Origin of the sequence: Polaromonas sp. (assembly GCF_012927455.1) — a bacterium.
GTDB lineage: Bacteria > Pseudomonadota > Gammaproteobacteria > Burkholderiales > Burkholderiaceae_C > Polaromonas.
The window spans coordinates 681,772-737,617 of the sequence record NZ_JABBPE010000002.1; the positions used below are offsets into that span (position 1 = coordinate 681,772).

53 protein-coding genes and 2 pseudogenes (2 of these 55 running past the window's edge) are annotated in these 55,846 nt (G+C 61.0%); 24 read left to right on the forward strand and 31 right to left on the reverse strand.

Annotated features, from left to right (window positions below):
• The 5 genes from HHJ18_RS03780 to HHJ18_RS03800 all read left to right on the forward strand — a co-directional run.
• Window positions 1-897, forward strand: the 3' portion of a protein-coding gene (locus HHJ18_RS03780) for an HlyD family efflux transporter periplasmic adaptor subunit (RefSeq protein ID WP_296911662.1). It extends 237 nt beyond the left edge of the window; 897 of the gene's 1,134 nt are visible here — the last part of the coding sequence; its start codon lies beyond the left edge, outside the window; the stop codon is at window positions 895-897.
• A gap of 1 nt (window position 898) precedes the next feature.
• Window positions 899-4,018 carry an efflux RND transporter permease subunit gene (locus tag HHJ18_RS03785; RefSeq protein ID WP_296911664.1) on the forward strand — a complete coding sequence of 1,040 codons (3,120 nt, stop codon included), beginning with the start codon at window positions 899-901 and terminating at the stop codon, window positions 4,016-4,018.
• A 57-nt stretch (window positions 4,019-4,075) separates the two neighbouring features.
• The gene (locus tag HHJ18_RS03790; protein WP_296911666.1) at window positions 4,076-4,456 is read left to right on the forward strand and encodes a hypothetical protein; all 381 of its coding nucleotides are present in this window, start codon (window positions 4,076-4,078) and stop codon (window positions 4,454-4,456) included.
• A 141-nt stretch (window positions 4,457-4,597) separates the two neighbouring features.
• The gene (locus HHJ18_RS03795) at window positions 4,598-5,023 is read left to right on the forward strand and encodes a DUF305 domain-containing protein (RefSeq protein WP_296911668.1); all 426 of its coding nucleotides are present in this window, start codon (window positions 4,598-4,600) and stop codon (window positions 5,021-5,023) included.
• A gap of 494 nt (window positions 5,024-5,517) precedes the next feature.
• Complete coding sequence (locus HHJ18_RS03800; RefSeq protein ID WP_296911670.1) at window positions 5,518-6,312, forward strand: SDR family NAD(P)-dependent oxidoreductase; 795 nt, start codon at window positions 5,518-5,520, stop codon at window positions 6,310-6,312.
• A 188-nt stretch (window positions 6,313-6,500) separates the two neighbouring features.
• On the opposite strand, the gene HHJ18_RS03805 is transcribed toward HHJ18_RS03800, so the two are convergent.
• Window positions 6,501-8,252, reverse strand: coding sequence for a sigma-54-dependent Fis family transcriptional regulator (locus HHJ18_RS03805; protein WP_296911919.1), 1,752 nt, complete (start codon window positions 8,250-8,252; stop codon window positions 6,501-6,503).
• Between the two features lie 31 nt (window positions 8,253-8,283).
• Between HHJ18_RS03805 and HHJ18_RS03810 the strand changes: the two genes are divergently transcribed.
• The gene (locus tag HHJ18_RS03810) at window positions 8,284-8,595 is read left to right on the forward strand and encodes a hypothetical protein (RefSeq protein WP_296911936.1); all 312 of its coding nucleotides are present in this window, start codon (window positions 8,284-8,286) and stop codon (window positions 8,593-8,595) included.
• Between the two features lie 286 nt (window positions 8,596-8,881).
• Here HHJ18_RS03810 and HHJ18_RS03815 read toward each other — a convergent pair.
• From HHJ18_RS03815 to HHJ18_RS03855, 9 genes and pseudogenes are all read right to left on the reverse strand, one after another.
• A pseudogene (locus HHJ18_RS03815) lies at window positions 8,882-9,446 on the reverse strand (divalent metal cation transporter); the annotation flags it as partial.
• 197 nt (window positions 9,447-9,643) lie between these two features.
• Window positions 9,644-10,693, reverse strand: coding sequence for a hypothetical protein (locus HHJ18_RS03820; protein WP_296911672.1), 1,050 nt, complete (start codon window positions 10,691-10,693; stop codon window positions 9,644-9,646).
• Window positions 10,694-10,746: 53 nt separating this feature from the next.
• Window positions 10,747-11,067, reverse strand: a complete 321-nt coding sequence (locus tag HHJ18_RS03825) for a hypothetical protein (protein WP_296911674.1) — start codon at window positions 11,065-11,067, stop codon at window positions 10,747-10,749.
• 459 nt (window positions 11,068-11,526) lie between these two features.
• A complete protein-coding gene (locus HHJ18_RS03830; RefSeq protein ID WP_296911675.1) occupies window positions 11,527-11,898 on the reverse strand; it encodes a DUF305 domain-containing protein in 372 nt (123 codons plus the stop codon).
• Window positions 11,895-13,325 (reverse strand): YncE family protein, encoded by a 1,431-nt coding sequence (locus HHJ18_RS03835; protein WP_296911677.1) that lies wholly within the window; start codon window positions 13,323-13,325, stop codon window positions 11,895-11,897. Before HHJ18_RS03835 ends, HHJ18_RS03830 begins: the two co-directional genes overlap by 4 nt.
• A gap of 129 nt (window positions 13,326-13,454) precedes the next feature.
• Entirely contained in the window at window positions 13,455-14,306 is an 852-nt protein-coding gene (locus HHJ18_RS03840; protein ID WP_296911680.1) for an anti-sigma factor, read from the reverse strand.
• 10 nt (window positions 14,307-14,316) lie between these two features.
• Complete coding sequence (locus tag HHJ18_RS03845) at window positions 14,317-14,820, reverse strand: RNA polymerase sigma factor (protein ID WP_296911682.1); 504 nt, start codon at window positions 14,818-14,820, stop codon at window positions 14,317-14,319.
• 34 nt (window positions 14,821-14,854) lie between these two features.
• Window positions 14,855-15,235 (reverse strand): hypothetical protein, encoded by a 381-nt coding sequence (locus tag HHJ18_RS03850; RefSeq protein WP_296911683.1) that lies wholly within the window; start codon window positions 15,233-15,235, stop codon window positions 14,855-14,857.
• Window positions 15,236-15,270: 35 nt separating this feature from the next.
• Window positions 15,271-15,927, reverse strand: coding sequence for a hypothetical protein (locus HHJ18_RS03855; protein WP_296911685.1), 657 nt, complete (start codon window positions 15,925-15,927; stop codon window positions 15,271-15,273).
• 194 nt (window positions 15,928-16,121) lie between these two features.
• Here HHJ18_RS03855 and HHJ18_RS03860 point away from each other — a divergent pair, with 194 nt between their 5' ends.
• From HHJ18_RS03860 to gloA, 3 genes are all read left to right on the forward strand, one after another.
• A complete protein-coding gene (locus HHJ18_RS03860; protein WP_296911687.1) occupies window positions 16,122-16,811 on the forward strand; it encodes a DNA-3-methyladenine glycosylase I in 690 nt (229 codons plus the stop codon).
• A 139-nt stretch (window positions 16,812-16,950) separates the two neighbouring features.
• The gene (locus HHJ18_RS03865; protein WP_296911689.1) at window positions 16,951-17,556 is read left to right on the forward strand and encodes a PaaI family thioesterase; all 606 of its coding nucleotides are present in this window, start codon (window positions 16,951-16,953) and stop codon (window positions 17,554-17,556) included.
• A 112-nt stretch (window positions 17,557-17,668) separates the two neighbouring features.
• Window positions 17,669-18,079 carry a lactoylglutathione lyase gene (gene gloA, locus HHJ18_RS03870; RefSeq protein ID WP_296911691.1) on the forward strand — a complete coding sequence of 137 codons (411 nt, stop codon included), beginning with the start codon at window positions 17,669-17,671 and terminating at the stop codon, window positions 18,077-18,079.
• Window positions 18,080-18,190: 111 nt separating this feature from the next.
• On the opposite strand, the gene eda is transcribed toward gloA, so the two are convergent.
• The 3 genes from eda to HHJ18_RS03885 all read right to left on the reverse strand — a co-directional run bounded on the left by eda (window position 18,191) and on the right by HHJ18_RS03885 (window position 21,516).
• Window positions 18,191-18,853 carry a bifunctional 4-hydroxy-2-oxoglutarate aldolase/2-dehydro-3-deoxy-phosphogluconate aldolase gene (gene eda, locus HHJ18_RS03875; RefSeq protein ID WP_296911693.1) on the reverse strand — a complete coding sequence of 221 codons (663 nt, stop codon included), beginning with the start codon at window positions 18,851-18,853 and terminating at the stop codon, window positions 18,191-18,193.
• Entirely contained in the window at window positions 18,844-20,676 is a 1,833-nt protein-coding gene (edd, locus tag HHJ18_RS03880; protein ID WP_296911695.1) for a phosphogluconate dehydratase, read from the reverse strand. The genes eda and edd overlap by 10 nt, the downstream gene beginning before the upstream one ends.
• Window positions 20,677-20,922: 246 nt before the next feature.
• Window positions 20,923-21,516, reverse strand: a complete 594-nt coding sequence (locus HHJ18_RS03885) for an OmpA family protein (RefSeq protein WP_296911697.1) — start codon at window positions 21,514-21,516, stop codon at window positions 20,923-20,925.
• A 44-nt stretch (window positions 21,517-21,560) separates the two neighbouring features.
• Between HHJ18_RS03885 and HHJ18_RS03890 the strand changes: the two genes are divergently transcribed.
• A complete protein-coding gene (locus tag HHJ18_RS03890) occupies window positions 21,561-22,160 on the forward strand; it encodes a gamma-glutamylcyclotransferase (RefSeq protein WP_296911699.1) in 600 nt (199 codons plus the stop codon).
• A gap of 78 nt (window positions 22,161-22,238) precedes the next feature.
• On the opposite strand, the gene HHJ18_RS03895 is transcribed toward HHJ18_RS03890, so the two are convergent.
• From HHJ18_RS03895 to HHJ18_RS03905, 3 genes are all read right to left on the reverse strand, one after another.
• Window positions 22,239-23,570, reverse strand: coding sequence for a DUF5666 domain-containing protein (locus HHJ18_RS03895; RefSeq protein ID WP_296911701.1), 1,332 nt, complete (start codon window positions 23,568-23,570; stop codon window positions 22,239-22,241).
• Window positions 23,560-23,829: a hypothetical protein gene (locus tag HHJ18_RS03900; protein ID WP_296911703.1), complete on the reverse strand. Its 270-nt coding sequence runs from the start codon at window positions 23,827-23,829 to the stop codon at window positions 23,560-23,562. Before HHJ18_RS03900 ends, HHJ18_RS03895 begins: the two co-directional genes overlap by 11 nt.
• A 336-nt stretch (window positions 23,830-24,165) precedes the next feature.
• Window positions 24,166-24,318: a hypothetical protein gene (locus HHJ18_RS03905; RefSeq protein ID WP_296911705.1), complete on the reverse strand. Its 153-nt coding sequence runs from the start codon at window positions 24,316-24,318 to the stop codon at window positions 24,166-24,168.
• 15 nt (window positions 24,319-24,333) lie between these two features.
• Between HHJ18_RS03905 and HHJ18_RS03910 the strand changes: the two are divergent.
• Window positions 24,334-24,489 (forward strand): annotated as a pseudogene (locus HHJ18_RS03910) (pyridoxamine 5'-phosphate oxidase); the annotation flags it as partial.
• A 138-nt stretch (window positions 24,490-24,627) separates the two neighbouring features.
• Here the strand turns inward: HHJ18_RS03910 and HHJ18_RS03915 are convergent.
• Both HHJ18_RS03915 and HHJ18_RS03920 read right to left on the reverse strand, forming a co-directional pair.
• Window positions 24,628-25,875 (reverse strand): DUF5666 domain-containing protein, encoded by a 1,248-nt coding sequence (locus tag HHJ18_RS03915; protein ID WP_296911707.1) that lies wholly within the window; start codon window positions 25,873-25,875, stop codon window positions 24,628-24,630.
• A 55-nt stretch (window positions 25,876-25,930) separates the two neighbouring features.
• Window positions 25,931-26,809, reverse strand: a complete 879-nt coding sequence (locus HHJ18_RS03920; protein ID WP_296911709.1) for a DUF6502 family protein — start codon at window positions 26,807-26,809, stop codon at window positions 25,931-25,933.
• 268 nt (window positions 26,810-27,077) lie between these two features.
• Between HHJ18_RS03920 and pdxH the strand changes: the two genes are divergently transcribed.
• Window positions 27,078-27,725, forward strand: coding sequence for a pyridoxamine 5'-phosphate oxidase (pdxH, locus tag HHJ18_RS03925; RefSeq protein ID WP_296911711.1), 648 nt, complete (start codon window positions 27,078-27,080; stop codon window positions 27,723-27,725).
• Here the strand turns inward: pdxH and folK are convergent, their stop codons facing one another.
• From folK to HHJ18_RS03950, 5 genes are all read right to left on the reverse strand, one after another.
• The gene (gene folK / locus HHJ18_RS03930) at window positions 27,726-28,271 is read right to left on the reverse strand and encodes a 2-amino-4-hydroxy-6-hydroxymethyldihydropteridine diphosphokinase (RefSeq protein WP_296911712.1); all 546 of its coding nucleotides are present in this window, start codon (window positions 28,269-28,271) and stop codon (window positions 27,726-27,728) included.
• An 18-nt stretch (window positions 28,272-28,289) separates the two neighbouring features.
• Entirely contained in the window at window positions 28,290-29,948 is a 1,659-nt protein-coding gene (pcnB, locus tag HHJ18_RS03935) for a polynucleotide adenylyltransferase PcnB (RefSeq protein WP_296911714.1), read from the reverse strand.
• 190 nt (window positions 29,949-30,138) lie between these two features.
• Window positions 30,139-30,933 (reverse strand): HAD family hydrolase, encoded by a 795-nt coding sequence (locus HHJ18_RS03940; protein ID WP_296911717.1) that lies wholly within the window; start codon window positions 30,931-30,933, stop codon window positions 30,139-30,141.
• On the reverse strand, window positions 30,930-31,616 hold the full coding sequence (hda, locus tag HHJ18_RS03945) for a DnaA regulatory inactivator Hda (RefSeq protein WP_296911719.1): 687 nt from the start codon (window positions 31,614-31,616) through the stop codon (window positions 30,930-30,932). The genes HHJ18_RS03940 and hda overlap by 4 nt, the downstream gene beginning before the upstream one ends.
• Window positions 31,617-31,651: 35 nt before the next feature.
• Complete coding sequence (locus HHJ18_RS03950) at window positions 31,652-32,722, reverse strand: AI-2E family transporter (RefSeq protein WP_296911720.1); 1,071 nt, start codon at window positions 32,720-32,722, stop codon at window positions 31,652-31,654.
• Window positions 32,723-32,912: 190 nt separating this feature from the next.
• On the opposite strand from HHJ18_RS03950, the gene purM reads away from it, so the two are divergent.
• Window positions 32,913-33,953, forward strand: a complete 1,041-nt coding sequence (gene purM / locus HHJ18_RS03955) for a phosphoribosylformylglycinamidine cyclo-ligase (RefSeq protein ID WP_296911722.1) — start codon at window positions 32,913-32,915, stop codon at window positions 33,951-33,953.
• A 336-nt stretch (window positions 33,954-34,289) separates the two neighbouring features.
• On the opposite strand, the gene HHJ18_RS03960 is transcribed toward purM, so the two are convergent.
• Complete coding sequence (locus HHJ18_RS03960; protein WP_296911724.1) at window positions 34,290-35,426, reverse strand: hypothetical protein; 1,137 nt, start codon at window positions 35,424-35,426, stop codon at window positions 34,290-34,292.
• Window positions 35,427-35,826: 400 nt separating this feature from the next.
• Between HHJ18_RS03960 and HHJ18_RS03965 the strand changes: the two genes are divergently transcribed.
• Both HHJ18_RS03965 and HHJ18_RS03970 read left to right on the forward strand, forming a co-directional pair.
• Window positions 35,827-36,117, forward strand: coding sequence for a PIN domain-containing protein (locus tag HHJ18_RS03965; RefSeq protein WP_296911920.1), 291 nt, complete (start codon window positions 35,827-35,829; stop codon window positions 36,115-36,117).
• Window positions 36,118-36,296: 179 nt separating this feature from the next.
• Entirely contained in the window at window positions 36,297-37,511 is a 1,215-nt protein-coding gene (locus HHJ18_RS03970) for an MFS transporter (protein ID WP_296911726.1), read from the forward strand.
• A 132-nt stretch (window positions 37,512-37,643) separates the two neighbouring features.
• Here HHJ18_RS03970 and HHJ18_RS03975 read toward each other — a convergent pair whose 3' ends face one another.
• Together HHJ18_RS03975 and murJ are read right to left on the reverse strand one after the other, a co-directional pair.
• On the reverse strand, window positions 37,644-38,498 hold the full coding sequence (locus HHJ18_RS03975; RefSeq protein WP_296911728.1) for a tetratricopeptide repeat protein: 855 nt from the start codon (window positions 38,496-38,498) through the stop codon (window positions 37,644-37,646).
• A gap of 80 nt (window positions 38,499-38,578) precedes the next feature.
• A complete protein-coding gene (gene murJ, locus HHJ18_RS03980; protein WP_296911729.1) occupies window positions 38,579-40,144 on the reverse strand; it encodes a murein biosynthesis integral membrane protein MurJ in 1,566 nt (521 codons plus the stop codon).
• A 366-nt stretch (window positions 40,145-40,510) separates the two neighbouring features.
• Between murJ and HHJ18_RS03985 the strand changes: the two genes are divergently transcribed.
• The 5 genes from HHJ18_RS03985 (at window position 40,511) to rpsT (ending at window position 45,299) form a co-directional block, all read left to right on the forward strand.
• Window positions 40,511-42,631, forward strand: coding sequence for a TonB-dependent receptor (locus HHJ18_RS03985; protein WP_296911731.1), 2,121 nt, complete (start codon window positions 40,511-40,513; stop codon window positions 42,629-42,631).
• Window positions 42,632-42,695: 64 nt separating this feature from the next.
• Window positions 42,696-43,226 carry an ankyrin repeat domain-containing protein gene (locus HHJ18_RS03990; RefSeq protein ID WP_296911733.1) on the forward strand — a complete coding sequence of 177 codons (531 nt, stop codon included), beginning with the start codon at window positions 42,696-42,698 and terminating at the stop codon, window positions 43,224-43,226.
• A 15-nt stretch (window positions 43,227-43,241) separates the two neighbouring features.
• Window positions 43,242-43,799, forward strand: coding sequence for a cytochrome b (locus HHJ18_RS03995; protein WP_296911735.1), 558 nt, complete (start codon window positions 43,242-43,244; stop codon window positions 43,797-43,799).
• Window positions 43,800-43,837: 38 nt separating this feature from the next.
• Entirely contained in the window at window positions 43,838-44,785 is a 948-nt protein-coding gene (locus HHJ18_RS04000; protein ID WP_296911737.1) for a beta-propeller fold lactonase family protein, read from the forward strand.
• Window positions 44,786-44,981: 196 nt separating this feature from the next.
• Window positions 44,982-45,299 (forward strand): 30S ribosomal protein S20, encoded by a 318-nt coding sequence (rpsT, locus tag HHJ18_RS04005; RefSeq protein WP_296911740.1) that lies wholly within the window; start codon window positions 44,982-44,984, stop codon window positions 45,297-45,299.
• 123 nt (window positions 45,300-45,422) lie between these two features.
• On the opposite strand, the gene HHJ18_RS04010 is transcribed toward rpsT, so the two are convergent.
• The gene (locus HHJ18_RS04010; protein ID WP_296911922.1) at window positions 45,423-45,740 is read right to left on the reverse strand and encodes a DUF3579 domain-containing protein; all 318 of its coding nucleotides are present in this window, start codon (window positions 45,738-45,740) and stop codon (window positions 45,423-45,425) included.
• A 247-nt stretch (window positions 45,741-45,987) separates the two neighbouring features.
• On the opposite strand from HHJ18_RS04010, the gene HHJ18_RS04015 reads away from it, so the two are divergent.
• Window positions 45,988-47,202, forward strand: coding sequence for an aspartate aminotransferase family protein (locus tag HHJ18_RS04015; RefSeq protein ID WP_296911742.1), 1,215 nt, complete (start codon window positions 45,988-45,990; stop codon window positions 47,200-47,202).
• 8 nt (window positions 47,203-47,210) lie between these two features.
• Window positions 47,211-48,140: an ornithine carbamoyltransferase gene (gene argF, locus HHJ18_RS04020; RefSeq protein WP_296911924.1), complete on the forward strand. Its 930-nt coding sequence runs from the start codon at window positions 47,211-47,213 to the stop codon at window positions 48,138-48,140.
• Between the two features lie 39 nt (window positions 48,141-48,179).
• Here argF and HHJ18_RS04025 read toward each other — a convergent pair whose 3' ends face one another.
• Window positions 48,180-50,132: a sigma-54-dependent Fis family transcriptional regulator gene (locus HHJ18_RS04025; RefSeq protein ID WP_296911744.1), complete on the reverse strand. Its 1,953-nt coding sequence runs from the start codon at window positions 50,130-50,132 to the stop codon at window positions 48,180-48,182.
• Window positions 50,133-50,482: 350 nt separating this feature from the next.
• Between HHJ18_RS04025 and adh the strand changes: the two genes are divergently transcribed.
• Together adh and yiaY are read left to right on the forward strand one after the other, a co-directional pair.
• On the forward strand, window positions 50,483-52,003 hold the full coding sequence (gene adh, locus HHJ18_RS04030) for an aldehyde dehydrogenase (protein WP_296911746.1): 1,521 nt from the start codon (window positions 50,483-50,485) through the stop codon (window positions 52,001-52,003).
• Between the two features lie 90 nt (window positions 52,004-52,093).
• Window positions 52,094-53,245, forward strand: coding sequence for an L-threonine dehydrogenase (gene yiaY / locus HHJ18_RS04035; protein WP_296911748.1), 1,152 nt, complete (start codon window positions 52,094-52,096; stop codon window positions 53,243-53,245).
• A 247-nt stretch (window positions 53,246-53,492) separates the two neighbouring features.
• On the opposite strand, the gene HHJ18_RS04040 is transcribed toward yiaY, so the two are convergent.
• From HHJ18_RS04040 to HHJ18_RS04050, 3 genes are all read right to left on the reverse strand, one after another.
• A complete protein-coding gene (locus HHJ18_RS04040) occupies window positions 53,493-53,945 on the reverse strand; it encodes an SgcJ/EcaC family oxidoreductase (protein ID WP_296911750.1) in 453 nt (150 codons plus the stop codon).
• Window positions 53,946-54,158: 213 nt separating this feature from the next.
• On the reverse strand, window positions 54,159-54,839 hold the full coding sequence (locus HHJ18_RS04045; protein ID WP_296911753.1) for a response regulator transcription factor: 681 nt from the start codon (window positions 54,837-54,839) through the stop codon (window positions 54,159-54,161).
• Window position 54,840: 1 nt separating this feature from the next.
• A protein-coding gene (locus HHJ18_RS04050; RefSeq protein WP_296911755.1) for a HAMP domain-containing sensor histidine kinase crosses the window boundary here: on the reverse strand, window positions 54,841-55,846 show its 3' portion. 593 nt of this gene lie beyond the right edge of the window; 1,006 of the gene's 1,599 nt are visible here — the last part of the coding sequence; its start codon lies off the right edge, out of view — the gene reads right to left on this strand; the stop codon is at window positions 54,841-54,843.

Genomic DNA, 55,846 nt, shown 5'->3' on the forward strand with positions numbered 1-55,846 from the left:
CCGCGTTCGACCGAGCTGTCAGGCAAGGTCGTGATGGACCCGAATGCGGGCGGCAAGGTGCAGTCCCTGGTAGCCGGCCGGTTGCAGGCCGGTCCGCGCGGCTTGCCCTCGGTCGGGCAAACCGTTCGCAAAGGCGAGGTGCTGGCCTATGTGCTGCCCGCCGCAGCGGCAATCGAACGTTCGAACCAGTCGGCGCAACTGGCCGAACTGGGAGCCAGCCGCAGCCTGGCCAACAAGCGCCTGGCGCGTTTGCAGGAACTGGCCGATACGGTGCCGCGCAAAGAGATCGAGGCTGCGGAAAGTGAAGTCGCCAGCCTGGGCGCGCGCGCTGCAGCGGTGGGTGCCGGACTGTCCGCGCGTGACGCGCTGGTCGCGCCCGTGTCGGGTGTCATCGCTTCGGCCAACGCCGTGGCCGGCCAGGTGGTCGATGCGCGCGAACTGCTGTTCGAGGTGATTGATCCCTCGCGTTTGCGCATTGAAGCACTGGCCTTCGACGCCGCGCTGGCGGCTGACGTGGGGGGCGCTTTCCTGGCCGTGGGCGGCCAAAAAGTACCGCTCATTTTCGTGGGCGCATCGCGCTCGCTGCGCGACCAGGCGCTGCCTCTGGCCTTTCGTGCCGAAGGCCAGTCGCTCAGCCAGCTTGCCGTCGGCCAGCCTGTGGCCGTGGTGGTGCAAAGCCGAAGCCAGGTGAGCGGAGTCCCTGTGCCGGCCGGGTCCTTGACGAAGAACCCCGCCAACCAGACCGTCGTGTGGGTCAAGACCGCGCCCGAACGTTTTGAGGCGCGCGTAGTCACTGTGGAGCCGCTTGACGGCGCGACGATGGCGGTGACCTCGGGCCTGAAGGCCGGCGACCGTGTGGCCACCCAAGGTGCCACGCTGATCAACCAGGTGCGCTGACATGTTCAAGTGGTTACTCGACAGCAGCCTTGCCAACCGATTGCTGGTGATCATCGCCAGCCTGGTGCTGATGGCCTATGGCGCCTTTACGCTAACACGCACACCGGTTGACGTGTTTCCTGACCTTAACAAACCGACCGTGACCATCATCACGGAAGCCGGCGGCATGGCCTCCGAAGAAGTCGAGCAGCTCATCACCTTCCCGCTGGAAACAGCCATGAACGGGTTGCCCGGCGTCGAGACGGTGCGTTCCGCCTCGAGCGCCGGCCTGTCGTTTCTGTACGTGACTTTCAACTGGAGCACCGAGATCTTTCGCGCCCGTCAGATGGTGGGCGAGCGCCTGTCGTCGATGGAAGAAGGTCTGCCGCAAGGCACGGTGCCGCGCATGGGACCGATCAGCTCGATCATGGGCGAGATCATGCAGATCGCGATTCCGATCGATACGGCAAAAATTTCGTCAATGGCGGTGCGCGAATACGCCGACTGGGTGCTGCGCCCGCGTCTGCTGGCGATTGCCGGCGTGGCGCAGGTGGTGCCTATCGGTGGCGAGGTGCGCCAGTTTCAAGTTCAGCCCAACACCGTGCGTATGGCCGAGCTGGGCATCACCCATGAGCAGCTCGAAGGCGCGCTCAAAGGTTACTCCAGCAACACCTCGGGGGGCTTTCTGGAGCTCAATGGGCGTGAATACCTGATCCGCAACCTGGGGCGCACCTCCAGTCTGGATGACCTGAGAAACCTGGCGCTCACCGCGCGTGAGGGTCAACCCATCTTGATGCGGCAGATCGCCGACGTGACCTTTGCTGCGGCCATCAAGCGCGGCGACGCGGGTTTTGAAGGCAAGCCGGCGGTAATCCTGAGCATTCAGAAGCAACCCGCCGCCGACACCATAGCCTTGACCCGCGCCATCGAGACCGCACTGACGGAGATGCAGCGCGCGCTCCCGGCCGGCATGACCCAGCCTATCGTGACCTTTCGCCAGGCCAGCTTCATCGAGTCGTCGATCACCACGCTACAAGGCAAGCTGATCGCGGCCTCGGGCTTCGTCGCGGTGATCCTCTTCCTGTTTCTCGGCAATGTGCGCACCACCGTCATTGCGCTGGTGGCCATTCCGGTTTCGATCTTCATCACCGCCCTGGTGTTTCGCTACTTCGGCCTCTCAATCAACACCATGACACTGGGCGGACTGGCGATTGCCATCGGCGGGCTGGTCGATGACGCCGTGGTTGGGATCGAGAACGTGATGCGACGGCTCAAGGAAGACCGACTCAAACACCCCGAACACCGGATTCACCCGATCGAGGTAGTGGCACGCGCCACCATGGAAGTGCGCTCGGCCATCCTGTATGCGACGGTGATCATCGTGCTGGTGTTCGTGCCGCTATTCGCGCTGCCGGGCATGGAGGGTCGACTGTTCGTGCCATTGGGTATCTCGTTCATAGTCTCGACGCTGGCCAGCCTGGTGGTGTCCGTGACCGTGACGCCGGTACTGAGCTTCTACCTGCTGCCGCGCATGAAGTCGCTCGACCACGGCGACACCAAATTGCTGGTGTGGCTGAAGTCGCGCTACCGCAGCGGCCTGCAGGGCGTGCTGGAGCGTCCGAAAGCCGCGCTGGCGGCCGCTGCGCTGGCGGTGGTGGTGGCAGCGGTGGCCGTGCCGTTCTTCCCGACCACCTTCCTGCCACCGTTCAACGAGGGCACGCTGGTGATTGGTCTGCGCCTGAACCCGGGTGTGACTTTGGCCGAGACCACGGCGCTGGCGCGTCAGGCCGAGGTGCTGGTCAAGCAGGTGCCTGAGGTCACGCACGTTGGACGGCGCAGTGGTCGCGCCGAGCTGGACGAACATGCTGAAGGCGTTCACGTCAGCGAGCTGGACGTGGGTTTGAAACCATCCGGCGAGATCACGCGCTCAATGGATGCGGTGTCGGCCGACATCCGCGCGCGCCTGGTCAACCTGCCGGCGGCGGTGGCCATCGGGCAGCCGATCTCGCACCGCATCGACCACATGTTGTCAGGCGTGCGCTCGCAGATCGCGATCAAGATCTTCGGTGAGGACCTCGATACCCTGCGCGGCCAGGCAGATGTGTTGCGAGCGGGGCTGGCTGCGGTCCCTGGTCTCGCCGACCTCGAAATCGAAAAGCAGGTGTTGGCGCCGCAGATCAAGGTGCGCGTCGATTACGCTGCGGCGGCCCGCTACGGCGTGCCGGCACCCCAAATACTGAGCACGCTGCAAAACCTGGTCGAGGGCGAGAAGATTACCCAGATCGTCGAGGGCAGTCGGCGCTTTGCGCTGGTCGTGCGGTTGCCAGAGGCGGCGCGCTCGGTGGAAGGCCTGGGGAAGATCATGATTGAGACACCCAACGGGCGCATTCCGCTGTCCAAGGTGGCGACGATTGAGGACAGTGACGGCCCCAATCAGGTCAGCCGCGATGACGGCAAGCGCCGCATCGTGTTGTCGGCCAATGCGCAGGGGCGTGCTCTGTCGGACGTCATAGCCGACATCCGCCGCGTGGTAGCCCAGACCAAGCTACCCGAGGGTTACTTTGTCACGTTGGGCGGCCAGTTTCAGGCGCAGGAAGAGGCGTCACGGCTGGTCGGGCTGCTGTCCATCGTGTCTGCGGTGCTGATGTTCGTGGTGCTTTACAGCCGCTACCAGTCGACCCGGCTGGCGCTGCTGATCATGGCCAACATTCCGCTGGCACTGGTCGGTGCAGTGTTCGGCTTGTGGCTGTCCGGGCAACCGCTGTCGGTGGCGGCTCTGGTAGGCTTCATTACGCTGGCCGGCATCTCGGTGCGCAACGGCATTTTGAAGGTCAGTCACTACATCAACCTGATGCGCTTCGAGGGCGAGGACTTCGACCACAAGATGATCGTGCGCGGCTCACTGGAACGCTTGAGCCCAGTGCTGATGACGGCGCTGGTGACGGCCTTTGCTCTGGCGCCGCTGCTGTTCGAGGCCGAGCGGCCCGGCACCGAGATCCTGCACCCGGTCGCCGTGGTGATCTTCTCGGGCCTGATCAGTTCAACACTGCTCGACACCTTTCTCACCCCGGTGATGTTCTGGCTATTCGGCCGCAAGGATGCCGAGCGCCTGCTCGACGACAAAAACGCCGAGGCTTTCTAGACAATTCACCGTGCCTTTGACACTGCGTCTCTTTTTTAACCCTTGAAAGGTATTTTTATGAAGTTTTCTCAACTCATCACAGTGCTGGCTTTCGCTGCCACCGGAGCCGCGTTTGCAGCCGACGGCCATAGCCATGATTCCAAGCCGCTGCATGGCGGCGCGGTGGTGGAAGTCAAGGACATCGAATACGAACTGGTCGCCAAGCCGGACTCTTTGCAATTGCACCTGCGCGACCACGGCAAGCCGGTCGATCTAAGTAAGGCCACGGCGAAACTTACCCTGCTTGCGGGCACGGACAAGCAGGAGGTGGAACTGAAGCCTGCGCCAGGAGATAAACTGGAAGCGAAGGGCAGCTACAAGGTCGCAGCCAACACCAAAGTCATAGCCATGGTTACTCTGGCCGGGAAGTCAACAACCGCGCGTTTCGTGCTGAAGTAAACCGTAGAAATGCAATCAGCCGGCCGAGCTGCGTCTTCAAGTTAAGACAATGTCAATGAGATGCCCGGGAAGGCTGTCAATTTTTCCGCGCGAATTTTCCGGTAACCTGCCTAATTAACCACCACCAGAAAGTAAACAACCATGACTTCATTCTTCAAACACACAAAGCCAGGATCTATTGCCCTTGTCGCGTTGACAGCAGCGCTGTTGCAGCCGCTTGCGTATGCCCAGTCGCCAGCAAAGTCCGGTACCGACCCAATGCAGGGCGGCAAGGCTGGCTCATCGTCCATGCCCGCTGGAATGGACATGAAAGCCATGATGAAGAACAACAACGACAAGATGTCGTCCATGCAGATGATGGGCAACACTGACATAGATTTCGCCATGATGATGCGCGTGCATCACCAGGGCGCTATCGAGATGGCAGAGGCCGAGTTGCTCGACGGCAAGGATGCGCAAATGCGCAAAATGGCGAAAGACATTATTGCTGCGCAGAAAAAGGAAATCGCCCAGTTAGACAAGTTCCTGGCAAAGAGCGGCCATCCAGTAGACAAGATGAACAAATAGCGGAGGGAAAGTCGCTTTTTCAATGGCGATTTTCCAGCTCCGGGTGGCAACCCGAAATTTTGGATTCGCCCGCTGAATCTGTGGGTAATTTTTGAGGTTCTCGGGTTGTTTTCATTGCAAGCGAGGCGACGCGTTGCGAGCGCCCGCTTGTCGTGAACCAGCCACCTGACCGTAAAACGGTCCTGTCGTCAGCCGCTTCACGTCACGTGACCTGCCCACAGCGCCTCAACTTGGAGCCTGCGATCTGACGCACCTGCGCAGAGCAACAATCGTGTCATGAAAAATCACCCGGATTACTCAAAAACAGCATCGCCATGGCCATGGCGGGCGATGTTTACTTTGGATCCTTGTCAGCGCATCCTGCCAAGAATCGATCAGGTTTTTTGCAAGTCGAATCAAAAGATAACTGATCAAAATTGCGAGGCCTCTACCGCCGCAGGGGTGGCTAAAAACGCTATGAAATTCATAGCTTGCTGCGCTGGTAACATAAGGGCATGAACACTATTTCATCTGAAAACTCCGCGCAGATCTCGTTCGGACTGGCGAGCCGCGTCTGTATCGTCACCGGTGGCGCCCAGGGTATTGGTGAGGCCTGTATTCGCCGCTTTGCGCGCGAAGGCGCTCAGCTGGTCATTGCCGATATCGACGACACCCGCGGCACCGCACTGGCCGCTGAACTTGGCGCTTTGTACGTGCATTGCGACGTCGGCGAAAAAGCGCAGGTCGATACGCTGGTGGCGCAAACCATGGCTGCCTTTGGCCACATTGACGTACTGGTAAACAATGCCGGCATTTTCAGGGCTGCTGATTTTCTGGAAGTGACCGAGGTGGATTTCGACGCGGTCTTGCGCATTAATCTCAAGGGTTCATTTCTGGTGGGCCAAGCGGTTGCGCGCGAGATGGCGAAGGCGGGCAAAGGCAGCATCGTCAATATGAGCTCGGTGAACGGTACGCTGACCATTCCCACGATTGCCAGCTACAACGTCAGCAAAGGCGGCATCAATCAACTCACGCGCGTGATGGCTTTGGCCCTGGCCGACAAAGGAATACGCGTCAACGCCGTCGCGCCCGGCACAATCGCCACCGAACTGGCCACCAAAGCCGTGCTGACCAGCGAGGAAGCCAAAGCCAGAATTCTGAGCCGAACCCCCATGAAGCGCCTCGGTAAGCCTTCTGAAATTGCCGACACCGTGGCTTATCTGGCCAGCGACGCAGCCAGCTACATCACCGGCGAGATCGTGGTGGTGGACGGTGGACGCATGACGTTAAATTACACCGTGCCTGTGTAGATATTGAGGTAGGGGTAGGGCTTCAGCGAGAGTGTTGATTACCCCCAAATTCAATGCTGTCATCTCATTTTTGAATCAATCGTGAACGCGAAGGCGAAGCGAAGACCGTACAACCGTACGGCTAGCGAAGCAGACAAAATGCGGGGTTGATTTGGAAATGGAATCACAGCCGGGCTTTGCTTTCCAAATCATGAGACACCCTTGAGTCGCGTGATCCATGCATCAATATCCAGGCCATCCCCCACGTGGTAGCGCTCCACCTTCCGGTACAGCGTGCTGCGGGAAATTCCAAGCGCAAGCGCTGCTTTGGTCAGGTTGCCGCCGTGCGCGCGCACGGCACGCTTGATGGCTTCGCGCTCAGTATCCTCCAGGCTATCGCGGCCTGAAGAAGACAGAGCTTTGGGGACCAACCCCATCGCCGCACCCGAAGAATCCGCCAACGGTTCTCCCCGGGCCTCTGCCAGCAATTCGGGCGGCAGCTCGTTGCACTGCACGCAAGGTTCGCCGGACGTGAGCAGCAGGCTTTCCACCACATTGCGTAACTCACGCACGTTGCCGGGCCAGGAATATTTATGCATTACCACCATCACTTCAGGTACAAAACGGCGTGGCGCCACACCATGGCGCAACGCCAGACTTTGGTTGAAGTTCTCAGTCAGGATATCCAGGTCTCCATCGCGATCGCGTAACGGCGGAATAAGCAGCCGTGTCACACTGATGCGGTGATAAAGGTCGCGCCTGAAATGTCCGGCCTCTACCTCATTAATCAAATTTCGGTTGGTCATGGCAACCAGCCGCACATCGACGCGACGCGGCTTGCTGTCGCCCAGACGGTAGATCACGCCCTCTTCCAGCGCGCGCAGCAGTACCGGCTGCAAATCAAGCGGGAGATCACCGATTTCGTCAAGGCAAAGCGTGCCACCATTGGCCAACTCGAAGCAGCCTGGCCGCCCTTGTGCTGTAGCGTTCGTTAAAACGCCGCGTACATGCCCGAACAACTCGCCGGCAATCAGTTCCTTGGTCGCCGCGCCACAGTTGAAGGCGATGAAAGGACCGCCCACCCGGTCGTCACCGTGCACGGCGCGTGCAAGCATCTCCTTGCCGACACCCGTTTCGCCGTAGATCAACACCGGCACTCGGCGTAACGCGAGTTGCTGCGCACGTTGCAGTGCCGTGATCATCACGGCACTCTGCCCAAAAATATTTGCGAAACCGCTGCGCCGGGAATCAAGCTCGGAGATTGCTTCGCCAGCACGCGGCACCGTGACGTGCAGGCCATGTGGCAACCCCGAGGTGCGCGCCTGCTTGGGCACCACCAGCACGGCGCCTATAGTTCGACCTTCGGCGCGCACGGGGTTAAACCACTCCGGGCGCAATCCTTCTGGCAGACGCTGCGCCCACTCCTCAACTGCGGTGTTGGCATCCAGCCCGACAATGCGTTGCCCCAGCATCACCGGCAACTGCATGCGTCTGGTCGAGTGCACCACCAAGCCACTACGGTCGATGGCGATCATCCCAGCGGCATCTGAGAGCGACAAACGTTGCAGGCAAATCTCCAGCAACTGCAAGTGCTCGATAGACACGCGTTGGGCCAGCGCTACTTCGATTTGACGCGCCGCCGCAATTGCCAGCGTCAGGTTGTTGACTTGGTAGGTGCTCGGCGGCCCGGAGATGTCGATCACGCCGAGGATGGTGTTGGTGCCAGTCTCACGGATAGGGACGGCGGCACAGGTCCACCCTTTCATGCCCTGACAATAGTGCTCGGAGGCGAAGATGTGCGCTGGCATGCCGGTGGCAATCGCGGTACCAATGCCGTTGGTGCCGACCACACCTTCGCTCCACTGTCCGCCTTGCATCAAGTGCATTTCCTGGCCTGCTTCAAGCGTGCGCCGGTTGCCTTGCGCTTCGAGAACAACGCCCTCGGCATTCGTCAGCAGCATGATGGAACCCGAGCGGGCAAGCAATTCACCCGTGGCCGCAAACAAGGGACTGGCAGCCAACAACAAATCCTGCCGCTGCTGGCGCAATCGTTCTACTGAATCGCCGCTGGCGATCAACGGTGCCCTGGTTTCCGTCGGTTTGACACCAAACTGCCTGCTGCGTCGCCAAGAGGATAAGACGTCGCTGTGTACCGGGGCTTTCAGTAATGCTTCGCCGGCAACAAAACATTCCCAAGCACGTAAAGTATTGCTCTCTGACTGCTCGCCGTGCGAGTACAGAGTTGCCGCGGAAACGGCAGGCATTGCATCCTGTACATCATTCCTCGGCATCGCTTTCTCCTAAGCCTGTTATCGCGAATAGCGATGCATCGCGAACCGTTTGACTTTGCGCGCAGGGTGGGCGAACGGGTAAAAATTACGCTTCCGGTCTGGCTGTTTTCGAAACGCAAAATGAGGGTACCACAATGATCCAGACTAACAAAGTCGCTCCGCACAGCAGCGCCAGGAGCAGCAGCACTGGCACCTAGCGCGCCGAGGCCGCCATCTCGGATGCGGTCACAGAAAGCGTCCGCATCACCGCGCAGGGCCAATACCGTCACCGCTGTAACAATCGCAAGCGGGCGTGTCAGCAACCGACGCTTCACCGGACTCATTCGCCGTCGCACAAATCCCTCCATCACCACCTGCCCAGCCAAAGTGCCCGTAATGGTGGCGCTTTGCCCCACCACCAGGAGCGATCGCAAAGGCCAGCAAGGCCGCGGAGGTGCCCAGCAAAGGCGTCAGCAGTTCATGCGCCTGGCGCAGATCCGTGACTTCGGCGCCGCCGCTGAAGAACGTGGCGGAAGCAAGTATCAGGATCGCTGAGTTGATGAGAACGGCGACATTGAGCGACAGCAACGCGTCGGTAAAATTGAAACGAACCGCTTCGCGCTTGGCACGCGGGCCAGCGTCAATGCGTCGTGTCTGTACCAGCGCCGAGTGCAGGTACATGTTGAGCGCCAGCGCACCGCCCAGCATCTTTGCCAGGTCACAGGCGGAGACGGCCACCTCGCACAGCAGCCACAGCATCGCCACCGATGGCCGCGAATAATGAGCCCGGCAAACCTGAGCCAGGTCAGGGTCAGCAACGATGCAGAGGCGGACGGTCAGGCTCTGCAGCAGGAACCCGGAACGCCAGCGTCGGCGGTCACTCAAAATGCTATTTAATTCATAGCTGCTTGCGCTGACTCCATCGAGGCTTGAAACCTATTTCATCGCTAATTTCTGCCATCCTGTTCGGGCTGTCGGGCCGGGTCTGGAATCGTGGCCGGCGGCGCCCAGCGTGTGCGCGCCGCCGTGCTGCCCCTCATGACGGGCATCCATCAGGCCATTGCAGGATAGCTCAGTCCTGGCTACTTGGCCCGGATCGTGAACTGGACGCTGTTTCCCCCGATCAGTTCCACGGTCGGCCGGTACACACCGGGCTTGTCGCCGGCCTTGAACTGGATGGCGAGCAGACCCGGATTGGGCTTGCCACCGCCCGCCGCCGCCGGAAAGCCGTCGTTGCGCAGGACATCGCCCGACAGCACCGGCCGCCCGTCGGCGCCCATCGGGCTGGTTGCCGCCTGCCCCACGGCGCCTTCGGGCGCAGCGCCTATGATGCCGCCGACAACCTTGTCAGTCGCCGGATCCAGACGCTTATCCTGGTTGGTGTCCTGCACCAGCAAGCCGCCGGTATAACGCGGAAAGCGTGTCAGGTCTCGCGGCGCAATGCCAACACCGTTCAACACCGCCCCCTGCGCGCCCCACAGCAGGACGCCCAAAAGGTGCGGCGTTGGCTGGGCAACCGCCGCCATCTGATAGTCGGCATTGGTTCCCGGCGACAGGTGAAAGTTGGTGGGCGCGAGCCGGGCCGCCGGCGTGCCATCAAGCACCTTCAGGCCTCCTTGCCAAACCGTCAGCGCTTTGCCATCGGCTGATGCATGCGTGACGGTGACCGGGTAGTCTCCCGGTATTGGATTGTTGAATGTGCGGCCACGCAGATGGATCACCTTGATCCCCGGCGCATTCGTGCCCTCATTGGAAATATCCTTCAAGGCCGTCACAACCATGGCGTTCTTGCTTTCATCGAAGCCAACGCGGTACTGCTCAGCAAGGCGCACCGAGCCCTGCGCCCACCCTTTGGTCAGTACCAGGTTGGTGTCCATGTCGGGAACAACAGCGACCGACGTGTTGCGCTTGAACGCCACCGGCAGCACCAGCCGCAGCGATTCGCCGGTACGCATCGCAAAGCCCGCCTTGTTGGGATCCGCGTCGGGCACCAGAACGAATACTTCGTCGGTGGCCTGACCGGCCGCATTACCGTCGAACGAAATCGGCGACGGCGCTGTCATCAAGTCTTGCCGCACCGGTGCTGGTACGGTGCTGCAAGCGGCAGCCAGAAAAGCGACAGCAACAAGCATGGGTAAGTTTTTCATCATTGGCTTTCTCTCTCTCAATTGCTTAAGAATATGCACTAATCGCTGTCAATTCTCGCGGCGCGCCTGCCTGCCTGCCGCTGCATCGTAATCAGACCCCGCACGCAGCGAAAAAGTCGAGCACAAATGGCCATCGCCACCATCATAGGAACAAGCGCAAAACTGTCTGGGGGCGCTAACACGCCGCGCCCCATCCCGATGGCAGCGATCATGCGTGGCGGTCCCCACGGACTACCGCCTACAAAAAGCGGCACCATCACCATCTCCAGCATCATGAAAACAGCACCGGCGATGATGCCGGACCAAATCGCGGAACTCCAGTCAATCGACTGTCGAGCCGTTACGCCTGAGGTGACCATTGCTTCCCCCTTACAGTTAGAAAAACCAATATAGACCTGCGCCTCAGCTATTCTTGTAGGACCTAGCCCACACCTCAATTTCCTGGGTCGCAACATGACACGGGGGCCTGCGAGCCGACGGTGTGACCAGGCTGCCCATGCTCGGTACCGTTTAAAAATTTCGCTCAATCTGCCTTGGATCGGTTTAAAAAAAACAGCAACGCCAGCACCCGGCGTGATTCAAGAACGCTATTAAATTCATAGCTTCCGATGGCGGGCGCACAACCTTGAGTCACACCGCGCCGCTAAAGCCTGATGTGAGGCAGGCTCATTTCACCTGCTCATTGCCGTAGGTCTTGGCAAGGTAGTCCACGATCAGCGGCATGTCCGCGTCTTCAAGCGGCGCCTTGAATACCAGTTTCATTCGCTTGACCATCGCATCAGTGCTTAAGTGAATTTCACGCTGGTTGATTGACAGACTCAGGCGCCGCCCCGCACGGCACCCAGCGCCGGGTAGCCGCCGGGCTGGGGATTAGGTCCGGCGCTTAGCACGGCCATCCTGCCGCGCATGGCGGCGACCTCCACCGTCTGGCTGGCGATGATGTCTTCGGCAAGCTGGCGCACCATCGGGTCGCGCCCATGGATCAGCACCAGGCGCGCCATCTCCACAGCGCCCTCGTGGTGGGGAATCATCATGGCGAGAAAGTCGGTATCGGGCTTGCCGGTGTAGCCCGGGCTGTGCATGTCGTTCATCATGCGGGCCATGCCGGTGTTCATTTCGGCCTCGAAACCTGTTTTTGCGCCGCCACCCTGGCCACCACCTGCGGCCTGATGCGCGCTGTGGTCGGTCATGCCGTCTGCCCCTTGGTGCCGGGCCGCACATAGACCAGATTAATGCTTTTTTTGTTGCGCAATTCGCCTGATGGCAGTTTCAGGGAACCGAGCGGAATCTGGGTGATGAGCTTGGGCTCCAGCGGCGTTGAAACATCGAAGGCCGAACACACGACCTGGCCGGCGTTGGGTGTGCCCGGCAGCTCATCCTGCTCGTGTGCCACGTACAGCAGGTTATTGGCCGGGTTGGTCCACAGGCCATGCGCTTCACGCCCGCCGGTATAGACCATGCCGACCACCTTCTGCTGCGCTGCCGGTACCGAGCGGTCAATGATCGCGAGGCGACTCGACGCGGCGCCGTTGGGCCCACCATCGTCTACCCGCGCCAGGCTCATGTAGGTCGCCTCACCACGGGCGTTGTCAACGAACTCAAGGTGGTTGGGCCGTGCCATCTCACCGAGCGGCAGTGTTGCCAGCACCGTGCCCGGATCTTTCACCGAAACGATCGACACCGCGTCAGCCAACTTGTGCGACAGCCACATCTGGCTGCCATCGGGCGAGAGTTTTTGAAATGGCGTGAACGCAGGTTTGTCCTGCGCGCTCAGATCAACCAGCCGCAAACGCTTGGGCCGTGAATAACCTTTTGAATCGGGGTTCACCTGAAAAATTTCAAGCTGCGCCACCTTCTGGCTGATGACGAAGGCCAGCGCACCGTCCTTGGAAAACCATACCTGTGCGGGGCCGTTGATCGTGGGCACATAAGCCCGCAGCGCGCTGGCCGGCACGCCGTTTCCTTGCCCGCTCAATTGCCGGGTTGCCTGCTCCACGTCAAGAATGGCGATGCGGTCTTCTCCGCGCAGGGTCACCCACAGCTCGCGGCCATTGCGCGTGAAGGTTGGTTCATGCGGCTCGCGGCCCAGCAGGATGCCGCTTGACAATCGCTCGGGGTTGGTCGTGGGCCCGGCCTGTGGATTGGCTACGTTGCCAAGCACACGCCGATTCACCGCATCAATCAGGTAGATGTTGCTGCTGCCCCGGCCCGAGGTGGCCAGCAGCGTGCCGTCGGGGTTGGGCACGGCACCGTGCGCGTCAACGCAGCCGTGGTACAGCGGCTTGTGGATCATGGCCGCATGCGTGGGCATGACGCCGCCGGTGACGAAGCGAAACGGCGGGCGAGCGTCCTCGTCGAAACTGGTCAGGTTGACGGTGGTATCGACCTTGTTGCTCATCGGGTCGATCACGCTGAGGGTGTTCGAGTCTTCATTGGTGATGAAGACACGGTCAACCGGGGCGATGTCAGGCGACGAGGCGGCTGCTGCTGCTGCTGCTGCGGGAGCAGTCTTTTCCGAGGGGGCTTGCGCCATAGCCCATGGCGCCGCTGCGGCGGCGGGCAGCGCTGCAGCGATCTTCAAAAAATCGCGGCGTGCGTTGTTCAGTTCTTCGTTCATAGGAACCTTTTAGGTTGAGTGGTTGAGTAAGCTCTGTATACAAGAGGGGCCGCTACAGTGTTTTGTTCAAAATGCGCGTTTGGCTGTAAGGTTTCTTCGCCGCCCATGGCGCTGCCTGCAGCTGCACGCTCAGCGCGAGATACCAATTTGCCGGTACACCTCGCCCGAGACCCGGGCCAATTCGGCCTGGTCGGCATCCGCCGAGATGGCGTAGCCGAACGGTCCATTCACCCAGTAGAAGACATTGACCTTGCCTTCCTGGGCAAAGCGGAAAGCCGTCTCCTGGTTTTTTCTACCCTGCAACCCCGCGCCCGCATCAGCGACCTCGTTCGAGACATACAGCGTGAGTTTGGCACCGGCGTTGTCGTGGTACATGAATTGCGCCACCGGTCCTTGGCTGCCGGGCAACAGCCGGCCACCCTCCAGCGCATAGCCAAGCGCCTGCAGATGAGGTGGCTTCATGGGCGCGCCCATGCGCTTGGACAACCAGGCCACCAGCTGGTCTTCCTGGTCCGCACCGACTTCAACGGCACGCCGCTGATCCGGGCTGTACACCGCATGCGCAATGGCTGCGCGCTGCGCAAAACCGGTTGCCGCTGCCACCGTGATCGCACCAGGTGTGCGCTGCGCCAGCAGGCTGGGTCCAGGCTCGGCCCCGACGCCACCGCGCAGCCCCCAGCCCGCCGCACCGCTGACTACCGCTATCGCGATGCCAGCAGCCAGGCGCTGCAGATACCAGGGTGAGCGCGGCGTGGCCGCCTGTCTCAGCCGCTGCGGCAAGGGCTCGTCCAGCACCGGATCAAACAGGGCGCGCAGTTCGCGTTTGTGCGCGAGGTAGCTATCGGCGCGCTGCGCTTCTTCGGGACGCTGGGCCAGATAAGCCTCCATCTCGCGCTGTCGCTCGGGCGTGAGTTGCCGGTCAACACAGGCTTGCAGGTCGGCTTCGCTGGCCGGTGGATGGGGGGGGCGGGTCTGATTCATGGTGTTCTTTTCAATTGACGACTTTCAGCCGCACTGGGTCGGGTCGGCCCTCCAGCAGCGAGCGCAGCCGCTCGCGCCCACGCGACAGGCGTGACATGACGGAGCCGATGGGAATGCCCAGAGTCTGGGCGACTTCGGCGTAGCTCATATCCTCCAGCGTGATCAGCAATATGATCTCCTTTTGCTCAATGGGCAACCGCTCCAGCGCGGTCTGCAGATCCAGCACTTCCAGGCGGTCGCCCTGCGTGGCGGCTACCGGCGCCTCAGGCGTATCGTCATCCAGGGTCACGGTAGAGAGCTTGGGCCGGCGCACACCATCGACGTGAAGGTTGTGCATGATTCCGAATAGCCAGGCGCGCATATCGGTCACACCGCGCCACAGGGCGGATTTGGCGCAGGCGCGTTCCAGCGTGTCTTGCACCAGATCGTCTGCGTCGTCGCGGTTACCGGCCAGCGCCCGCGCGTAGCGGCGCAGGCGCGGCACCCAGGTCAGCAGTTGCTGGTCGTTGTCCATAGCCGTGGCAGGCAGGCGGCAGGCGGCGCGTCGCTCATTCCTTGATGGTATGCCACACGTCCTTGAAGTTGTCGCCGCTGCGATCACCGGCCTTCTGGTCGGCCTGGTAGGTGTACACCGGCCTGCCCTTGTAGGCCCATTGCTGCGTGCCGTCGTCGCGCTTGACGATGCTGTAGTCGCCACCCGCTGGCTCGGACGCAGCGGCCATCAGCGGCGGCCACAGCGCGGCGCAAGGGCCGTTGCAGGCGCTCTTGCCGCTGTTGGCCATGTCCTTGTCGAAAGTATAGAGCGTCATGCCGGCAGCATTGACCATCACGCCGTTGGCGCTCTTGATGGGGGCTTGCGCGTGGGACGCTGTGGCGAAAAAGGAGGCCGCAGCGGCAAGGGCGATGGTGGGGAGAAAATGGTTGTTCATGGCATGCTTTCAGTTGATGGGCGAGGCGGCCTGGCTCATGGGTTGATGAAAAAGCTGGCCTGGCGAACATTGGAGGCCAGGCCGAAAGCCTTGAGGTCTTTCTCGTCACAGATGCCATTGCCATCGGCATCGGGCACTACGTTGGGCGCGTCATTGAAAACACCATCGCGGTCCTTATCCGCGGCAATGGCGGCGTAGACCGTGCTTTGCGTGTTGACTCCAAAATTGGGTGCACCCACGATCCAGGTATCCCAAAGCTGGCTCTTCGCAGTTTCCCGATGGGTCACTCCGGTGAGGTTGAAAAGATTCGCGACGTTCTGGCACGACTGTGCGCCGACGGTGGCGGTGGACACCAGGACGATCAGGCCCGGCATCCGGTCGTCACGGCCTGGGGAAAACGTCCCCGGCATCGGCGGGACATTGTTGTGTGCGCCCGGCCCGGTCAGCTGGAAGCCGGTGAAGCCAGTTCGCTCCAGCGGCACGTCAAAATCGATGGCGAGGTCAACAAACCAGCCGAAACCGCCCACGCCGACCCGCTGTCCGTTCACCGGCGCAAACATCTTGATCTCGGCATCTTGGGCCTGACTCGCCAGGGGCACAAGGCACACGGCGGCGAGCGCGGCAGCCGTGGCGGAGCGAAGGGTATTCGACCATGCGCAAGCGCAAGCGGTGGGAGAGAGGGTTTTAAACATGAAAATATCCTGTTTGAAAGAGGGTTTGGACTCGGGTTGCAGGCAGCGGAATTCGCCTGACACTGAGGTAGACGGGGTCAACTCGCGATTTATTCCGCCCAACAGCATTTTTTTATCTCGGACCGCCAGCGCCACCCGTCAGGACCGTGGGTTGTATCGGATACCGGCGTCCCATCCCGTGCCTAAAATCCAGCATGCCCCGTGACACCGCCACAACCACAACAACCGCCAAAAGCACCGCGCCGACAACTCCGGCTGCCACCGGACTTTTCACCGACGACGCCCGCACCACCCACTGCGCCTGGTGCCAGGCCACACCGCTTTACCGCCACTACCACGATACCGAGTGGGGCTTTCCAGTGGCGGACGAGCGCCGGCTGTTTGAGAAAATTTGCCTGGAAGGTTTTCAGGCAGGCCTGAGCTGGCTCACCATTTTGAACAAACGCGAGGCCTTCCGAAGCGCTTTTGCCAACTTTGAAGCCGAGCAGGTCGTGCGGTTTGATCAAAGCGATATCCAACGCCTGCTGGACGATGCGGGTATCGTGCGACACGCCGGCAAGATCGCCTCCACCATCAACAACGCCCGGCGCGTGCTGGAATTGCGCCGCGAATTCGGCTCGCTGGGCGCGTTTGTGTGGCGGCACGAACCCTCTTGCGCCAGCCGGCCGGAACGCATCACGCATGAGAGCGTGCGGGCCATGCCGACATCACCCGCTTCGGTGGCGCTGTCCAAAGACCTCAAGAAACGCGGCTGGACGTTTGTCGGGCCGACCACGATGCAGGCCTTTATGCAGGCCATGGGGCTGGTCAACGACCACCTTGAAGGCTGCGCCAGCCGCGCCGCTGCACTGGCTGCGCGAGCTGCATTTACGCCGCCGCAGTAGCGCTATTTAGGCAGGAATGTCGCCGACAGGCACAGCAGCGCCAACTGCCGATTGGCCGAAGGCCTGGGGGTCAGCGTGGTGGCACTGATCTTCATGCCACGCGCCGACAATCATTGCATACACAACTTTATTGATTCTCATGACCCAGCCCAACTCCCTCAATGAGACCGTGAACCAGACTTTGGGCGAGACCCTGCATCACTGGATAGAACAAGGCACTGCGGTGCGCGCCCGCGTGCTGGCCGGCGGTGGCAAGCCGGGTATTGCCAGCCTTGAGCAGATCGCCGGCAAAACCGGCCTGGAAATCATGCAGGCGATGTTGGCAGGCGTTCTGCCCTACCCGCACATTGCCAACACGCTGGACTTCGCCCTGGTAGAAGTAGAGCGCGGCAAAGCCATCTTTCAGGGTAGCCCGCAGCTCAAGCACTACAACCCCATGGGCAGTGTGCATGGCGGCTGGTACGCCACGCTGCTTGATTCGGCCGTAGGCTGCGCCGTGCATACGATGCTGCCGGCGGGCCGGACCTACACCACCGCCGAGCTGAGCCTCAACATCGTGCGCGCTGCCTCGCACAAAAGCGGACCTCTGCGCGCCATCGGCAGCGTCATTCACTGCGGCCGGCAGCTGGCCACGGCCGAGGGCCGCATCGTCGGGGCCGACGGCACGCTGTACGCCCACGCCACCACGACTTGCCTCGTGCTTGAGCTGCCACCGCCGCGCCCAACCCGGGCCACCGCGCAATAAAACGCGGTCATGCAGGCTTTTGCGCCAAACTGCGACACGGCAACACCTGACGAGCGAGATTGGCGACAATCACGTCGCACTTCATCCCTCCATCATCACCAGGAAATTCATCATGCGACTTCTTCACACCATGCTGCGCGTTGGCAACCTCCAGCGCTCCATCGACTTCTACACCCAGGTGCTGGGCATGAAGCTGCTGCGCACCTCGGAAAACTCCGAATACAAATATTCGCTGGCCTTTGTCGGCTATGAAGGCAACCCGGCCCAGGCCGAGATTGAGCTGACCTACAACCACGGCACGGACAGCTATGAGATGGGCACGGCCTATGGCCATATCGCGCTGGGCGTGCCCGACGCCTACGCCGCCTGCGAAAAAATCAAAACGGCCGGCGGCAAGGTCACCCGCGAAGCCGGTCCGGTCAAGGGCGGCAACACGGTGATTGCTTTTGTGACCGACCCGGACGGCTACAAGATCGAATTGATCCAGCGCGCTGAAGGCGCCGGCGGCGCGGGTCTGCGCTAGGCAGCAGCGGTATTACGTTCGCTATCTTTTTAATAGCTGCTTGCGCCCGTGCTGATTGGGCTAGAGGCCTATTTCATCTCTAAATCCAGGAAATTGAGCTGAAAATGTGGCTCAACCGCCCCGTCGCGCCAGCTGGCAGGCCTGCTGCGCCAGCGTGGTGATTTGCGCCCAGTCGCCGCGCGCTAGCGCATCGGCCGGGGTCAGCCATGAGCCACCCACGCAAGCCACGTTGGGCAGCGCCAGAAACTCCGCGGCATTGGCGATGGATACCCCCCCAGTCGGGCAAAACCGCACATCACCAAACGGCCCGCTCCAGGCTTTCAGCATGGCGGGTCCGCCAGCCTGCAGGGCGGGGAAAAATTTGAGCGCGCTCAAGCCGTCTTGCTGCGCCATCATGATTTCGCTGCCGGTAGCCACGCCGGGCAGCAATGGCAACCCGGCATCACGACAGGCCTGGCCCACCGCATGGGTGTAGCCCGGGCTGACGGCAAAGCGCGCGCCGGCCATGGCGCAGGCCTGCGCGTCGGCGGCGCTGCGCACTGTGCCGGCGCCGACCACCGCCTCGGGGACGTCACGCGCGATTGCCTCAATGCAGGCCAGCGCCTGCGGGGTGCGCAAGGTGACTTCCAGCATGCGGATGCCGCCCGCCACCAGCGCCCGCGCCAGCCGCACGGCTTGCCCGACATCGTTCAGCACGATGACCGGAATCACAGGCGCATCGCGCATCACCTGCAAGGCGCTCAGTTGGACGCTGATATTGAGATTTACATCCATGACAAAGCGCCTTCTTCAGCCGTCAGCGCATGGCGCCGCATGCCGCTAAACAAGCCCCGGCCCATGCCGATAGCATTGCGCTGGCGCAATTCTTCGGGCATGACTGCAAGCGGCCTCGCCGCCCATTCGGCATCAGGCAGCAACACCTGCAACTCGCCGGTCAGCGCATCGACGCGTATCACATCGCCGTCGCGCACTTTGGCCAGCGGGCCACCGGCAGCCGCCTCTGGAGAGACGTGGATGGCAGCCGGCACCTTGCCCGATGCGCCGCTCATGCGCCCATCGGTCACCAGCGCGACCTTGAAGCCCTTGCCCTGCAATACCGCCAGCGGTGGCGTGAGCTTGTGCAGTTCGGGCATGCCGTTGGCCTGCGGGCCTTGCCAGCGCACCACGCACACCACATCACACGCCAGTTCGCCCGCGTTAAACGCCGCATGCAAGGCCTCTTGCGAATCAAACACGCGGGCCGGCGCCTCAATCACATGGCGGTCATCGGGAACCGAGGACACCTTGATGACGCTGCGGCCGAGGTTGCCTTGCAGCAGCTTGAGCCCGCCGGTGGCGCTGAACGGCGCGGCGACGGAACGAACTATCGTTTCGTCTTTGGAGTTGCCTGCGTCATGCCAGACCAGCGAGGGCCCCGCCAGCGACGGCTCGGCAAGCGCCGGCTCGCGGGTGTATTCGCGGATGCCGCCTTGGCGCACCGTCAGCACGTCTTCGTGCATCAAACCGGCATCAAGCAATTCGCGAATCACCAGCCCGGTGCCGCCCGCTGCCTGGAACTGGTTCACGTCGGCGCTGCCGTTGGGGTAGACATGCGTCAGCAGCGGCACGACGTCTGACAGGGCCGAAAAATCATTCCAGTCGATCACGATGCCGGCAGATTGCGCCACCGCGACCCAGTGAATCAGGTGGTTGGTAGAGCCGCCCGTGGCCAGCAGGGCCACCATGGCGTTGACGATGGCGCGTTCATCAACAATTTCCCCAATCGGAGCAAAGCGTTTCGCCTTGACAATGCCCAGCACGGTGCGCGCCGCTTCGCGCGTCAGCTCGTCGCGCAATGTGCCACCGGGCGCCACAAAAGCGGTACCGGGCACATGCAGGCCCATGGCCTCGAGCAGCATTTGGTTGCTGTTGGCTGTGCCGTAAAAGGTACAGGTGCCGGGGCTGTGATAGCTCTTGAGTTCGGCATCGAGCAAACCCTCGCGTCCGATCAGGCCCTGCGCGGCCAGCTCGCGCACCCGGGCTTTTTCCTTGTTGGGCAGGCCCGACGGCATGGGCCCGGCCGGCACGAACACCGTAGGCAGATGGCCAAACTGCAGCGCGCCAATCAGCAGGCCGGGCACGATCTTGTCGCAGACGCCGAGCATCAGCGCCGCGTCAAACATGTCGTGCGACAGCGCCACCGCCGTCGCCATGGCGATCACATCGCGGCTGAACAAACTCAGCTCCATGCCGCTGGTGCCTTGCGTCACGCCGTCGCACATGGCGGGCACACCGCCCGCCACTTGCGCGGTGGCGCCCTGCTTGCGCGCCTCGTCCTTGATCAGCGCGGGATAGCTTTGCAGCGGCGTGTGCGCCGACAGCATGTCGTTGTAGGCGGTGACGATGCCGATGTTGGGTGCGCGTTCGGTCAGTATCTTGAAGCGGTCGTCCAGCGGCATGCCGGCAACGGCATGCGCCAGATTGGCGCAGCCCATGCGGTCCGGGCTGGGGGCGCGGCCGCTGTCGGCGTGCAACTGCGCCAGGTAAGCGCTGCGGGTGGGAGCGCTGCGTTCAGCAATGCGCGCCGTGATGTCTGAGACTGCGGAATGAATCGCCATGGGATGTCACCTCAAATAGGAATGCCTGTAACCTTATTACCAACTCCATGACTCTATGGTAATGGCTGGTCTATGCATTGGACACGGCCATGGTTACGACGCGGTTACCAAAGCCACCGCAAAAGGCCTGTGGAATCGGCCATCAGCCCTTGGCCTGAAATGTTGATGCCAACAACGCAACTTCCTGAACCGCCCTCCTTTTAAAGCCAGTGTGCAGCTTGCGGCAAGGCGTTGCCGCGAGATCGCCTACTGCAGGCTGATTTCGACACGCCTGGCTTCGGCATCGCTGCCGCTATTGGTGCCGGTGCCAACCATTTGCTCGGGCTTTTTAAGCTCGATCTGCCGGTCGTCAACCCCGGCGTTCTTCAAGGCGTCGCGTACTGCCAGCGCCCGGCGTTGGGCCAGCGCGGCGTTGTAAACAGGATTGCCGACGGCATCGTGAAAACCCGAGATCAGCAGTTTGCGACCTGACTGGGCGCCCTTGACCATGTCGGCCAGCGCTTCGCCGGCGCCCGCTGCCAGCTGGGCATTGTTGCTGGCGAAATAAAACTTCACCACACCCTGCTCAACCTTGACGCTGGCCGCATCCGACGCGGCCTGCGCCAGCTGCGCTGCGCTGAGGAGGGGCGCCGCGGGCAGCGCAGAAGCGACCGCGGCGGGAGCCGTTGCAGCGGACGCGGGATTGATGGGCAAGGCGGCAGCAGGCGCTGGAACGGCGCGCAGCACGGCAGCACGATGGGAAATGCCAACCCCCATCACCAGCGCCAGCACCATTGCGATCAAACCAGCCAGCAGCGCCAACACCAGGCCCTGCGACCCGTCATCGTCTTGAGAAAACATTGCCCAACTCCCTTTGAAAACTCAAAGGATTGTAAAGTCTAGGGATGAGCAAACCAGGCAAGCCAGAGCATGTAGCGCGCCATCCGCCGCAGTTGCTGGACGCTGTTCTGCGCGAATGGGGCGGCCAGGGCGACCTGTGGATTTTTGCCTACGCGTCGCTGATCTGGCGACCGGACTTTGAATTTGCCGAAGAGCGCTTTGCCACGCTGCACGGCTACCACCGCGCGCTCAAGATGTGGAGCCGCATCAACCGCGGCACGCCCGAGTTGCCCGGGCTGGTGTTTGGCCTGTTGCCTGGCGGCAGCTGCAAAGGCGTGGCCTACCGCATTCCGCAGGCCCAGGTCAGCACCACCCTGCCGATCTTGTGGGAGCGGGAAATGCCCAACGGCGGCGTCTACGACCCGAAGTGGCTGCGCTGCAAAACGGCGCTGGGCGACTCCAGGGCGCTGGCCTTCACGCTGTCAAAACGCAGCCCCAGCCACGCCGGCGTGCTCAGCGAAGACCACTACCGGCAGATTTTCTTGAGCGCAAGCGGGCGTTACGGCACGACGCGCGACTACGCGCAGCTCACCTATGACAAGCTGCGCACCCTGGGCATTCACGACCACGCGCTGGGAAAGCTGTTGCAGCTGGTCAAGCCTTGAGCATCAGAATCGCAAACGAAAAAAGGGCGGACACAAGGCCCGCCCTTCAAACAGCTGCACAAGGCAGCCTTGACTTAATTACGTTGTGGCATTCAGGGGGATCAGGCCGATGCGGGTCGCCTTGATGCTGCCGCTGCCGTCATGCTCGGCCACGCCTTCGATGATCAGCGTTCCACCATGGTCAGCGCGCAGATCAGCCAACTTGAGGCCGTTGGTGAAATTAACGCTCTTGTCGACGGTCAACTTGCTCATCTTGCTGCCGCCGGTCGTGGTGACGTCGAAGGTAAATTTAAGTTTGCCATCGGTCCTGCTGCCGGTAACTTTACCGTACAGCACGAACTTGAACTGGTCGTTGTCGTCTTCCACTTTGCACTTGGTCGCCTTAAGCACCTTCTTGACCATGCGGCCCTCACACTCAACCCGGTCGCCCACCTTGAGGGCTCGCAAACCAGCAACGCCGCTGGCATCGATAGTCACGCCGTTGCAAACAAAATTGGCGTTGGACGTCCACTCGGTGATCGTGCCCTTGATCTCGACATCCTCGCGGTCTTCGGTCTCTTTTTCCTTCTCCACTTCGCGAATCTTGATCGCTTTGCCGCTTTTGACCGGCGTAGGAGGCGTGGTCACGGCGGGCACAGTGAGTGTCAGCTTGACGCGCACAACCATTCCGTTTTTCAGGATCAACTTGCCCATGTCCGTGGATGCGTCGAAACTAACGATGAAGTCGCCGATCTGGAAGCTCGTAGTCGTGAGGGCACTTACAACGCCGCACATCTTGGTGGGCTTGATCTCGGCGGCTTTCTTGAGTTCGATGCGCGTGGCCGTCATCTCGTTGTTAAGGAAATAGCCGTGCACTTCGACAATGTCGTTTACGGCCAGGACCTTGTCACCGGTCAGGCCCAGGCCTTCTTCAAAGATCGTGCAGGCCGTGATGTTCACTTTTTGTCCCATCACCACCATCGTCGTCGGGGCGGTTGTCGCTACTGGAACGCTGTCGACAGGGCCCAGCAACTCGCTCATGCAGATGATTTTTTCGGCTTTGTCGGTCTTGTCGGATTTGCGTGATTTGCCTCGTCCCTTGACGCGGCACATCATGCCCAGTTTCAGGCCATCTCGGCCGCCTGGGAAAGGCTGGTCATCCTCATCGACCACGTTGGCTTCCATATCGTCAAAGCGCACGCCACTCAGGATGACCGAGCCCAGGCCGACAATCGGACCGGCGGACAAGGAACCGTTCGCGTCGTTGGAGGTGGTGGGGCCGACGCCGTTGTTGGCAGCGGGCGTGTCGTTCTTGTCGCCGCCGCCGCCGCCGCCGCAGCCCGCAATGAACAACGCGCCGCCTAACAGGCTGAGCAATCCTTCCCGGCGCGTGACGCGGGTAAATGCTGGTGCTTGGGTTTCAATTTTCATGGGTACTTTCCTTGGTGGTGGTGAGGGAATCGAGTGAATCGGAGGAACCAGATGAATTTTTGGAACCAGGGGAACGGGGGAAATCAGGGGAATCGGGACTCATGGCTTGTGCCCAGGTGAACAAGCCCTTGCCCACGCACAACTGCGCCAGCGGGGCCAGCAGGTTGTCCACGGCTTGCAGCAGTAACTGCTTTTCCGCAGTCAGGGCCGAGTCGGTGAACGATTCTTCAGCAGCAGTGTTGGGGGTCTCTATCAACATGAAAAGTCAGTTTAAATGTGCAAAAAACACATTAAACAGAAAACTTGTAACCAGACCACATCCGAAAAAGGGGCTAAATCTTCGCCCTCGGTGTGGTCGAAAAGGCGGGAAATGAAGCCGCGAAGCCGGCCACCCGGCGCTGCGAGCAGCACCCGCGGGCATCCGCCCTGACGAGCCGCCGTGTGCGCGACCGGCCTTGGCGCTGCGTCGGCCCAATTTCTGCCGCTTGCGGATCGTCCCGCGTGCTCAAGTCGCTGCACGCGCCGGCGTCGTTAGCGCTGACGCGTGCTATTAAATTAATAGCTGCTAGCGCTCGTGATGTATGGGCTTGAAGCATTATTTAAGGGTAAACCCCAAAAACCAGGCAGGCCGCTGCCGCGCCACGCCCTGCGCAATAGGCCCGGCGCGCGCCACCAGCGGCAGCCGAGCAATCGCCTCGCCAAGCGCCGCCAGCAACAGCCAGAGCGCGTCGGCAAATACAGCCGCCATCCCTATGCTTCAGGCATGTCAGAGCACACCCCTTCCATCGCCGATCTCCGCAAAAGCTACCAGCGCGCCGAGCGCCATGAAGCCGCCTCCCACGCAGACCCCTTGAAACAATTTGAGCAGTGGATTAACAAAGCCATCGCTGCACAGTTGCCAGAACCCGACGCCATGACGCCGCTTCGCCACGTTGCAGGGCGCGCTTTGGTTGAACCAGGCCTTGGGCCCGACCCTGCGCTGGGCCGCGCGCACAAAAAAAAGGGCGAGCCACACGGCCCGCCCAAGATTAGCCGCCCAAAAGCAGCCTTGACCCCCTTACTCCCGGGTGATGCGCTTGGCCACGAAGCTGCCATCTGGCGAGACCCGACCCTCGACCTTCAGCGTGAGGCCATCTTTCAGGCTGGCCGCTGAGGCGAGATTGACGAATTTCACATCACCGACCTTGAAGGTCACCTTGGCCACCATGCCGCCGGTGGAGGTCAGCGTGAAGGTGAGCCCGACTGTACTGTTGCCGGAGACCGTGCCGTGCAGTACGAACTTGAAATCGTCTTTTTCGTCTTCCTCTTCGACCTTCTTCGCCATCAGCACGCCCTTGACCATGCTGCCTTCGACCTCAACCCGGCTGCCGACCTCGAGCGGCGGCAGACCTGCGGCACCGCGGGCATCGATCTTCACGCCGTTGACGGTGAAATCGGCGATGGAAGTGAATACAGTGATCAGGCCTTTGACTTCAACTTCGTCGTGGTCTTCGGTCTCCACCTCCACGGCGCGAATCTTGATTGCTTTGCGGGTGGCAACAGCCGGCACCGGGGTGATGGCCACTTTGTCCAGTCGTACGCGCACCAGCAAATCGTTAGCCAAGGTCAGGTTACCCAGTGCCGCCTGATCAAAGCTGATGACCAGCGTGCCGATTTGAAAGGTTGTCAGGGCAAGTTTGCTGACCTTGCCTTGCAGCTTGAAGAACTTGACGTTGGCCAGAACCTTGCGTTCGATGCGCGTGGCCGTTATCACGTTGCTGACCGGATCGACAAAGCCGTGCACTTCCACGATATCGTTGGCGTGCAAATTCGCGAGGCTCAAGTCATCTTCAAAAATCGTGGTGATCGTGATCTGCACTTTTTGCCCGAGCACGACCATCGTCGTCGGGGCGGTTGTCGCAACCGGAATGCTGTCGATAGGGCCGAGCAGGTCACTGCGAAGGGTTATCTCTTCGGCTTCGTCGGTTTTATCCGCTTTGCGTGATTTGGCCTTGCCCTTGACCCGGCACATCATGCCCAGCTTCAGGTCCTTGCGGTCGACGGTGATGCCATCGTCGTCCAGAATCTTGGCCAAGTCATCGCTGAAGCGCACACCATTGACAATGATGGAGCCCATGCCGGCAATCGGTCCCACGGACAAGGAGCCGCTGGCGTCGGTGGAACCGGTGCCGCCGCTGTTCACGGCCGCCTGGCTGCTGTCTCCGCCGCCGCAGCCTGCCAGGAACAGGGCGCCGCCTAACAGGCTGAGCAATCCTTCCCGGCGTGTGACGCGGGCAAAGGCTGGTTTCTCATTTGCAATTTTCATCGGTGCTTTCCTTGGTGGTGAGGGAACTGGGGGATTCACAGGGGAATCCTGAAATTCAGGGGATTCGCGGGGAATTGGGGGGCATGGCTTGCGACCAGGTGAACAGACCGATGCGCAGGCACTGGTCCTGTACGCGGCCGGCCAGCCGGTCGGCGGCCATCAGTTCTTCGAGCCGGGGCGTCATTTCCTGCAATATGTTGCGCCACTGCTGCATCATCATCGTGCGCGCCTGGGCCAGCGATTTGGCCGAGAGTTCGTCGGCAAAAATGGCTTGTTCGAGTTCTTCGTTGCCATTGCCCAGCACGTTGGCGGTAGCGGCGCGCAGGTGGTCGCCGACGTTGTCGCCCAGGTAGCCGACCATGCGCGCCCAGTCGCCGCGCGGCACAAAGGCCTCTTGCAGCATATGGACCGTGTCGGTGGCGACGTCGAACTTGGCCAGGCGCAGGCGACTCAACTCCTCAAGCAGCGTGCGCGAATGCACGTCGCGCGTGACCGACTTGGCCAGCGCTTCAAAACTCGGGGCCACGCCATGGCGCGGCAAGGGCAGAGGCCGGCCGCTCGCGCTACGCAAGGCCGGGTCGGCCAGCCAGCGCATGAACAATTCGGTAATCGGCGAGCGGTAAGGCTCGCGTTCGCGCATCGGCTGGCTCTCCAGCCGCATGACTTCGCGTCGCGTCAGCCCGGTGGTGGCGCTGATGCGGCTGGTGAGTCGCGCCGAAGGCTGATCGGCAAGGACCTGGCGCGCAGCCTGAACGAAGGCTTGGCGCAAGCGCTCCTCGATCATCTGAATGGTGATGCCCTTGCCCACGCACAGCTGCGCCAGCGGGGTCAGCAGGTTGTCGACGGCTTCGAGCAGCAACTGCTTTTCCGCAGTCGGGGCCGAGTCGGTAAACGATTCCGAGTCGATGGCAGTGTTTGAGGGTTCGGTCAGCATGAAAAATGAGTATAAATGTGTAAAATGCACATTTATTGGAAAATTTTGTAACCAAATTACCACCCTGCAAACGACACAACCGAGCCCCGCATCCTGGCAGCGCGAACTGCGCGAGCGAATCTCCATGAATCGTCAAGTGCTACTGAATTAATAGCTGCTTGCATCCGTTTTATATGGGCTTCAGCTACTATTTACTGCTGAATCAGGCGCTCTGGCAAGCACCGGCTGGCGCGTGCTCGCGGGCAAATGCACTCTCTATACTGCAAGCATGACTGAGCCCACCTCCATCGCCGATCTCCGCAAAAGCTACGAGCGCGCCGAGCTCGATGAAGCCGCCTCGCACGCAGACCCCTTGAAACAATTTGAGCAGTGGTTGAACGAAGCCATCGCCGCGCAAGTGCCAGAACCCAACGCCATGACGCTGGCCACCGTCGCCAGCAACCTGCGCCCGTCCACCCGCGTCGTGTTGATCAAGGGCTTTGATGCGCGCGGCATCGTCTGGTACACCAATTACGCCAGCCGCAAGGGCCATGAACTGGCGGGCAACCCGTATGCGGCGCTGCAGTTTCATTGGGTCGAGTTGGAACGCGTGGTGCGCATTGAAGGCACCGTGGAAAAAGTATCTGACGAGGAGAGCGACGCTTACTTCCACAGCAGGCCGCTTGATTCACGCATCGGTGCCTGGGCCAGCCCGCAAAGCGAGGTGATTTCAGGCCGCAGCGTGCTGCTGGCCAATGCCGCGAAATACGGCGCCAAATTTTTGCTGCAGCCGCCGCGCCCGCCGCACTGGGGCGGCTACCGCCTCAAGCCCGACAACTGGCAGTTCTGGCAAGGCCGCAAAAGCCGGCTGCATGACCGCCTGCGCTACACGCTGCAGGCCGACGCCAGCTGGTTGCGCGAACGCTTGGCGCCCTGATTACCCGCCAAATGGACCCAGGCGCTTGATCGGCTGGTGTTGCACAGCCTGCAGCTGTTCGGCGCTGACCCGGTCCGGGGCAATTTCGGCCAACGGAACCAGCACAAAAGCACGCTGCCCCATGCGCGGATGCGGCAATGTCAGCCGCGCTGAATCGATGCGGGCGCTGCCATATGAGAGCAGGTCCAGGTCCAGCGTACGCGGCGCGTTGCGGTAAGGCCTGACGCGTCCGGCCGCTTGTTCGATCAGCAGCAACTGGTCGAGCAGCGCCGGCGCGCTGAGGCCGGTTTGCAGTTCCACCACGGCGTTGAGGTAGTCGGCGCCGGGGGCGGCAACGACTCCTTCGGAATCGGAATCAGTGCCGAGTGGCGCGGTTTTATAGAGGCTGGAGCTTTGCCGCACTTGCGTGTACGGCAAGCCGTTCATGGCAGTGACCGCCCGCCGCAGCGCAGCCACGGCGTCGCCAAGGTTGGCGCCCAGGGCGACGTAGGCGCTGACGGGCTCAGGCGGATTGACCGAGGGGCGCGACGGCTGGCCTGCAGGCATCACAGGGCCGGTCTTGGCTCAGGAGCGGGAACCCGCCGAATCGCTATATGGCGCAGGCTGGTCTCCGGCGCGTTCTTCGCCTTGGGCCGCGCCTCCCTCGATTTGACCGGTAGGCTTGCGCCGACGCCGGCGTTTTTTGGCCGGCGGCAGGTCGCCCTGCTCCCCAGTCGGCTCGGCCAACTCGGGCGCGGTGCGCCCGCCTGCAGAAGAACGAGGGAGCGGATTGACCGAGGAGGCCCCCGCATCGACGTCAGCGCGCTTCACGCGAACCCGCGGATGCTGCGGCTTTTGCAGCTGCGCCAGCCGCAGCTCTTCAATCATGGCGTGGCGTTCGTCGTCGTAGCCGGTGCTGAATTTCTCCCACCATTCGCCCAGCGCTTCGTCGATCTCGCCGGTTTTCCCGCGCAGGCGCAAAAAGTCAAAGCCGGCGCGAAAGCGGGGCTGCTCCAGCATCGAGTAGGGCGCGCTGCCCACGCGCTTTTCAAAACGCGGCTGCATGGTCCAGATCTCGCGCATGTCGATGCCCAGCTTGCCACGGCCCGAAACATCGCCAATCTTGGCGTTGAAGGCGTCGTCAATTGCGTCCTGCAGCGCCGGCATGACATGCTCGCCGCGCTGGCGGCGCTGCTCCCAGCCTTGCCGCACATCGGACCACAGCACGCAAGACAGCAAAAAGCTCGGCGCCACCGGCTTGCCTTCGCCAACGCGGCGGTCGGTGTCTTGCATGGCCAGCTTCAGGAAAGGGTCGTCCGCCATTTCCACCACCACGTCGAGCAGCGGATAAATGCCGGTGCCCAGGCCCAGGGTTTTGAGTTGCTCGATGCTGGCCAGCGAATGGCCGGTTTGCAGCAACTTCAGCATTTCGTCAAACAGGCGCGACTGCGGCACATCGGCGAGCAGGCCCCGCATCTCGCGCAGCGGCGCAGCGGTCTTGTCCTCAAACTTGAAGCCCAGCGCATTGAGCTTGGCGGCAAAGCGCACGGCGCGAATGATGCGCACCGGGTCTTCGCGGTAGCGCAGCGTCGGGTTGCCTATCATGCGGATGATTTTTTTCTTGGCGTCCTTGATGCCGTTGTGGTAGTCGACAACGATCTGCGTTTCAGGGTCGTAATACATCGCATTGATGGTGAAGTCGCGCCGTGCGGCGTCTTCTTCCATCGGGCCCCAGACGTTGTCGCGCAGCACACGGCCGGAGGCGTGGACGGCGTGCTTCATGCCGGCCAGTTCGCTTTTGCTGGTGCGCTCGTTGCCGCCGACCTGCTCGGCCAGGCTGCTGTCCAGGTGCGCGCGGAAGGTCGAGACCTCGATCACCTCGTGCTCGCGGCCGCGGCCATAGATGACGTGAACGATGCGAAAGCGCCGGCCAATGATGAAGGCGCGGCGAAACAGCGATTTCACCTGTTCGGGCGTGGCGTCGGTAGCCACGTCAAAGTCCTTGGGACGCAGGCCCACCAGCAGGTCGCGCACCGCGCCGCCGACGATATAGGCTTGGTAGCCGGCCTGCTTGAGGGTGTGCACCACGTCCATGGCGCGCTCGTCGACCAGCTTGGGGTTAATGCCGTGTTCCTGGGGGCCGACGTCCTGGCGTTTGCCGAAAGCTGATTTTTTGCCTCGTGTAGAGCCGGCCTCTGTGCTGCCGGTTTTGCCAAACAGCTTGTCGATAAATTTTTTGATCATGAAAAACCAGGTAACCAGGGTAAGTAGGTAAAGGGACGCTTACAGACTTCTATTCAGACGCTAGGGGTGCGCTGCGCCGGGCCCTGTAAAAACCCGTGCGGGCGACGCTGGCGCTGTTTTGAGCTGGTCAGAAGGTCTTGGCCTTGAGGACCGGCTGGGCGCCAAGCGCGCAAGCAGTTCTGGTGCCTCATCACTGCGCAAACAGCGCAAGTATGCGCCATCCGCGTTCCAGGGCCAGCGCGCGCAGGCGCTCGTCCGGGTTGGTGGCGACCGGATGCGTGGCTTTTTCCAGCAGCGCCAGGTCGTTGATGGAGTCGGTGTAAAAGGTGGTTTCCACGTCGCTCCAGCCCAGCTGACGCGCTGCCAGCCAAGCCTCTACACGCGCCACCTTGCCCTCGCGAAAAGACGGCGTGCCCTTGATTTCGCCGGTGACTTCGCCCTGGGCGTCACGCTCTAATTCCACGGCAATCAGCTCCTGCACGCCAAAAGCATCGGCTATCGGGCGCGTCACGAACTCGTTGGTGGCGGTGACGATCACCACCTGATCGCCCGCCTCTTGATGCTGCCGGACCAGCGCCAAAGCTTGCTTTTCGATGACTTTATGCACCACATCGCCCATGAACAGGGCGCGAGCAGCTATTGATTTTATAGCACCTTGCTGCCGCATGGCGATCGTTGCGAAACGCACATAGGCATGAATGTCTAGCGTTCCAGCGCGGTACTGGGCGAAGAATTCGCTGTTGCGGCGCTTGAAGTCGTTGGCGTCGCACCAGCCCAACGCGAGGGTGAATTCGCCCCACTCGTAGTCCGAATCAATCGGGATCAGCGTGTGATCGAGGTCAAACAGGGCGATCTTTGGCGCCCCCACGCTTGTCGCTTCGCGTACTGCGCTGCTCCCCAAGGGGCCTGTGCTTGCTTGGGGCGGCCCGGCGCGGCGCACGCCCGCCTCCGTATCAGCCTGAGCGGTGTTCACTTCATCAGTCATTGGTTCTCCAGCATGGATTTGATCAGCGGAATCGTGATGGCGCGCTGGGTTTGCAGGGCGTAGGCGTCCAGCTGGTCGAGCAACTGCATGAGGCTGCCCAGGTCGCGCGAAAAGCGCGTCAGCATGAAATCCATGGCCTCGTCGCTTAAAAACACGCCGCGTGCATCGGCTTCCTTGCGCAGCACGGCGCGGCGCTCGGTCTCGTTCAAGGCCTGCAGGGCGAACACATGGCCCCAGCCCAGCCGGGTGCGCAGGTCTTCGCGCAGGGCCAGATCAGCGGGTGGCAGCTGGCCGGCCGCCAGCACCCAGCGCGGCTTGCCATCGGGCGCGTTCAGCGCATTGACAAACCAGTTGAAGGCCGCTTGCTGCTGCAGCGCCGTGTACAGATGGCAGTCGTCCAGAATGACGGCGGCCCAGGACTCGTTGAACTCGGGCGGCTCGCGCACACCAGCGTCAAGCCAGCCGCAAGACGCGCCCTGTTCGCACAGCACCTCTTTGACAGCCCGCAGCAAATGGGTTTTGCCGCTGGCCGTGTCGCCCCAAAGATAAGTCGGCACCGGCGAGCGCAGGGAATTGCCGGCCCACAGCTCAAGGTGTCTGAGCACCACCTCATTCGGTCCGCCGAAAAAATTGGCAAACGACGGGGAGGAAGCCAGCCCGATGTCGAGCGCAATCTGTTTCATGCTGCCATGCTGGTGTATGTTTCGTGCTGGGCCTGCTAGTCCTGGTACAGACTGCTGCCCATGTAGCCGGCCCGCACACGGCGAATGCCAACCAGCAGCACCGCGCTGACCGGCAGCGCAATCAGCACGCCAACAAAGCCGAAAATCTGGCCAAACGCCAGCAACGCAAAAATGACGGCCAGCGGATGCAGGCCAATGCGGTGGCCCACAAGGCGCGGCGTCAGGTAAAAGCCCTCCACCACCTGGCCCAGCCCGTACACCACCGCAACCATGATCACCGCCTTGATCGAGGCAAACTGCAGCAGGCCGGCCAACACCGCCAGAATCAGCCCGATGCCAAAGCCCACGTAGGGAATGAACATCGCCAGCCCGGTGAAGATGCCGATGGGCAGGGCCAGATCCAGTCCGAACAGCGACAACCCGGTGGCATAAAAAATGGCCATGGCAAGCATGACCAGCAGCTGGCCGCGCAGATACTGACCCAGCACCAAATCAGCCTCCTCCATAAAGCTGTCAAAGCGTGCACGCAGCGGCACCGGCACCAGCTCAACCACCCGGCCGACAAATCGATCCCAGTCCATCAACAAGTAAAACAGCGCGACGGGGATCAAAATGGCCGCGCCCACAATCGTCAGCGCGACGCTGCCGCCCAGCTTTAATGAAGACATCAGCTGGCCAAAGCTCTCTTCAAAATTGGCATTGAGGTATTTGAGCGCGGCGGCTTTGATGCTGCCCACGTCAAGCGGCACGGGAATGCCCATCTGCGCCAGCCAGGGTGTCAGCGTGGCATTGGCCCGGTCGGCCAGCAGGGGCACCTGTTCGCGCAGCAGCGGCAGCTCCTTGGACAAAATCGGCACGATCAGCAAAAACAGTCCTAACAGCACGACGATGAACAGCAGCTCGACCAGTACAACGGCCAGCACGCGCGGCACCCGGCCTCTGCCGAGGTCGTCGAGCCGATTGACCAGCGGCGTCAGCGCATAAGCCAGCACCGCGGCAACGACAAAGGGTGTCAGCACCCGGCCCAGCTGCCATAACGCCAAAACGACCAGCAGCGTGATCAGGCACCAGGTGCCCGTGCGTTTTTGGGTGCTTGTAAATTGCATAAAGCCCTGGCTTGGGCTTCTTGCGTAAATTGCGTAAAGCCCGGATTGGAGCCCCGAATGGAGCCTTTAGAATCTGAAGCTGAATTCTATCGGGCTTGAAGGGCAGCACCCGGCTGCCAGGTCCCGTTCTTCGGCCCTGCTGCCTCCCCGCACCTACCCAACCCGTCCACCGCCCTTAAAGCCAGAGCCCATGACCACCTCTTCCTCCTCTCCCCTGAGCTACAAAGACGCCGGCGTTGACATCGACGCGGGCGACGCACTAGTCGAACGCATCAAGCCGCTGGCCAAAAAGACCATGCGCGAAGGCGTGCTGGCCGGCATTGGCGGCTTTGGCGCGTTGTTTGAAGTGCCCAAGCGCTACAAGGAACCGGTGCTGGTCAGCGGCACCGACGGCGTCGGCACCAAGCTCAAATTGGCGTTTGAGTGGAATATGCATGACACCGTGGGCATCGACCTGGTCGCCATGAGCGTCAATGACGTGCTGGTGCAAGGCGCTGAGCCGCTGTTCTTTCTGGACTACTTCGCCTGCGGCAAGCTCGATGTGGACACCGCGGCAGCCGTGATCGGCGGCATTGCCAAAGGCTGCGAGCTCAGCGGCTGCGCCTTGATTGGCGGCGAAACTGCAGAAATGCCTGGCATGTATCCGGCGGGCGAATACGACCTGGCCGGTTTTGCCGTCGGCGCGGTTGAAAAATCAAAAATCCTGACCGGCAAGGACGTCAAACCGGGCGACGTGGTGCTGGGCCTGGCCAGTAGCGGCGTGCATTCCAACGGTTTCAGCCTGGTGCGCAAATGCATCGAGCGTGCTGATGCCGATCTGCCCACCACGCTGGACGGCAAGCCCTTCAAGGACGCCCTGATGGAACCGACGCGCCTGTACGTCAAGAACGTGCTGGCCGCGCTGGCAGTGCATCCGATCAAGGCGCTGGCCCACATCACCGGCGGCGGATTGCTGGAAAACATCCCGCGCGTGCTGCCCGAAGGCACGGCCGCGCACCTCGTCAAAGGCAGCTGGCCGCAAACCGAGTTGTTTGCCTGGCTGCAGAAAACCGCCGCGATTTCCGACTTCGAGATGAACCGCACCTTCAACAACGGCATTGGCATGGTCGTGGTGATTGATGCCGCCAATGCCGCTATCTGCGCTTCCATGCTGCGCGTGGCCGGGGAGACTGTTTATGAGATTGGCGTAATTGCGGCTCGCGTTGAGGGCGCGAGCGTTACCGTGGTCTGAAAAGGCTCAGATCGCCGCTCGCCACGGCAGTGAAAATACATTCGTCGGCGCTGGGAGTGGCAATGTTGCAATGCAAGACCTGACCCCAACGCTTTCCTGACCCCAACGCTTTCCAATGCTTAAGAGCGCTTTTGTCATGCCCCGGAGCCAAGGGGCGCACAGGCTGACTTCTAGGTTTTAAAAGGCACTGTAAGCACATAGGGGAAAGCGGATGGTGGGGGCCTTGCTGCCACCCAGCGGCAACCATAGTTGCGGGCCAAACCCAAGATTGCAGGCAAACATTTATGAACTGCTTTCGCGCCTTACCTTTGGGACACCGCCTTGAACGGAGTCGCTTCAAAACCTGAAGCGCTGAGCGAACACATCTTGATCGCTCGCTCCGTCGCTTCCAATCCCGGTGCCGGCCCCGGTCCAGGCCGCCGCAAAGCCATTTTGAGGTAGTGCCACGACGGCAACAGGCGCGCTTTGAGTCTTAATCAGCGCACTTTCGCCCTTCACTACTCCCTCCCGGTCAAAACGTTGTGCCAATATGTCGGCAGCGGTAGCCGTGAAAGTCACGTAACTTCCATCGGTTAATTCCTGGGCTGTGATGGGTAGGGCTGGGATGGGGGTTTGCGGACCAACAGGGTTTCCGAGGCTATCGAGGAACTGTCGAGATACGCCGAGGCTGCCTTGCGCGAACAGCACGAAACGCTTTCCTGCGAGCGGCAGCAAAAACGCCCTGGTTGTTTCGCTTGAAAGCGCGAGCGGTTTAGGCGCGTTGCTGGTGTCAAAGTAGGTTAGCGAAAAGAAAGAGGTGTAGTCCTCGCGCTGCTGCGAGGTCGACACTGCATAGCCGCCAAGTGCGTCAGGCATTAAGGCATAACTCGAACTTCCCGGGCTGCTTTGCGCACCCACCATGACCCTTGGGCCCGCCGTTTGTGCGGAGCCGCTATAGCGTCGTACTAAAAAGGTCGTGCGGATCGTCACTGATGAATACTGTATTGCAGCCCAGCCAATTGCAAAACCGCCGTCTGCCAGTGCAATCGTCTTGACATCACGCAGGCCTGGCGAACGGTTATAGGACACAAAAGTCTGGGAGAAAACTTCGGTTTCGGGCAGCACCTGCGCACCAGTCGAATCAAAGCGCTGCACATAGATGCCAAAGGTAACAGACGGACCGTCAGGCACTGATAAGTTGGCAGGCCTTAACGCGCTGTAAGAGACCACAACACTGCCATCACGCAGTACGGCTATGGAACTACTGCGAATCGCCTCAACTCGAGAAAATGCGTTGACGTCCTTGATATCTAGCTGCAACTGCACTTCGCCGCCGATCTTGTAGCCGGCGCTGTCAAGGCGCTGAATAAAAATCTTATCAGCGCCTGAAAGCCATGCAACCGTGTACCCGGCCTCCTTGACGGAGCCCACGCTACGCAGTACCTGTGCGCCTTGCGTGGTCGTGTTGACCGTGAACTTCTCAGTGTTAAGCACCGGAGTTGGTGCTGGGGCTGCTATTGGTGCCGGCACTACTGGCACTGCTACTGGTGTCTGTCCCTGTGCAGGAGGCGCTGTCTGCGCCGGCGCTACCGGCTGTGTCTGCCCTATGGCGGGCGGCTGCGCGGCGGGCGGCACCGGGGCAGCAGAAGACACAGGCGCAGCATCGCCTCCGCCACCGCCACAAGCAGTCAGCCAAAGCGCTGCCAGCACACTTGCCAACGCAGAGCGGCAAGCAAGTTTCCAATGAAAAATACTTTTGGCCATGGAGGGTCTTTCTGGTGCAACTACAGCAGTAGATTCAATCAAAAATACCTATTTATCGTTTTCTAAACGGTACGCGAATCTTGTCATCCAATGTCGCGTTGATAGGTAAGACTGCTGCTGTCCGAAGACACTGTATGTCCCGATCACCGTGATGCTGGAGTTGGAGTGGGTTTTGCGTTCAAATTTCGGCTTCGACAAAAACCAGATCAGCTCCGCCATGTCCAGCCTTTTGGCGTCAGTGGAACTGACTTTTGAATCTGAAGCTGCCGCAGAGGTGGCACTTGCCTTGTATCAACGCAACAAAGCGGATTTTGCAGACTGCGTTCATGTAGCTCTTGCACACGCCGCAGGTGAAGGCCCGTTGTGGACGTTTGACCGCGCCGCGTCAAAACTTGATGGCGCCAACATGCTGGCGTCGTGAAAGCGTACAAGCGTACCGTTCGAGTCAACCGATTTACGGCTATGTTTACGACTATATGCATGACCCGCAACATCTTCATCACGCCAAAAATTCTGGCCTTGCTCTCCAAGCTGAACAAAAATTCATAGTCCACCACCGGGTGCTCATGGCCGACTGACCAGCCCGTTCGATAATCCCCCATGCCCCAAGCTTCCAGCGCCACACAGCGCCTCCCCCCCGCCATCTGGGCGCTCGGCTTTGTCAGCCTGCTGATGGACATTTCTTCCGAGATGATCCACAGCCTGCTGCCGGTCTTCATGGTGACGGTGCTGGGCACCAGCATGTGGGCGGTCGGCTTGATTGAAGGCGCTGCCGAGGCGACGGCGCTCATCGTCAAGGTGTTCTCTGGCGTGCTGAGCGACTACTGGGGCAAGCGCAAGCCGCTGGCGCTTCTGGGCTACGGCCTGGGCGCGGCCTCCAAACCGCTTTTTGCGCTGGCCACCACTACCGGCCTGGTACTGGCGGCCCGCCTGATAGACCGCGTTGGCAAGGGCCTGCGCGGCGCCCCGCGCGATGCGCTGGTGGCCGACCTGGCGCCGCCCGGCATGCGCGGCGCGGCCTTCGGGCTGCGCCAGTCGCTCGACACGGTGGGCGCCTTCGTCGGCCCGTTGATCGCCATGGGCCTGATGCTGGCGTGGGCCAACGACTTCCGGGCGATTTTTTGGGTGGCGATTATTCCCGGCGTGCTGTCGGTGGCGCTGCTGCTGTTTGGCGTGCAAGAGCCCGCGCCAGCCCAGCGCAGCCCTGGCGCGGCGCGCCCCAACCCAATCAGCAAAGCCAATCTGCGGCGCCTGAGCGCGCCGTACTGGCGCGTCGTGGTGATAGGCGCGGTGTTCACGCTGGCGCGCTTCAGCGAGGCGTTTTTGTTGCTGCGCGCCCTGCAGGGCGGCCTGCCGCTGGCGTACACGCCGCTGGTGCTGATCGGCATGAACGTGGTCTACGCACTGGGTGCTTACCCCTTCGGCAAGCTGTCGGACCGGGTCAGCCACAGCGCGCTGCTGGCCTGGGGGCTGGCGGTGCTGATCGCCGCTGATCTGCTGCTGGCCTTTAGCGACCACTGGGGCTGGCCGGGCGCGGCGGTGGTGGCCGGCATTGCCCTGTGGGGGCTGCACATGGCGATGACGCAAGGCCTGCTCGCCACCATGGTGGCCGATGCCGCGCCGGCGGACCTGCGCGGCACCGCCTTCGGCTTTTTCAACCTGGTCAGCGGCCTGGCGATGCTGCTGGCCAGCACGCTGGCCGGCGTGCTGTGGGACCAATTCGGCGCCCCGGTGACCTTCGGCGCCGGCGCTGCCTTGAGCCTGGGCGCGCTGGCGTTGCTGGGGCTGTGGCGCCGGGCTTTGCTGCAGCGCTGACCACCGGCGACTGGGCGCATCGCCTGGCCACGGTTGCTTTGATTATGCTATTAAAATAATAGCTGCTTGCGCCCGTATTCATTGGGCTAGCGGCACTTTTTATCACTTTTTCTAGGTTGAGAGCGGCCTCGGCTAGGCAATCCCGCCTTGGCGCAGCTCGGCGAGTCGACCGGCCACCGCATCGATGTCCAGCGCATCTTCGGCATGTTCCAGGTAAACCTCCAGATCGGCCACCGCGCGCGCCACCTCGTCTTGCGCCGCCCAGGCCAGACCGCGGTCGCGGTACTCGGGCCAGGCATTGGGCTGCAGCACGATCAGGCGGTCCTGCACGGCAATCAGGCGGGGCCAGTCTTCCTGCGTCTGGTGAATTTCCTTCAGATTGCGCAGCATGCGGCTGATGATGTCGCGCGGCAGCGCCGATTGCAGGTACAGGCCCATGGGCACTTCAAACTCATCGACCATGCCACTGCGTTGACGAAAGGGTTCGAGCCGCTCGGCCAGTTCTTCGCGGCTCAAGGACTGGCCGCTGAACGGATCAATCACCACCTGGCCTTTGGGCAGGTTGACTTTGACCATGAAATGCCCGGGAAAAGCCACGCCGCGCGCGTTCAGGCCCAGCCCCAGGGCCAGCTCCAGCCACAACACCGCCAGCGTGATGGGAATGCCGCGGCGCGTGCGCAGCACCGCGTTGACGTAGCTGTTGTCGGGGTCGTAGAAATCATTGACGTTGCCGCCAAAGCTCAGGTCGTGAAAGAAAAACTGGTTGAGCGCGCGCAGCCGCTGCAGCGCCGGGGCGTCGGCCGGCAGCCGCCGTTTCAGGCGGGCCAGCAGCTGATCCACGTCGCCCAGCACCTGCTGCACATCAAGCTCGGGGTATTCGTCCTGGGCCAGGCAGATGGCAGCTTCCAGTAGAGGGAAATGCTCATCACTTTGCACCAGACTGGAAAAATACTGCAGCGGGGACGGTATATCCAGATTTAATTGCATGACGCTACTTTCTCACAAACCGGCGCACCCGGCGAATCAAAACCAGCCCTTGACCGGCGCGGCTTGCCCTGCCAGTTTAATCAACCCCGCAGCAGCTGTCTCAGCTTCAGGCCGGAAACCCACAATGCTACAAAATAGATAGCTGCTGACGCAAAAAGAACAAGGGCGAGCAGCCAAATCCTTTGCAAATACTGGCCTCGAAGGCTGATCCAGTTGACGCTGCCTGAGGCCCACAGCAAAAACACCGCCAGCAGCGCGCTGGCAGCCACCACCTGCAGGCCAAACACGCCCCAGCCCGGCGCCGGCTGGTAGCTGCCGCGCCGCATCAGGCCAACCAGCAGCCACAGCGCATTGATGAGCGCGCCAATGCCGATGGCCAGCGCCAGCCCGGCGTGCTGAAAAATCGGTACCAGCGCCAGATTGAGCAACTGCGTGATGACCAGCACCACCACGGCAATGCGCACCGGCGTGCGAATGTCCTGACTGGCGTAAAAACCCGGCGCCAGCACTTTGATGGCGACCAGGCCGAGCAGGCCGGCGCCGTAGCCCATCAGCGCCGTGGTGGTCTGCTGCACGTCGCGGTCGGTAAATGCGCCATAGTGGTAGAGCGTGGCCACCAGCGGCTGGGCAAACGTCAGCAGCGCCACCGCGCAGGGCACGGCCAGCAGCACCACGATGCGCAGGCCCCAGTCCAGCATGGCCGAGTATTTGGCGGCGTCGCCAGCGGCTTTGGCGGCGGCCAGCTGCGGCATCAGCACCACCCCGATGGCCACGCCCAGCATGGCGGTCGGAAACTCCATCAGGCGGTCGGCGTAGGTCAGCCAGCTGACGCTGCCGGGCGTCAGGTGCGAGGCGATCTGCGTATTGATCAGCAGCGAAATCTGCGCCACGCTGACCCCGAGCAATGCCGGAACCATCAGTTTTGCTATGCTTTTTGTAGCTGGGTCGGTCCATGCTGCCTTGACCAGCCCCCAACTTAGTCCAATTTTTGGGAGCAGGCCAAGCCCCAGCAAGGCCGGCACCTGCACCGCCAGTTGCAGGATGCCGCCCAGCATCACGCCTGCGCCCAGCGCGTACACCGGTTCAATACCCAGCGACTGGAACCAGGGCGCACCTAGCCAGGCCGCGCCAATCATGGCCAGATTGAGCAGCACAGGCGTCGCCGCCGGCACCGCAAAGTGCCGCCAGGTATTGAGCACGCCCGAAGACAGCGCCACCAGCGACATAAAGCCGATGTAAGGAAACATCCAGCGCGTCATGAAGACGGCGGCCTCAAAACCGCGCGGTTCCTGTTTCAGGCCGCTGGCCATGGCCCAGACCAGCAGCGGCGCCGCCACCACGCCGGCCACACAGGTCAGCAGCAAGGCCCAGCTCAGAAGCGTCGCGACCCGGTCAATCAGCAGTTTGGTGGCGGCCTCGCCGTGTTGAGCCTTGCTGGCCGCCAGCGCCGGAACAAAAGCCTGACTGAAGGCGCCCTCGGCAAACAGCCGCCGAAACAGGTTGGGAATGCGAAAGGCAACGTTGAAGGCGTCAGTCATGGCGCTGGCGCCAAAGGTCGAGGCAATCAGCAGTTCTCGCACCAATCCGGTGATTCGGGAAGCCAGGGTAAGCAGGGAGACGGTGGAGGCGGCTTTGAAAAGTGACACAGCAGGAGTTTATGCGCTGGCGTGAAAGCCAAGGTTTGCGCCCGAGAGCGCCGGAGCGATTACGGCTAGACAAAAAGCTCCGTTTCATTTTGAGAAAAGTTGGCTAAAGGGCAGCAAAAACCCTCTGACTGCGGCCCGCGCTTAAGCGCTAATCTCTTTGAGGCTGTCAGTCTCCGGTCAAAAACCCAGGCCGCAGGCTTCCGGTGCAAAGCGCATCAGTGGACCAAAAAAAAATTGTTTCAAGTAGTACCTTTAAACCACTTTTTAGCCAAGAAATGCGTGTAAATAAACACTTTTTGCCATGCGAAGCTCGCTGTAACGCACGACAGCGACTCCCTTCCCAAAGCACCCAACTCAACCTTTGACATGCTCACTTTCTTTTCAATAACCGAACTTGCCTCTACCTCCCATGCAAACCGGCGCTTTTCACTGAATCGAATTGGCCAGGCCTGTGCCGTGCTGTTTGCCGGCACCCTGTGCATCAGCCTGGCACATGCGCAGTCCGGGGCCACCAAGCAGCTAGAAGAAGTTGTCGTCAGCGGCAGCCGAACCGAGCAGCGACGCTTCGATGCGCCGGGTGCCATCGACTCGGTGTCGGTCGACCCGTTTCGCACCGCCTCACCGCTGGTCAATTTGTCGGAGCTGATGGGCGCGGTACCTGGCCTGCAAATTCGCGACCGTCAAAACTTTGCGCAGGATTTGCAGTTGTCGGTGCGCGGCTTCGGCACGCGCTCGACTTTCGGCGTGCGTGGCGTGCGCCTGTTGATCGACGGCATTCCAGCCACCATGCCGGACGGCCAGGGCCAGGCGGCAACGGCCAGCCTGACCTCGGCCAAACGCATCGAACTTCTGCGCGGGCCGATCGCGCAGTTGTATGGCAATGCAGCGGGCGGTGTGCTGCAGGTTTTTACCAAAGACCCGCCGATCACGCCAAACAAGCCTGAATACAGCCTGTCCGCTGGCGCCGGTTCGGATGGCCAGCGCCATTACGCCGCCGGCCTAGGCGGCGGCAGCGACACGCTGGGCGGCGTGCTGGACGTCTCGCGCTATTCAACCGACGGTTTTCGCGACCACAGCGCAGCGCGGCGCGAGCAGCTCAATGCCAAAGTCCTCGTCAAACCGTCGAGCAACACCACCCTCACCGGCATCATCAACCTGTTCGACCAGCCACTGGCGCAGGACCCGGGTGGCCTGACGCGCGCGCAGTTTGAGCAGAACCCGCGCCAGGTGGTGCCGCAAGTGAACACCTTCAACACGCGCAAAACCATAAAGCAGCAGCAGGCTGGCCTGGTGATAGAACACAAACTGTCCGCTGCCGACACCCTTAATGCGCGCGTCTATGGCGGCGCACGCAAAATCGACCAGAAACTGGCTTTCGGGCCCAACGGCGTGGTGAACCTGGACCGCGACTATGGCGGCGTCGGCGCCAGTTGGACGCATGCCACGCAGGTCAATGCGCTGCCGCTGCGCTGGACCGTCGGCGTCGAAGCCGACCGCATGAAAGAAACCCGAAAGGGCTTTGACAACATCCTGGGCAACAACGGCGCGCTGCGCCGCAATGAAGACGACAGCGCGCGCAACACCGATGTGTTCGGCCAGATCGACTGGACCTTCACGCCAGACTGGCAAGCCATTGCTGGCGTGCGCGCCAGCCGGGTGCGCTTCAATTTCGACGACCGCCTCAACACAGGAGCCAGCGACACCAGCGGCGCTGTTGAATACCGAAATACCAGCCCGGTCGTCGGTCTGGTGTGGCATGCCGCTGAAACATTGAATGTGTATGCCAACCTGGGCACCGGTTTTGAAACCCCGACGCTCGCCGAAAGCGCCAATCGTCCGACCAACCCGCCCGGACCCAATCTCAACTTGAAACCGTCCAAAAGCACGCAAGGCGAAATCGGCGTGAAGCTGCGCAGCGGCCGACACAGCTTTGACGCCGCATTGTTCGAAGCCAGAAGCAAAGACGAGATCGTGACGTCGCAGTCCTTCGGTGGCCGCGCGGTATTTCAGAATGCCGATAGCACCCGTCGACGTGGCGTTGAAGCGTCGTGGTCGGCGAATTGGCCGGGCATAGCCACGCGCATGGGCTACACGCTGCTCGATGCGCAGTTCCGCTCGCCCTACGTCGGCGCGCAGGGCGCGGTGCCTGCGGGCAATCGCTTGCCCGGCGCACCCAAGCACAGCCTGTTTGCCGATGTGGAAGGCAGCGTAATGCAAGCCGTCAAGGCGGGGCTGGAAATGCGACTCGAAAGCAAGGCGTATGTGAATGACCTCAACAGTGACGCCGCGCCGGGCTACGCGGTCTTCAATGCACGCGTCGCCCAAGAATTCCTGTTCGGCGGTGCCAAGATGGTGCTGTACGGGCGCATCGACAACCTGTTTGGGAAGCGCTATGCCGGGTCGGTGATTGTCAATGATGCCAATGGCCGCTTTTTTGAACCGGCGCCGGGCCGGCGGTTTTTTGTTGGCGTCCGGACCATGTTTTAGGGCATTGCGGTACTGAGCCGTGATACCGCACAAGCGTCAAGTTGGCGTAGTTTCTGGAGACCTCATGACCATGATGAAGGCATTGAAGTGCGGCTTTTTGCTGGTACCAGCCGGCTGCGCCATCGCCCCGGCATTTGCGCAAAAGGGCGCGGACCAGATTAACGTCAACAGCCAGTTTGTTTTGGCCGCCAAGGCGGGACGGGCAGATCGTGTCACAGCGTTGCTAGCCTACGGTGCAGTGGTCAACTCGCGTGACCGCAGTGGCGACTCAGCGCTCAACATGGCGGCAAGCAAGGGCAACGAGGCGCACACTAGTTGGGCTCTTTTGGCGCTTACAACGGCCAACGCACAAGACATCGAGACTGGCCGCGCCAAGGCCCAGGCCTGCGCTGCTTGCTACGGCGCTGACGGCAATTCGCCAGCCGGCAATTTTCCCAATCTGGCAGGTCCGACCTGGCGCCACATCTACGTTCAGCTCAAGGACTTCAAGGAGGGCGGCCGCACCAATGATGCCGGCAATGTGACCAGTGTGGCGCAAACGCTGAATGAAGCCGATATTGAAAATCTGGCGCATTGCACCACCAGCTTGCGTTAAGACCAAGGCCTCAGCATGGACCAACGCTACACCCGCACGGCAATGACGCTGCACTGGCTTATCGCGATCTTGCTGCTAAGCCAATTTGCTTTTGGCTGGTACCTTAACGACATTCCACGCGGCGTTCCGGCGCGCGGCTATTTCGTCAATCTGCATAAGAGCAGCGGCATGCTGATCGCTGTGCTCATTGTGATGCGCCTAGTTTGGCGCCTGTCGCACAAGCCGCCACCCTTACCGGACACGCTGCCGCGCTGGCAGCAACGCGCCGCTGCGGCGAGCCACAACTTGCTGTATGTGCTGATGCTGCTTATGCCGCTATCGGGTTACCTGGGATCCAACTTCAGCAAACACGGGGTGAATTTCTTCAACTTGGTCAAACTCGCGCCATGGGGCCCCGACAACAAGCTGGTGTACACCCTCTTTAACCAGACGCACCTGATCAGCTCGTGGCTGCTGCTGGCGCTGGTGATGCTGCATGTGGCTGCCGCGCTCAAGCATTTGTTCGTCGATCACGACACTATTTTCTCGCGCATGTGGCCGCGCCGCTTTTCTTTTCGCTTTTTAGGCCACTGACAAGGCCTTTTCACTCCCCGCAACTCCAAAGGATATTTATGATCAATCGCACGTATTTTCTGCATCTTGCTGTGGCGGGGCTGGCATCTTTGTCGACCTTTGCGGTCGCCGCACCGTTTGCCTACGTTCCCAACGAGGGATCGGGCACGGTGTCGGTGATAGATACCGCCAACGATGAGGTGGTGGCAGACATCCCCGTGGGAAAAAAGCCGCGCGGACTTGCCGTCAGCGGCAACTGGCTGTATGTCAGCGACCAGCCTAACAACCGCTTGCAGATGGTGAACCTGCAACAACGCAAGGCGGCTGGAGTCATCGCGCTTGGCGAGTCGCCTGAAGGCGTGTATGCCTCGCCCGACGGCCGCTGGATGGCTGTCGCGATTGAAGAAAGCAACGATGTGGCGATTGCCGATACGCAGACCAACAAGGTTGCTTTTACTATCAAGGTGAAGGGCCGCAATCCAGAGCATGCAGTCTTCAGCCCCGATGGCAAGAAACTGTTCGTCAGCGCCGAAGATGGCGGCGCGGTTGATATCGTCGACTTCACGACCCGCAAACAGGTGGCCCAGATACCGGTGGGCGCCCGTCCTCGCGGCATCGGATTTTTGCCGGACAGCAGCCGGGCCTATGTCGCGACAGAAAACAGCAACGAGGTCTATGTCATCGACGCGGTCAACAACAAGCTCATCACCCACATCAAGGCCGGCCAGCGCGCCAACGGTGTCACGGTGCATCCGGACGGCAGCCGCGTGTATATCTCCAACGGCGGCGAAGGCAGCGTATCAGTCATCAATACGGCGGACAACAATATCGTTGCAACCATCCCGGTAGGCCAGCGTCCATGGAATATGGCGATCACCCCGGACGGCAAGAAGCTTTATGTAGCCAATGGCCGCTCCAACAGCGTCTCGGTCATCGATACCGTGCAGAACGTTAAAGTGCGCGACGTGGATGTCGGCAAGCTGCCGTGGGGCGTCGTCATCAAGTAATGCGGCCCATGCGGGCCGGTCTACACCATCTATCTGCCGGCGCACACCTTTTATGCGAGACGCCGGCGACCGACGGCAACGACCAGGCCTCGCACACCTGTTGGCGACGCGCCGGCTGCAGCTTTAGCCTGTCGTATAATCGTGGGCTTTGCTAGCATCATCCACAGACTCCTCCCAGGATTAAAGGAAACTCCCCATGGCTACTGCCAAACCCAAGAAAAAAAACCCCCGCCTCGCGTCAGGCCGTAAACGCGTCCGCCAGGACGTCAAACTCAACGCCGCGAACACCTCGCTGCGCTCCAAATACCGTACCGCCGTAAAAAACGTCGAAAAAGCCGTTGCAAGCGGTGACAAAGTCAAAGCCATGGAGTCTTTTGCCAAGGCTCAGAGCGTTGTGGACATGGTTGCCGACAAAGGCATCTTCCACAAGAACAAGGCAGCGCGCGACAAGAGCCGGCTTTCAACCAAGGTGAAAGCCCTGGCATTGAAAGTTGTCGAACCCAAGGCAGCCTAAGCATTTAGGCAAACCGCCCGGACTGGATTTAAAAAAATACAGTCCGCCGTTTTGTAGGGTGCGCTGCAGCAAAGTAAAAAACCGCCTTCTGGCGGTTTTTTTACGTCCGTACTCAATAGCCGATCAAGGCCTGGGCAACTCGGGGAGCAGGCAGGCTTCAGCCATCTGCAGATCGTTGTCTTTGGCAAAATTGATGGCGAAATCCCAGGCCATGGGTTCGGCGTCGCGCAATTCGGCGTTGACGACCACGCACTTGACGCCGTCGATGACCGTGGGAACGCACCAAGGCGAATACGTCAGGTGGCTGCCGGGCTGCGGCCCGCCCGGGCGGAACTGGCTCATGACGCCGCACAACCGGTCAGCCCAATCACTGGGGCGGAAGGTTTTGCCTTGGCGGGTGATGCCCTGAATGAAGACTTCTTTAACGGTGGTGGAGACCATCTGGTAGAGGGTTTTTCGCGTGCCAGAGGCGGGGGTTTTGCCCATGCTGCACTGCACAAGTATTATATCTTATATAAGACTCAACCTATCCTTTCTCGGTGCTCCTGCCGTCTGAATGCCACGCGCCAAGCGCAACGCTGTGATGCGCCATCGTCACCAAAGGCCGAGTGGTCTGCGCCTAAAATCACATCAGACCCGCCCGCTTTGTAGCGGCCTTTCGTTTTTAGCCATGCCCGGAGTTTTCCCCATGACCGCTGCCCTTCCGCCCCATATCGAAGCCGCCTCCCCCCATGTGATGAACACCTACGGGCGTTTGCCGATCGCGCTGTCGCATGGCCAGGGTTGCCGCGTTTGGGACGTCAATGGCAAGTCTTACCTGGATGCGCTGGGCGGCATTGCCGTCAACACAGTCGGCCATAACCACCCCAAACTGGTTGCAGCCCTGCGCGACCAGATCGGCAAGATCATTCACAGTTCCAACTACTACCATGTACCGCTGCAGGAAACGCTGGCGGCCAAGCTGGTCGAGCTGTCCGGGCTGGAGAACGTGTTTTTCTGCTCGACCGGACTGGAAGCCAACGAAGCGGCGCTGAAACTGGCGCGCAAGTTCGGCCATGACAAAGGCATCGAAAAGCCCGAGATTGTGGTTTACGAGAAAGCCTTTCACGGCCGCAGTATTGCCACCCTCAGCGCCACCGGAAATCCCAAGGTTCAGGCCGGCTTTGGCCCGCTGGTCGAGGGGTTTATCCGCGTGCCACTTAATGATATGGAGGCATTACGAACCGCCACCGTCGGCAACCCCAACGTGGTCGCGGTATTTTTTGAAGCCATTCAGGGCGAAGGCGGCGTCAACAGCATGACCATCGAATACCTGCAGCAGGCGCGCAAGCTATGCGACGAACGCGACTGGCTGCTGATGATTGACGAGGTGCAGTGCGGCATGGGCCGTACTGGCAAATGGTTTGCGCACCAGTGGGCGGACATCTTGCCTGACGTGATGCCGCTGGCCAAAGGACTGGGCTCCGGCGTGCCGATCGGCGCGGTGGTGGCCGGCCCCAAAGCCGCCCATATCTTTGGCCCAGGCAACCACGGCTCCACCTTTGGCGGCAATCCGCTCGCCATGCGGGCCGGTGTGGAAACCATCCGCATCATGGAAGAAGAAGGCTTGCTGGCCAATGCCGTCAAAGTCGGCGAGCATTTGCGGGCAGCGCTGACCCGCGAGCTGGCCGGCGTGACCGGCTTCAAGGAAATCCGCGGCCGCGGCCTGATGCTGGGGCTAGAACTGGCCAAGCCTTGCGGCGCACTGGTCGGCCGCGCCGCCGAAAATGGTTTGCTGATCAGCGTCACGGCTGACAGCGTAGTCCGCATGGTGCCTTCGCTCATCATGACGACGGCCGAAGCCGATGAAGTCGTGGCTATTTTGTGCCCCCTCATCAAACAATTGCTGCAAGAAGGCGCATGACTATGAGCATGACCAGCGCCCCAACACCGCTCAAGCACTACCTTCAGTTCAGCGACCTGAATGCCGAGGAATATGCCTACCTGTTCGAGCGGGCCGCACACATCAAGAAAAAATTCAAGGCCTACGAAAAACATCAGCCGCTGATTGACCGCACGCTGGTCATGATTTTTGAGAAGGCTTCAACTCGCACCCGCGTGAGTTTTGAAGCTGGCATGTACCAGTTGGGCGGCACGGTCGTCAATCTCACCACCGAAGGCAGCCAGCTGGGCCGCGCCGAGCCAATTGAAGACAGCGCCAAGGTCATCAGCCGCATGGTGGATCTCGTGATGATCCGCACCTTCGAGCAGACCAAGATCGAGCGGTTTGCCGAACACTCGCGCGTACCCGTCATCAACGGCCTGACCAATGAATTTCACCCCTGTCAGATTCTGGCCGACATCTTTACCTATATAGAGCACCGCGGCTCCATCGCTGGCAAGACGGTGGCCTGGGTGGGCGACGGCAACAACATGGCCAACACCTGGCTCCAGGCCAGCGAAATCCTCGGCTTCAAGGTGCACCTCAGCACACCCGGTGGCTACGAGGTGGACCAGTCGATCGCAGGCATTCGCTCGGCCGAAAGCTACCAGGTGTTCAAGGACCCGATGCAGGCCTGCGCCGGCGCCGACCTGGTCACGACCGACGTCTGGACCAGCATGGGCTACGAGGCCGAGAACGAAGCGCGCAAAAAAGCCTTCACCGACTGGTGCGTGGATGCCGAGATGATGCGCGCCGCCAAGCCCGACGCCCTTTTCATGCACTGCCTGCCCGCGCACCGTGGAGAAGAAGTCCAAGCCGAGGTGATTGACGGTCCGCAGTCGGTGGTATGGGACGAAGCGGAGAACCGCATGCATGCGCAAAAAGCACTGATGGAGTATTTGCTGCTGGGTCGTCAGTAGAGTCCTGCGCCTGCCACAGACCCACCCCGCTCACGCGGATCAGTCTCGCAGCCTGCGATAAAGCGTATTGCGGCTGATCCCCAGGCTGCGGGCGGCTTCTGACAGATTGCCCTCGCAGGCGCTGACAGTACGCGCAACGGTCAGGCGTGATGAGGTGCGCAAGTCGGGCGCTACAACGTCAGCGAAGTCGCCCCTGCGCTTCACAGCGAGCGCAGCCGGGGCTTGCAGCGCCAGCACCAGGTCGTCGGGCAGATGGCCCCAGCCGATCACTGCTTCATGGCTATCGAGCAACGCGCACGCGGTACGCAGCGCGTTGGCCAGCTGCCGCATGTTGCCGGGCCAGCGATAAGTGTGAAAGACCGCCAGCAAATCCGGGCTGATGGTCACCCTGCGCTCGGGGACAAGCTGCTGCAACTCGCGCGCCAGCAACTGGTCCAGATCTAAGCGTTGATGCAACGCGGGCAGCTGCAGCGTCAGGCCATTGAGCCGGTAGTACAAATCTTCACGGAAGCGTCCGGCCAGCATTTCAGCGGGCAGGTTGCGGTGGGTGGCGCAAACCAGCGCAAAATCCACCGCCACCGGCTTGCCGCCACCCAGCGGCAGCACCTGGCGGTCTTGCAGCACACGCAGCAGCCGCGCCTGCAAAGACAGCGGCATATCGCCGATTTCATCAAGAAATAGCGTGCCACCATGCGCTTCGCGGATGCGGCCCGGTGCGCCCTCGCGTCTGGCGCCGGTGAAGGCGCCGCCCAAATAGCCAAACAGCTCGGCCTCAATCAGGTTTTCAGGCAGCGCTGCGCAGTTGACGGCCACGAAGGGCTGCGCGTGGCGCGGCCCGCTACTGTGCAGGGCCTGCGCAAATAGCTCTTTGCCCACGCCAGATTCGCCCTGCAGCAGCAGTGCAATCGGCTTGCCCATGACTTTGCGGGCTCGCGCGATAGCGGCGTGCAACACCGCATCGCCGATGTCCAGCGCAGCCAGTGCGTCGGCCGCTTCAGCCGCAGGCGGGGGCGCCACCGGCTTACGCGGCGGCGCATAGGCAACGTGCCCAGCTTCTACCCGCATCCAGACGGCCTGCCCCGAGCGCAGGTGCACCATGCGCGGAATGTGGGAAGAGCGCTGGCACCAGTCGAGCAGTTGTGTCAGCGGTTCAAGCAGCACGCTATCCAGCCGCGTCTGCGCCAAGTCGTGCCAGCCCAGGCCAAGCAGGTCCAGCGCGGTGCGGTTGGCGCCTGCCAGCAAGCCGTCTTCGCGCACCGCCAGCAGGCCTTCGGTCACGGTACCCAGGCCTTCAGGCTGTGCATGAAAGCGCAACCGCAAGCCACCCCATCGGCGCAGGTCGTGTCGGGTGTCAAACAGCCGGTGCTCAATCATCCGCGCCGCGGAACGCACCAGCCCCAGGGTATGGCGGTGGTAGCACCGGTGGTCGCCCGACAAGTCCAGCGCGCCCAGCAGGCTGCCCATCGGGTCGTGGATGGGCGCGGCGGCGCAGGTCAAAAAACTATTGCGCTCCAGGTAATGCTCGTCGGCGTGCACGACCACTGCACAGTCGTCGGTCAGCGCGGTACCAATCGCGTTGGTGCCGCGGTACTGTTCGTGCCAGCTGGCACCAGGGCGCAACGCCACCCTTTCCGCCCGGTTAACAAACTGAAGATCGCCCGCAGCATGCAGCAGCATGCCATCGGTCCCGGCCAGAATAACCATGCTGTCGGTGCCCCGGGTCTGCTCGAAGACGAAATCCATCACCGGCAGGGCATGCTCCACCAGTTCGCGCTGCAGCTCCAGCGCTCGCGCCAACTGGGCACCAGAGGCGTGCGGTGCACCCGGCAAGCGGCCGCAAGGTTGCAAGCCCGACTCCCAGCTGCGCAACCATGAGCGCGCCAGCTCAGGCTGGATCAGGTCAGCAGGCAAGCTGCCGCGGTTCAGCAACTGGCGGCGCGCTTCGCGCAACTGGCTCGGCACAGGTCGTTCCTGCAGGGCTGGAGGGGGCATTGAACTCCTGATAATTCGGTGCGTGAGATGGGCGCGCAATCCCGGCCTTGCCACGCTGGCATTGCCATGTCGGCAGTGGCGGTAGGTTTTCCATTGTGCGCCAACCGGCTAATCCGGCCGAAAAAACCGCCGACCTGTTCCGTTTCGACACAGCCTGTGTCAGCCACTGGCACAGCGTTTATCCCCTGAATGGCTGCCAAAACGCCCAATGCCGGAGTGCTTATGCAGATATTGTGGGATTTCCGGTTGAAACTGCCGGCTGGCATACCCCGTGCAAACAGGCGGCGCTGAAACCCACCACCGGCAGAGTGGGCGGCTTCCTTCCTAGTCACTAATCCACAGGAGACAACATGCTCTACGCCACCCCCGGTTCCCCCGGAGCCCAAATCACTTTCAAATCGCGCTACGACAATTTCATAGGCGGCAAGTTTGTCGCCCCGGTGCAAGGCGCTTACTTCGACGTCATCACGCCCATCACCGGCAGGCGTTTCACCCAGGCAGCCCGCTCGACCGCCGAGGACATCGAACTGGCGCTCGACGCCGCGCACGCCGCATCGGGTAAATGGGGCAAGACACCAGCGGCGGAGCGCGCCAACGTGCTGCTCAAAATTGCCGACCGCATCGAGCAAAACCTCGAACTGCTGGCTTACGCCGAAACCGTCGACAACGGCAAGGCCATTCGCGAAACCCTGAACGCCGACATTCCGCTGACAGCCGACCACTTCCGTTACTTTGCCGGCTGCCTGCGCGCCCAGGAAGGAAGCCTGAGCGAAATTGATGGCGACACCATCGCCTACCATTTCCATGAACCGCTGGGCGTGGTCGGCCAGATCATTCCGTGGAACTTCCCGATCTTGATGGCGGCCTGGAAGCTGGCGCCCGCCATTGCCGCCGGCAACTGCGTGGTGCTCAAGCCCGCAGAATCGACGCCCGTCTCCATCCTGATTCTGGCCGAGTTGATTGCCGATATCCTGCCGCCTGGCGTGCTCAACATCGTCAACGGCTATGGCCGCGAAGCCGGCATGGCGCTGGCCACCAGCAAGCGCATCGCCAAGATCGCCTTCACCGGCTCCACCGCGACAGGCCGTGTGATTGCGCAAGCGGCCGCCAACAACCTGATCCCGGCCACGCTAGAACTCGGCGGCAAATCGCCCAACATCTTTTTTGCCGACATCGCCAAGGCCGACGACGACTTCTTCGACAAGGCGATTGAAGGCTTGGTGCTGTTCGCCTTCAACCAGGGTGAAGTCTGCACCTGCCCTTCACGCGCGCTGATCCAGGAATCGGTGTATGACCAGTTCATGGAACGCGCTCTGGCCCGCGTCAAGGCCATCAAGCAGGGCAGTCCGCTCGATACCGACAGCATGATGGGCGCGCAGGCGTCGATGGAGCAGATGAAAAAAATCGAGTCCTATCTGGCGATTGGCAAGCAGGAAGGCGCGCAATTGTTGATCGGCGGCGAGCGCGCCCAGTTGCCCGGCGAGCTGGCCGACGGCTATTACATCCAGCCCACGCTGTTCAAGGGCCACAACAAGATGCGCATCTTCCAGGAAGAAATCTTTGGCCCGGTGCTGGCCGTAACTACCTTCAAGGACGAAGCCGAAGCGTTGGCGATTGCCAACGACACGCCGTACGGCCTGGGCGCCGGCGTATGGACGCGCGACGGCAGCACCGCCTACCGCATGGGCCGCGCCATCCAGGCCGGCCGCATCTGGACCAACTGCTACCACGCCTACCCGGCCCACGCCACCTTCGGCGGTTACAAGGAATCGGGCATTGGCCGCGAAACCCACAAGGTCATGCTTGACCATTACCAGCAAACCAAGAACCTGCTGGTCAGCTACAGCCCGAAGGCGCTTGGCTTCTTCTGACTTGTAAACAATTTCATCTTTCGCGGCAAGGCAAAACCCACGCGTCTTGCCCACCCTCCTTTTACGCACATCAACCGAGATTTTTCATTTATGACCACCACGACATTTTTTATTCCCGCCGTCAACATGATGGGCAACGGCTGCCTTGACGAGGCCATTCTGGCTATTCGCGGCTACGGCTTTCGCCATGCCCTGATCGTCACCGACGCCGGACTCAGCCGTGCGGGGGTGGCGCTCAAGGTCGCAAAGCTGCTTGAGCGCCAGGACATCGAATCCACCATTTTTGATGGTGCCCAGCCCAATCCCACGGTGGGCAACGTCGAGGCCGGGCTGGCGATGCTGTCCAGCAGAAACTGTGACTGCGTGATTTCCCTGGGTGGCGGATCACCGCACGATTGCGCCAAAGGCATCGCGCTGGTCGCTTCCAATGGCGGAAAGATCAGTGATTACGAAGGCGTTGACAAATCGGCCAAGCCGCAGCTGCCGCTGATTGCGATCAACACCACGGCCGGCACCGCCAGCGAGATGACGCGTTTTTGCATCATCACCGACGAAACCCGCCACATCAAGATGGCCATCGTCGACCGCAATGTCACGCCGCTGCTGTCGGTCAACGATCCGTCCCTGATGCTGGCCAAGCCACCGGCACTCACCGCCGCTACCGGCATGGACGCGCTGACGCATGCCGTCGAGGCCTATCTTTCCACCGCCGCCACGCCAATTACCGATGCCTGCGCGCTCAAAGCGGTGGTCATGATTTCGGACAACCTGCGCAAGGCGGTGAGCCATGGCGACGATATCCACGCGCGCGAACAGATGGCCTACGCACAGTTCCTGGCCGGCATGGCGTTCAACAACGCTTCGCTGGGCTATGTGCACGCCATGGCGCACCAGCTAGGCGGTTTTTACAATCTGCCACACGGGGTGTGCAATGCCATGCTGCTGCCGCACGTCGAGGCCTTCAACGCCAGTGTCGTTGCCGAACGTCTGGGTGATATTGCGAAAGCAATGGGCGTGGATGTGAGCGGCATGGCCGCAGCACAGGCCGCCGAAAGCTGCCTGGCGGCGATTCGCCAATTGGCGGCTGATGTCAAGATTCCGAGCGGCCTCGCCCAACTCGGAGTGCGCGACGAAGACATCCCATTGCTGGCTACCAACGCACTGAAGGATGCCTGCGGTTTGACCAACCCGCGTCCGGCGAGCCAGGCTGAGATCGAAGCGATTTTCCGTCTGGCTATGTAGTTGAGGTTGCGGGTTGTGTTGCTTTCGGCCGCGAAACGGCTCTGGGTAGCGCAACCTTCTGTTGAGTATTAAAAATGGCTGTAGCCCAATGAATTTTGGCCAGAGCCAGATTTACAAAAACAATCCAGTATTGTTCAATACTGGCAGGCATAGACGAAATCACCGGCGGCAAGCGCTGACGGGACTATATTTCATCACCGCCATGACCGCGAGGAGCAATGGGTCCGACTCGACCGCTGGCGCCGGCTCAGACTTTCTCCGGCATGGCAGATGAGTGGTGATGCGAAATCAGCCATCCACCATTTTGATAAGAATAGATGTAGGAAAAGCGCGCTGCAACCTCGCTGCCATCTTTCATCTTGAAGGTGTAGGTACCAACATCGCTGGCCGTGTTGCATCCGACTTTAATAGTGCGTGAATTGATAGTGCCTTCAGGCGCGCTCTTAAGGAACTTGGTGAAATAGTTCAACCGGTCCTCCTGTGTCAGGCGCGGCTGGTTTTGCACAGTTGCAAGCAATACCGCATCTGTCGCGTAATTGGCCACGACTCGATTGGCATCCAAGGTTTTGAGCGAAGCGTTCCATCGGTCAAACAATCCTGCGATTTGCTTTTCATCTGCCGATGCGCAGGTTTGCGTGGTCTGCGCAAAAGCACTTGTTGCTGCGACGAGTGTGAACAAAGCAATGACGTGTTTTTTCATGGTATCGATCTTTCAGGTGAAACTTGTACAGGTTTTCTAATCGCGCTGAAAGGCTGCTTTTTTCTGCACCCCACCAACACCCTGAATTAAATCGACCTATATGAAACCTGCCATGACTGCAGCATTAACTGCAGCTGACACTTATATGAACGGAAAATGACAAACCCCGGCAGTGATAGTGAAAGCTATTTAATCTATGCTGCAAATGCAGGATCAGCTTTCCGCATCAATTTTGTAGCCCAACCCGCGCACCGTTTTAATCAGCTGCAAAGCATGACCGGAGTCCACCTTGGCACGCAGGCGGCTGACATACACATCAACGACATTGGTAAGAGGGTCTTCATTGACCCCCCACACATTCGAAAGAATGCGTTCACGGCTGTACAGGCGGCCCGGGTAACGCATGAGCAATTCAAGCATTGCAAGCTCCCTGGCAGTGAGGCTGACAAATCGGCCAGCGCGCTCGACCCGCATTTTTTCGCGGTCGAACACCAGATCACCGACCGTCAACAGGCTGATCACCTCGGTCAACTGACCACTCCTGCGGTGCAACGCGTCGATGCGTGCCAGCAGCTCCTCGAAGGCAAATGGCTTGGTGAGGTAGTCGTCAGCCCCGCAACGCAGGCCTGACACGCGGTTTTCGACGGTAGACAAGGCCGTTAGCATCAGGACCGGCGTGTTGCGTCTTTCGCCCCGCAGTGTCTGACACAGTTCAATGCCGTCAATCCCCGGCAGCATCACGTCAAGCAAAATAATGCTGTACTCACTGCTCCTGGCCAAGGCCAGGCCTTCAATACCGTTCTTGGCCAATTGAACCGTGTGACGCTCCGCCCGCAAGCCTCTGCTCAAAAAATCCGCCACGCGGCTGTCGTCTTCAATCACTAGAATATGCAAGCTAGGTACTCCTTGACAGTCGAACGCATGCGCGGCAGCCAGAGCCGGATCGGTTTTCAAGACTGATATACATGCCCAAGGCGTCGGCCAGATTTTTTGCAATCGCAAGCCCGAGGCCAGCCCCATCAGATCGCATTCTGCGGGCCTGCACACCGCGAAAATTGCGCTTGAACACGTTTTCAACCTCGCCTTTATCCAGCCCGATTCCCGTATCAAGAATCAAAATATCCACGCCATCCTCCGAGGTCTCGATCTGAGTGGACACCACACCGCCAATACCGGTGTAGCGAACAGCGTTGTCATACAGGACCATCAAAATTTGAAGCAATTTGGCGGCATCTATTTTCACGATGATTGAAGCAAAAGGGATAGAAGCATTGACTTCATCAATCACTACGCCACTGCCTCGCGCGAGTGAACGAGTTTGTGCCAGAGCCTCCTCAAGGATGGGCGCGAAGGGCACGAAATCGAGCTTTATGTCAGCGGCCATCGATTGCTCGCTGGCAAGCAACAAGAGCTCGTTGACGCGCTGTGACAACTGACGGGTTGTCGATGCAATATTGCCGAGTGAGATCCGGTAATCCGCGGCCGGCTTGTCAATTCCACGCAGGGCGATTTCAGCCTCTCCCAGTATGGCGGTGGCAGGCGTGCGGAGCTCATGGCTCAGGTCTGCAAACAACTGACGCCTTCGGGCAGCAGCAGCTTGCAGTTGCGCGTTGGCATTGGTAAGCTGGGCAGTTCGTTCGCTCACCGCCGCTTCCAGCCGACTATTTTCCGCCCTGTCCCTGAGGCGGGTCTGATGAATTTCGAGTGCCATGGTGTTAAAGCTTTGCGCCAGCTGGCCGAACTCATCTCGACTGCGCTCGGGAACAGTGATGGGTTGCATCCCGGCGGACTGCTCTTTTTTGATCCGTTGTGTCCCCAGCAAAAGATCATCCAGTGGCTGTTTGAGATGTCTGACAAAATGCCATGCCATCGCCAGGGCCGCCGCGCAGCTCAGTAAAATC

Excerpts from the sequence above, each read along its gene's own strand:
- HHJ18_RS03785 (WP_296911664.1), top strand. The coding sequence starts at position 899 with ATGTTCAAGTGGTTACTCGACAGCAGCCTTGCCAACCGATTGCTGGTG.
- HHJ18_RS03790 (WP_296911666.1), top strand. The coding sequence starts at position 4,076 with ATGAAGTTTTCTCAACTCATCACAGTGCTGGCTTTCGCTGCCACCGGA.
- HHJ18_RS03795 (WP_296911668.1), top strand. The coding sequence starts at position 4,598 with ATGACTTCATTCTTCAAACACACAAAGCCAGGATCTATTGCCCTTGTC.
- HHJ18_RS03800 (WP_296911670.1), top strand. The coding sequence starts at position 5,518 with ATGAACACTATTTCATCTGAAAACTCCGCGCAGATCTCGTTCGGACTG.
- HHJ18_RS03805 (WP_296911919.1), bottom strand. The coding sequence starts at position 8,252 with ATGCTGCTGACGAATGCCGAGGGCGTTGTTCTCGAAGCGCAAGGCAAC.
- HHJ18_RS03820 (WP_296911672.1), bottom strand. The coding sequence starts at position 10,693 with ATGCTTGTTGCTGTCGCTTTTCTGGCTGCCGCTTGCAGCACCGTACCA.
- HHJ18_RS03825 (WP_296911674.1), bottom strand. The coding sequence starts at position 11,067 with ATGGTCACCTCAGGCGTAACGGCTCGACAGTCGATTGACTGGAGTTCC.
- HHJ18_RS03830 (WP_296911675.1), bottom strand. The coding sequence starts at position 11,898 with ATGACCGACCACAGCGCGCATCAGGCCGCAGGTGGTGGCCAGGGTGGC.
- HHJ18_RS03835 (WP_296911677.1), bottom strand. The coding sequence starts at position 13,325 with ATGAACGAAGAACTGAACAACGCACGCCGCGATTTTTTGAAGATCGCT.
- HHJ18_RS03840 (WP_296911680.1), bottom strand. The coding sequence starts at position 14,306 with ATGAATCAGACCCGCCCCCCCCATCCACCGGCCAGCGAAGCCGACCTG.
- HHJ18_RS03845 (WP_296911682.1), bottom strand. The coding sequence starts at position 14,820 with ATGGACAACGACCAGCAACTGCTGACCTGGGTGCCGCGCCTGCGCCGC.
- HHJ18_RS03850 (WP_296911683.1), bottom strand. The coding sequence starts at position 15,235 with ATGAACAACCATTTTCTCCCCACCATCGCCCTTGCCGCTGCGGCCTCC.
- HHJ18_RS03855 (WP_296911685.1), bottom strand. The coding sequence starts at position 15,927 with ATGTTTAAAACCCTCTCTCCCACCGCTTGCGCTTGCGCATGGTCGAAT.
- HHJ18_RS03860 (WP_296911687.1), top strand. The coding sequence starts at position 16,122 with ATGCCCCGTGACACCGCCACAACCACAACAACCGCCAAAAGCACCGCG.
- HHJ18_RS03865 (WP_296911689.1), top strand. The coding sequence starts at position 16,951 with ATGACCCAGCCCAACTCCCTCAATGAGACCGTGAACCAGACTTTGGGC.
- gloA (WP_296911691.1), top strand. The coding sequence starts at position 17,669 with ATGCGACTTCTTCACACCATGCTGCGCGTTGGCAACCTCCAGCGCTCC.
- eda (WP_296911693.1), bottom strand. The coding sequence starts at position 18,853 with ATGGATGTAAATCTCAATATCAGCGTCCAACTGAGCGCCTTGCAGGTG.
- edd (WP_296911695.1), bottom strand. The coding sequence starts at position 20,676 with ATGGCGATTCATTCCGCAGTCTCAGACATCACGGCGCGCATTGCTGAA.
- HHJ18_RS03885 (WP_296911697.1), bottom strand. The coding sequence starts at position 21,516 with ATGTTTTCTCAAGACGATGACGGGTCGCAGGGCCTGGTGTTGGCGCTG.
- HHJ18_RS03890 (WP_296911699.1), top strand. The coding sequence starts at position 21,561 with ATGAGCAAACCAGGCAAGCCAGAGCATGTAGCGCGCCATCCGCCGCAG.
- HHJ18_RS03895 (WP_296911701.1), bottom strand. The coding sequence starts at position 23,570 with ATGAAAATTGAAACCCAAGCACCAGCATTTACCCGCGTCACGCGCCGG.
- HHJ18_RS03900 (WP_296911703.1), bottom strand. The coding sequence starts at position 23,829 with ATGTTGATAGAGACCCCCAACACTGCTGCTGAAGAATCGTTCACCGAC.
- HHJ18_RS03905 (WP_296911705.1), bottom strand. The coding sequence starts at position 24,318 with ATGGCGGCTGTATTTGCCGACGCGCTCTGGCTGTTGCTGGCGGCGCTT.
- HHJ18_RS03915 (WP_296911707.1), bottom strand. The coding sequence starts at position 25,875 with ATGAAAATTGCAAATGAGAAACCAGCCTTTGCCCGCGTCACACGCCGG.
- HHJ18_RS03920 (WP_296911709.1), bottom strand. The coding sequence starts at position 26,809 with ATGCTGACCGAACCCTCAAACACTGCCATCGACTCGGAATCGTTTACC.
- pdxH (WP_296911711.1), top strand. The coding sequence starts at position 27,078 with ATGACTGAGCCCACCTCCATCGCCGATCTCCGCAAAAGCTACGAGCGC.
- folK (WP_296911712.1), bottom strand. The coding sequence starts at position 28,271 with ATGCCTGCAGGCCAGCCGTCGCGCCCCTCGGTCAATCCGCCTGAGCCC.
- pcnB (WP_296911714.1), bottom strand. The coding sequence starts at position 29,948 with ATGATCAAAAAATTTATCGACAAGCTGTTTGGCAAAACCGGCAGCACA.
- HHJ18_RS03940 (WP_296911717.1), bottom strand. The coding sequence starts at position 30,933 with ATGACTGATGAAGTGAACACCGCTCAGGCTGATACGGAGGCGGGCGTG.
- hda (WP_296911719.1), bottom strand. The coding sequence starts at position 31,616 with ATGAAACAGATTGCGCTCGACATCGGGCTGGCTTCCTCCCCGTCGTTT.
- HHJ18_RS03950 (WP_296911720.1), bottom strand. The coding sequence starts at position 32,722 with ATGCAATTTACAAGCACCCAAAAACGCACGGGCACCTGGTGCCTGATC.
- purM (WP_296911722.1), top strand. The coding sequence starts at position 32,913 with ATGACCACCTCTTCCTCCTCTCCCCTGAGCTACAAAGACGCCGGCGTT.
- HHJ18_RS03970 (WP_296911726.1), top strand. The coding sequence starts at position 36,297 with ATGCCCCAAGCTTCCAGCGCCACACAGCGCCTCCCCCCCGCCATCTGG.
- HHJ18_RS03975 (WP_296911728.1), bottom strand. The coding sequence starts at position 38,498 with ATGCAATTAAATCTGGATATACCGTCCCCGCTGCAGTATTTTTCCAGT.
- HHJ18_RS03985 (WP_296911731.1), top strand. The coding sequence starts at position 40,511 with ATGCTCACTTTCTTTTCAATAACCGAACTTGCCTCTACCTCCCATGCA.
- HHJ18_RS03990 (WP_296911733.1), top strand. The coding sequence starts at position 42,696 with ATGACCATGATGAAGGCATTGAAGTGCGGCTTTTTGCTGGTACCAGCC.
- HHJ18_RS03995 (WP_296911735.1), top strand. The coding sequence starts at position 43,242 with ATGGACCAACGCTACACCCGCACGGCAATGACGCTGCACTGGCTTATC.
- HHJ18_RS04000 (WP_296911737.1), top strand. The coding sequence starts at position 43,838 with ATGATCAATCGCACGTATTTTCTGCATCTTGCTGTGGCGGGGCTGGCA.
- rpsT (WP_296911740.1), top strand. The coding sequence starts at position 44,982 with ATGGCTACTGCCAAACCCAAGAAAAAAAACCCCCGCCTCGCGTCAGGC.
- HHJ18_RS04010 (WP_296911922.1), bottom strand. The coding sequence starts at position 45,740 with ATGGTCTCCACCACCGTTAAAGAAGTCTTCATTCAGGGCATCACCCGC.
- HHJ18_RS04015 (WP_296911742.1), top strand. The coding sequence starts at position 45,988 with ATGACCGCTGCCCTTCCGCCCCATATCGAAGCCGCCTCCCCCCATGTG.
- argF (WP_296911924.1), top strand. The coding sequence starts at position 47,211 with ATGACCAGCGCCCCAACACCGCTCAAGCACTACCTTCAGTTCAGCGAC.
- HHJ18_RS04025 (WP_296911744.1), bottom strand. The coding sequence starts at position 50,132 with ATGCCCCCTCCAGCCCTGCAGGAACGACCTGTGCCGAGCCAGTTGCGC.
- adh (WP_296911746.1), top strand. The coding sequence starts at position 50,483 with ATGCTCTACGCCACCCCCGGTTCCCCCGGAGCCCAAATCACTTTCAAA.
- yiaY (WP_296911748.1), top strand. The coding sequence starts at position 52,094 with ATGACCACCACGACATTTTTTATTCCCGCCGTCAACATGATGGGCAAC.
- HHJ18_RS04040 (WP_296911750.1), bottom strand. The coding sequence starts at position 53,945 with ATGAAAAAACACGTCATTGCTTTGTTCACACTCGTCGCAGCAACAAGT.